Raw genomic sequence first — 43,229 nt, 5'->3', positions numbered from 1 at the left:
GTTTCGGTTTTTTATGTTCAAGGCTACTTTAGCCACTGAACCCCAACAGGTTCCATCTTTTTATTCAATTTTATCTCACGAATTCAGGGTTTCTGTTATGTTTGTAAAAAGAAGTACTTTTTAGTGTCCTCCGGGGGCCCGAAGAGTAAAAAGTTACAACCTACGGCAACTCCGGGTATTAAATGCGGATTTTCAAACGCATGCGGAACCATCGATCATCCATCAGTTCTGGATGCACTTCGATATCCATAATATCGGCCAACGCTTTGACGATGGCCAATCCTAATCCAGAGTGGTTTACCTCACTCCTGGCTTTGTCCTTCCTCCAGAAACGATCAAAGAGGTGACGCAAATCTTCCCTGCAAAGGTTGGCCGCTTGGTTTTCCACAATTAGATTTATGGATGGATTCCCCGGTTCAACCATGCAGCGAATCCGGCTTCCAGGAACGCTGTAGGCTACTGCGTTTTCCAAAAGATTTTGAAGGATCATTTGGAGTTTTTCTTTATCAGTGGAAATGGTGGTTTTTGAATCGATCCTGCAATCAAGTTCTATCTTTTTCCCTTGTGCCTCAGCTTTGCAGTGGTCCCAACAATCTCTAACCAGGTCACCCAATTCCACCTTTTCATAATTGATGGGTGTTGCGTCCTGATCCCATCGACTAAGTGAAAGCAGGTTGCTGACAATCTTCTCCATTTGTTGGGAGACATCATTGATATCCTCAAAAAATATTCTGGTAGTTTCCTCGTCTTCTAGAGACATGACGCCCACTTCACAGGCGGTTCTAAGTTCCGAGACCGGTGTCCGGAGTTCATGGGCGACATCGCTGGTAAATCTTCTTTCACGAACAATGGTCTCATCCATACGTTCAAGCAGTTCGTTCAGCGTTTGAATGATGCTCCTCAATTCGGATGGAGGGTCCTTTAGGCTGATCCGTTTTGCTAAGTCGTCAGGGTCTATGCTCTCTATTTGGGCATTGATGTTGTCGATGGGTTGTAATCCCTTGTTCACGGATATTCGAACGACTAAAAAAATGCCTGCCAGAATCAGTAGGTCGATGCCACCAATGGTAAGGAAAATAAAGGCAAGCATTTGGTCCAAATCTTCCCTGCTTTTTGCTACAAAAATAGTTACGGTTGCCGCTTCCGGGTTTATGGAAGCCGGAATTTCAAAAATGATCTCATCCTCCTCAATTTCCTCCTCCTCATCCACCTCTACTTCATTGATGGGTTTAGTTCTGATCAGGACATAACGCCCTTCTTCTCCATCCTCCAACTTGATGTTTCCGATTGCATCAAGGGTTTCTCCAAGGTCTGGGACTGATCCGTCAAAATCCTCCATGGATTCCGACCTGTTAATCACTGTACCGTCCTGAAAGGCAATTTGAAAGAATTCCGGATTCTCTTCGTCGCTAAACTCAGGCATTGAATCTTCATGAATCTCGCTTTCGATACGATTCCCTTCCCTCATGGTCAGGGCGTTGATCGTCTTTGCTTTTGTTCGTAGATTATTATCAAAACCGTCCAAAAGAATAGACCTAACAAGTATGCAAAGAACCGTACTCGCTGCGATAAGCAGTAGAGATGTCCCTATTAAAAGGCGGACCGTTAGCTCATGTCGGATCGATTTCACTTTTATGCGCTTTGATCTATCAGATAGCCGTAACCACGCTTTGTTTTAATAATCGATGGATTCCCGTTATGATCGAGTTTCTTCCTTAAATTGCAAACTAGAACCTCTATCACATTTCGGCTGGCATAGGACTCGCTGTCGTGGACGGCATCCAACAATTGATCCTTGGAAAGTACCCGTCCCCGGTTGAGCATGAGGTGTTCCAAAATCGCATATTCACCAGGAGTTAATGTAACCACGTTTCCGTTGCAGGTCACCTCTTTATTGGCTGTGTTTACTATCACACCGTCAACGCTGACTTCGGGAGACTTGGCTTCATATTTTCTCCGAACCAAGGTCTGAATGCGGGCGATCAGTTCATCGAAGGAAAACGGTTTTATCATATAATCATCTGCTCCCAGGCGAAGCCCTCGAATCCGGTCATCTACCTGATCACTGGCAGAAAGGATGAGAATGTGGGTCTGCTTTCCCGACGCCCTCAATTTCCTTAAAATGGTGAGGCCGTCTATCCCTGGCAGCATGAGGTCGAGAAGAATCACGTCGTAATTGTTGAACAACGCAAAATCGAGCCCATCTCGTCCATCTGACGCAGCGTCCACCGAGAATCCCTGCTTTTTAAGGCCGTGGGTTAAAGACCGTAGCAGACGCTGTGAATCTTCTATTATAAGTACTTTCATAAGTTAGCAGGTGAATTTGTAACGTGTAATCAAACCATTCTTTCCTTAATGTAGCCTTAATGATACCCCATTCTGTTATCAACTTTTTTCAGTCCCATCCAAAACCGCTTTAAAGGGAATCTTACGAGTTCTTTTCAGATTTTTGTTACACTTAAGGGAACGTTAAGCTTCCGGTCATAAATTTGCGACCATACTTTGGATTAGCCGATGTATGAAAAAATATAATACGCTGTGACCCATACCGGAAAGTTAGTTTTTAGGGATATTACTTTGATCTGCTTTTTGCTTTGTATCCTATTCTTTGGGACAAATGGAGTTCGTCCTCTCGGAAATCCCGATGAAGGTAGATATTCGGAGATACCCCGTGAAATGTTGGAAGACGGCAGTTGGGTCAGCCCACGCGTCAACGGGGTGCTCTATTTTGACAAGCCTCCATTGTTTTATTGGCTCCAAGCCCTCGCTTTAAAAGTGGGTGGACTGAATGAAAAGGCTGCCCGGTTCTGGCCGGCTGCTTTTGCGCTTGCAGGATGCTTAGGTGTATATGTCGCTGGCCGACGGCTCTATAATCGCTCGGTTGGTCTTATCTCAGTTGCGATTTTATCTACCTCGCTTATGTACTTTTCAATAAGTCAGCTGGTTGTGATAGATATGGCTGTGTCCGTATTTATTACATTCGCACTGCTGACTTTCTTAGTTGCGATCAGCGAGGAAAGGGGCCCGCTGCGGAGAAACTTGATTCTGGCATTCTATATTTGGAGTGCTCTGGCGGTTCTGACCAAAGGTCTAATTGGAGTGCTCATTCCAGTAGCTATCATTGGAGTTTGGCTGTTAATCACTCAACGTTGGAAGAAGTTGTTTCCTTGTTATCTGGGTTGGGGGATTCTGGTTTTTATGCTAATAGCGGGACCTTGGCACTTCCTGGCCTGGCAGCAGCATTCAGAGTTCGCATGGTATTATTTTGTCCATGAACATTTTTTGCGTTTCATGGAAGAAGGGCACGGTCGGAACAAACCGATCTGGTTCTTCTTTGTCTACGGTGCGGTGGGACTTATTCCATGGCTTGGATTTTTGCCTGGAACTCTCTTCGATCTTTTAAAAACGAGATGGAGGAAAAACGAGCAACGAGAAACAACTCTTTTCCTCGTTATATGGATCATCTTTGTCATTGGCTTTTTTTCTGCTTCCAGCTCGAAACTCATTCCCTACATTCTTCCAATATTTCCGGCCCTCTCACTATTGATTGCCATTTTTGTCAATTCCCACCCAAAGGGTCTAAAAATTGGCATGCATTCCACGGCTCTGTTGACACTATTTCCTGGGCTCCTCTTGCCTTTCGCTCTACATTTTAGCGGTCTAGATTTAACTCCCGCAGCTGATCGTCTGTTTGTTTGTCTTTGCCTTTTTCTCGTGGTTGGTGGGATTGCGACTTCTGTATTAACTTCCAAATACAAAACAAAGCTCGTGTTGTTGGTGCCGTTTTCAACCTGGTTTGTATGCTTGTTGCTTCTTAATCCTCTATTGAAGCACGTTGACCTAAAATCCTCCAAGACGGTTGCATTAAAGCTTCTGTCTATGCAAGTGGACGGGGATCAAGTGTTTTGTTTATCTGATTACCATCAGGATCTTCCGTTTTATCTGAATCAGAAAGTGAGTGTTGTCGATTCTTGGTCGAGGGACATCAACTTTGGGTTGACGTTAGAAGATCACTCGAGCCGATTTGTTGGAGAAACAGTTTTTCGAATTCGTTGGGAAGGTGATTCACGAATATTCGCCGTCGCCAGAAGCAAACATCTCCGGCGGATTGCACGTGATTATCCGGCCCTAAAAGGATTTTTAATTTTTCGGGACAAAAATTATGTGTTGATCAGTAATAAACCGTCTCCGGGGGAACCGATGAAGGCAATCCCTCTGTCACTCCTCCTAGTCCCTGATAGTATTACTTAACTTCAATTAATCTTTTTCAAAAATGAAAAATCATCAATCACCCGAGATCTCGGTTGTAATTCCCGTGTTCAACGAGGAAGACTGCTTGCCCAAACTGTTTTATCGACTTCTTGCGGTACTGGAAACACTTGGAAGAAGCTACGAGGTAATATTCGTTGATGATGGAAGCACTGATGATTCCCTGGACTTGCTTGAAGCGTTTTGTGAGGATTACCACGGTAAGGTCAGGTTGGTTGAGTTCAATGGGAACTACGGACAGTTTAATGCCATCTGTGCTGGTTTTGAATTCGCACGCGGGAAAATTGCGGTAACGTTGGATGCAGATTTACAGAATCCACCGGAGGAAATTCCGAAACTACTTGAATTGATGGACAGGGGTCACGATTATGTGGGTGGAATACGTAGTAACAGAAAAGATTCTTGGATGAGGCGGTGGAGTTCACGGTTGAACAACTACATTCGTGAAAAAATAACTAACATACGCATAACTGATCAGGGATGCATGTTGAGAGCATATAGCGGATCCATAATCAAGGCCGTGGTGAGGTCTCGTGAAAGGTCAGTTTTTGTTTCAGCCTTGGCTTACAAGTTCGCTTCGAATCCTGCGGAGGTGGAAGTAGCCCATGAGGGTAGAAGTTCCGGGAAATCGCGTTATAACTACTTTAACCTTATGGAGCTGAATTTTGATTTGATTACCGGGTTCTCTCTTTGGCCTCTGCAAACTTTGACTTTACTGGGCTTTGGCGTCTTTTGTACGGGCTTCATATGCTTAGTCGCACTCTTTTTATCGGCCTTCCTTTTTCAGATTCAGATTAGCTCTATTGGGTTATTTTTGCTATCGTTGATATTGGTAATTGGGGTTCTGTGTACTGGTCTGGGTCTCATCGGTGAGTATGTTGGCCGTATTTACCACGAAGTCTTACGACGTCCCAATTTCCTAATTAAGCGTGTGGTAGACGGCGAAAACGAAATGCCGTTGCGAGAGGCAAAATAAGCCGCGCCTATTTCGATCAGAGGCATCTGAGATTTAGCACGTCAAAGATTGCCAAGTGCGGAACGTTCCATTGCAATTGGAGGTCTTATTGAAAAATGATGTCCCCGCGTTTAATTCTGATTGTCCTGTTGGTCTGGATTCCTGCCCCTGTTCTGCGAGCGGATTTCGAGGTGGCTCCACCGACTCCGGAAGGTCAACCATTTTCAAATGAGATCGCTTTTGAATTTCTTAGTAATTATGCAACGCTTGCCTGGTATCTCTATTCGGACTCGGTAAAGGAAACAGTCAGATTTAATATGGCAGTGTATCGGTTCCGGAAGGAACCGGGAGAAGTGTCCTTTGGAGAACTTAAGAAATCCTGGATAGAGGCCCGCAAGGTCTATGGGCGGACGGAAGTTTATCGTTTTTCGGATGGACCGATTGATCAGATGGAACTGGAGGAACTGATCAATGCGTGGCCGATAGATGAAAGCTACATCGACTATACTGAGGATGATCCAGGGTCTGGCATTATCAATAACCTTAAGGATTATCCTGAAATTAACAGTCGCTTGTTGCGTCAATTGAATGTGGTTGGTGGAGAAACCAATATATCCACAGGTTGGCATGCGATTGAGTTTTTACTTTGGGGACAAGATCGGTTTGTCGATGGTCCGGGGCAGCGCAAGTGGACCGATTTCACAGTGGCCCCCAATGCCGACAGACGGATGAATTATTTAGTCGCGGCTACGGAACTGTTGCGAAGCCATCTGGTGGCGGTAGCAGATCAATGGAGCATGTCCAATTACGATAACGCCTCGGGCGACTTTTTCCTGAAGCGTCCGACGACGCTTATGAAATTAGTCATGCGTGGTGTTAGTTCATTGGCAGGACGGGAGCTGGCGGCCGAGCGTATGTCTCTTGCTTTGCGTTCAAAGTCGCAAGAAGACGAGCATTCCTGTTTTAGTGATACGACGCACTTCGATTTTATAGCAAACATGGAAGGGCTTGAAGCCATTTTATTTGGAGCCTTCAAACCCGTTTATGGTCCCCAAGTTGAAGGGAAGGGGCTGTATGATGTAATTGCGGAAGCCGATCAGGCTGCCGCTGATGCAGTTAAGCAAAAGTTTTATGTGGCAAAAGAAAAAGTAGAAGCCATCGAGGCACCTTTCGACCAGGCTATCGTGGCGGCGGATGGATCCCCCAAACAGGTTCAAGTTCAAGAAGCAGTGAGTGCTTTGTGGAGTTTGGTATACGCTTTGGCTGATGCTGAGGAACTTCTTGAGCTGGATGTGAAACGCGGATAACGGGCCATGGTTTTTGGGCTCCAACGAGCAAGAGTCGTTTGCTCAATACTCGTAACGCTAAATGTTGGTTTACCTTGTATTGGCGATTTGCTCACAGGTGGTGGGACTACCGTTTTTGATGAGTCTGTTAATGCCTTTGGGTTTCCGGCAACGAATTTGCCAATTGAACAACATCCGCGTTTTTTTGCAGGAAATGCATTCTTCAATACCAATTGGGTAGATGCCTCGTCCGAGGTAAATGGCCGCGATGGGCTGGGACCTTTATTCAATGTACGTTCCTGCTCGACCTGTCATTTTAAAGATGGCCGCGGTCAGCCACCCGAAGAAACCGCCGTGCCCGATGGCTGGTTAATGCGCATAAGTATTCCAGGAACTTCGGAGCATAATTCGCCGCGCCCTGATCCGGTTTATGGTACCCAGGTCAGCGTACGTGCATTGCCCGGCGCTATGCCTGAAGCCAGCGTTCGCATTCAATACAAAATCATAGACGGATTTTATCCCGATGGAAAATCTTATCAAATGCTGGATCCAAACTATTCTCTTACTCAATGGGCTTATGGAGATCCGCATGCTGAATTGCTTAGCTCACCCAGGGTTGCTTCGGTCGTGTTTGGGCTCGGGCTTTTAGACGCGGTATCCAAGGACGATATTTTAAGTCGATCTGACCCGGATGATAAAGACGGCGACGGGATATCGGGGCGACCTAATTGGGTTTGGAGTCCGAGCCTAGGAAAGAAGGAGCTCGGCCGTTTTGGCTGGAAGGCGAACAAGGCCACTCTCACTGACCAAACAGCCGGAGCGTTTCTTGGAGATATTGGGATAACCAATTCACTTTTTCCCGGGGAAAATTATTCTGAATCCCAGAACCTTTCGGAAAAGTTTCCGAGTGGAGGTTCTCCTGAGTTATCGGATCGAGACCTGGAGGATGTTGTTTTTTATATGCAGACACTCGCTGTTCCAGCGGCGCGAATCGAAGATCGAACTAAATTTAATCAAGGCAAGGAACTATTCAGTCAGTTGCGTTGCGTTGCCTGCCATACACCTCGTTTGGAAACAGCTAAGGACTACCCGGTTACTGTATTGGCTGAACAATCCATCCGTCCATACACAGATCTCCTGCTTCATGATATGGGGAAAGGGCTTGCCGATGGTCGGCCCGATTTTGAAGCTTCGGGAACGGAGTGGCGTACTCCACCTCTTTGGGGAATTGGCTTATTATCTAAGGTTAACAAGCACACGCGTTTGCTTCACGATGGGCGCGCTCGGAATGTGGAAGAAGCGATCCTTTGGCACGGCGGTGAAGCGGAAGCCAGCAAGCAGGAGTTTAAAAGGTTAACTGCTGAGCAACGTGGGTTGGTGATTCGGTTTGTCGAAAGCCTTTAGTTTTAGCGGACTTATCCATCGCTTGTTTGAAAGTACTTTTCCGCTCTGTATAAACGGACTTGAAGGATTCGGATGGATGAATAATAATAACAATTGTAAGGGGTTGCCCTGTATTTGTTTCTTCGGTTGGCAACTCACCATCTGTAACCTTAATTCAATCCAATATGGGAGCATTCAAAGAACCACATGGCGGCGTTTTAAAAGAGCTGTATCTCGGTGAATCTACGGCCGAAGAGGAAAAGATAAAGGCCAGGGAGTACAAATCCTGGGACATGACCGAAAGGCAGCTTTGTGATATCGAGCTCATACTAAACGGGGCATTTTCACCGCTCGAAGGATTTCTTAATCAGGAGGATTACATCGGTGTGTTAAAAGACATGCGGTTGAAATCAAAGATTCTTTGGCCCATCCCCATCAATCTGGATGTCACCGAGGAATTCGCCGATTCCCTGACGTCCGGCGAGGACATTGCCCTTCGCGATCTGGAAGGCGTCATTATCGCTACCTTGAAAGTTGAGGACATCTGGAAACCGGATAAGCTGGAAGAAGCTAACCTGGTTTACGGTTGTGAAATTGACGCGCATCCCGGTGTCGATTACTTACTGAATCATTCGAACGATGTGTATATTGGCGGCAAGCTAAGTGGCCTGGAGCCTCCCACTCATTACGATTTCAAATTGCTTCGCGATTCTCCCTCCGAACTTAGAGGACGCTTCCGCAAACTGGGTTGGCGCAAGGTGGTGGCGTTTCAAACGCGCAATCCCATGCATCGAGCTCACCAGGAAATCACCTTTCGCGCTGCTCATGAAAACGAAGCAAATCTCCTCATCCATCCGGTTGTTGGCATGACGCGCAAGGGAGATGTGGATCATTTTACGCGTGTTCGTTGTTACGAACGCATTCTTGAAAAATATCCCGAGCAAACGACGTCCTTAAGTCTGCTTAACCTGGCCATGCGCATGGCTGGTCCGAGGGAGGCGGTGTGGCATGGGCTGATTCGCAAGAATTTTGGCTGCACGCATTTTATTGTGGGACGCGATCATGCTGGTCCGGGGAAAACACCGGATGGCCAACCGTACTACGGTCCTTACGAAGCGCAGGAACTTTTTTCCAAACACGAAAAGGAAATGGATATCTCCCTGGTGCCGTTTCAGCAAATGGTTTACGTGGAGGATAAGGCTCAATACATGACCGTTGAGGAGACTACCCCGGACATGAAAATCAAAACAATCACCGGGACCGAGTTTCGCCGTCGTCTGAGTGAGGGTCTTGAGATGCCGGAATGGTTTTCGTATCCGGAAATCGTGGAGGAACTGCGAAAAATGTACCCGCCCAAACACAAGCAGGGAGTTACCTTATTCTTTACCGGCTTGTCGGGATCCGGGAAATCAACCATCGCCAACGCCCTTCTTGTCAAGTTACTGGAGATCGGAGGACGCCAGGTAACTTTGCTCGATGGCGATCTTGTTCGGAAAAACCTTTCCAGCGAGCTGGGGTTCTCGAAAGAACACCGCAACTTGAATATTGAACGCATCGGGTATGTTGCTTCCGAGATAACTAAAAATGGTGGCATAGCTGTGTGTGCACCTATTGCACCATACCGGGTCACTCGCCGGAAAGTCCGGCAAATGATTGAGGCGGTTGGAGGCTTTGTACTGATCTTCGTCGCTACTCCGATTGAAGTTTGTGAGAAGAGGGATCGCAAAGGTCTGTATGCCAAAGCTCGGGCCGGGTTGATTAAGGAATTCACCGGAATTGATGATCCTTACGAAGAACCGGAAAGCGCCGAAATTATAATCGATACTCAAAAGCTCTCACCTGAACTGGCTGCTCATCGTATTTTGGTGAAACTGGAAAACATGGGTTATATCCGGTAGCGACCTTTTGATTTTTGAGCACAGGTTATTACGCGAACCTCTCTTGTGGGTGGAATAGTTTTTGGGTTAGTTCAGCAGATGCGGGGAGCTCACTTTCTGAGCCACGACCTATTTCCCCTGGCGATCTGTTGGTTGGTGCCCTGTTAATACACACCATCTTCTGCACGAGGAAATTCTTAAGTGTGGTCTTGCAGGATTCTAAGATGTCTCCGAGTTTAGGCCTATGCTAGTAGAACGCGTTAAATACCTCATCTGGGCAGCGGATATGGATCGGGCTGTGGAGTTTTATACGACCGTTCTTGGGGCGGTAGTGACTAAAAAGATTGAGATCATGGCCGAGCTCGAGTTATGCGGTTCAATCATCGGAATTCACAGTGGTGGTGAAGGAAAACGAACCTGGACCGGAATGAGTTTTCAGGTGGCGGACGTTCTGGTCGGCGCTGCTGAAGTGGTTGACGCCGGAGGGGAATTAACCAACGAGCCGAAGCCGGAAAATGGAGAGCCTCCGCACCTCGCTATGTGCGTGGATACAGAGGGGAATCAGTTTATGCTTTTTAGGAAGCGCGGCTAGTTTTGCATTCAAGTGCAGGGTATCGATGGCGCCAGTGTGCGACATTCTGATGTTTCCGGCTAAAGAAGAATAATAACAACCTGACGCCTGACAAGACCGTCCCCTATTTCCTTCTGCCATACTAGTGGTATCTGAAGATTTTTAACTCCTCTCATTGTGAGTAAATGATCCGACCTGAGCGACTCTAATGAAAATGAGATTCAATCTCATAAATTTATTGACTCTCTGTTTTCCGTCCTTTTTAAAACTCAACTTTCCATTTTGAAGACCTCTGATTTAATATGAAATTATACCAATTGATCCCGACTGGGTTAGTGATGGCATTATCTGCAATTTGCTCTTTGTCAGGCCAAGATACACCGTCTGTGGAGGAAATGTGGCGCATAATCCAGGCTCAGCAGAAGCAAATCGCTGAGCTCACTGCGATGGTGGAAGCCAACAAAAAAGAAGTATCTGCAACGAGCAGCGCGGTAGAAGGCACGAAACTGGCGGTGGCTAGCGCGAAGACAGAAGCTGAGACCGCTCGCGAGGAAGTACAAGTTACTCGTCAGCAGTTGGAAGCTACCGCTCTGGCGGTTGAAGAAATGGGCCATGGCGGTTCCGGTGGTCTAGGATGGTGGGATAAAACTTCCATTGGTGGGTATGGCGAGCTGCATGCGAACTTTTTCAGTAATGCCAGTGATCAAATCGATTTCCATCGGTTCGTGCTTTTCTTCAACCACGAGTTCAATGATTGGATCACGTTCAGTTCGGAACTCGAACTCGAACACGCGCTATCCTCTGCGGACGGACCTGGTGAGGTTGAACTCGAGCAAGCATTTATTCGAATGGATTGGAGTGAGAATTTTAGCACCGACGCCGGGTTATTCCTCATGCCCATAGGTATCATCAATGAAATCCATGAGCCTAATACTTTTTACGGGGTCGAACGAAATAACGTAGAATCCCGGATTATTCCGTCAACCTGGTGGGAAGCTGGAATCAAAGGCACCTACCGCTTTGATAACGGAATGTCCGTCGAGGGTGGAGTCGTCTCCGGACTTGATGTCGGCCCAAGCGGCAACATTCGAAGTGGCCGCCAAAAAGTCGCCCAAGCAATCAACAACGAAGCGGCCTTCGTCGGACGTATCAAGTATACCGGTGTCGCTGGTCTGGAGTTGGGTTTGTCTGCCTTCCATCAAGGAAATCTCTCTCAAAGTTCTAGTGTCGATGTATCAGGCCTTCTCACTTCAGCTCATGCGGACTATTCGAGTGGCGGCTTTCGCCTTCGGGCGCTTTACTCGCATTGGGACCTGGATGGAACGACCAACGCTGATGCCGAAACACAATATGGCTATTATTTCGAGCCGTCCTACCGCTGGGAATTGAGCGATGAATTTGGTGACCTCGGTATTTATATTCGATATAGCGAATACGAATATTTCACCGGATCTTTCCTCAGCTTCAATGAGATTAGTGAATTGGGGATTAATTATTGGCCGACCGATCAGGTTGTATTCAAAGTCGATTTACAGGACATTTCAAAATCCAGGCAACTGCGTGGAAAGGGCAGTACCGCTTTCAACTTGGGCCTGGGTTACCAGTTTTAGGTGGTTTAATTACGAACGGTGATTGCCTTGAAGTACTCTCTGCTTTGCGTTCCTTTATTCTTTCGATGATTCGACGACGGACAACTCCCCTCCTTCTTATAGGTCTTCTGACTTTGTTCGTCCAATCAGCATGGTCAGCCGAAGTCGTTTATCTGGAACCCAACGCATTTATCAAACGTAGTTTTGAAGGAGAGCCTGAGCAAAAACTTCTTTGGCTAAACAAGGAACTTAAAGCTTCGATAAAGAAAATTCTCAGTCGCGATTTCAGTGGACTCCGCATCCGCTATTGGCAGAAGGATAACCGCACGGCATGGATTCTTGAAGAGATCGGAAAGGTCAAACCGATCACCGCCGGATTTTTGATTGAAGAAGGGGAATTATTGGAAATGCAGGTCCTTATTTATAGGGAGAGTCACGGCCAGGAAGTGCAGTACTCCTTCTTTACCGATCAATTCAATGGGCTTCAACTGGATGACAAACAAAAACTGGATAAAGGAATTGACGGCATTAGTGGGGCTACTCTTTCGGTCAATGCCCTGACACGGCTCTCCCGTCTGGCCCTTTTTCTCTCTGAACAAGTCGAGCCATGAAATTTCACCTTCCAGGCAAACGTGCAATCCTTGCTTTCCACCGCTGGTTGGGATTTCTGTCTGCGACTTTTCTTCTCATCCTTTCGATCACAGGCTTCGCCCTTAATCATACGGAGTGGTTTCGAATGGATCATGTAAAAATACGAAACAGCACGATTCTCAAGCGCTATGGGATGGTCGGAGGCGAGGCTATTCAATCCTATCGATTAAATGATAAGAACACCGTGAGCGTGGTTAACGATAGAATTTTTATAAACCAGAAACCCATTACCGATAGCGGAAAAATAGTTGGGATCTTCGAAGGTGAACCGATCAACGTGGTGGTCACGGTTCCGTATCTTATAATGTTCACGGTTGATGGGGAGTGGGTCGAAACGCTTGGAACCAGGCAACTGCCCTTCGAAAATTTGACAGCCATGGGTTATACTTCAGATGGTCGGGCGGTTCTGGTGGCTGAAAATGGAAACTGGATCGCGGACGAGGATTGGCTCAATTTCAAGCCCTACGAAGGATCTTATACTGTCGAGCCACTGGAAACCATTGCGCTCGATCCGAGTCAAGAGTCTGCCTTACTTTTGGCCTACCAAGGTGGAGGGGTTTCACTATATCGTTTTCTTCTCGATGTGCATTCCGGTCGCTTTTTAGGTTGGGGAGGTCGCACGGCTATGGACCTGACCGCAATCGCTATTGTGATCTTAATCTCTAGCGGAATCGGAGGCTGGCTGCGCAAGTCTCGGAGCCAAACGATTTCACCCGACAACTGATGCAACGTCGGCGTTTCATAAAAATTGTGGCGACACACGCAGCCGGTTTGTCGCTCTGGCAATTGGCCGATGGCCTGACTAACTCTCAGCGGCTGCACCCTGTTCGATGGCAAGGTTACACGCTTGGGGCAGTTGGCAACTTTACCCTTTTTACGGATGCTCCAAAAACTGCCCAGGCGGTACTGCAAATGTGTTTCAAAGAGATGCGTCGGCTGGAGTCTCTATTCAGTATCTATGATGGTGAATCAGAGTTGTCTCGCCTCAACGTGAACGGTCGGTTGAACTCGCCCTCTGCGGACTGGCTTCCACTGCTCAAGGCCGTAGAAAGAGCTCATAGAATTACAGGTGGGCTCTTTGATCCAACCGTCCAACCGCTCTGGTCGGTTTACTCGGACCATTTCAGGAAATTTCCAAATGCGACTACCGGACCCAATAGCTCGACCGTCCAGGAGGCGCTTGAAAAAGTGGGTTGGTGTCATCTTAACTACGACTCTTCTTCCATCCAATTTGATCAACCCGGTTCCTGCCTAACACTCAACGGAATTGCTCAAGGATTTATCACCGACCGGGTAACCGACATACTGAAAGAGGAGGGCTTTCAGCACGCCTTGGTAGAACTTGGCGAGACTCGGGCAATCGGATGTCATCCGGAGCAACGTCCATGGAAAATCGGAATCAAGGATGCTTCCAAACCTGGCGAATTGGTCCTTACGGCGGAAGTGGATAACACAGCACTTGCGACGAGTGGAAGTTACGGAAGTCTCTTTTCTAACGATGGAAACTACCATCACCTCATCGACCCTTTCAGTGGGCTGCCTAAAACGCATTGGCAGAGCCTTTCGGTGATCGCTCCCACCGCCACGGAGGCGGATGCACTTTCGACCGGACTCTCATTTGCAGACGAAACGGCCCTGCAGGATTTCGAACAAAACCATCCTTCCATTCGGATTCTTAAACAACCATAAGCAATGGTCCACCGTTTGTTTGCTACGGTGTCTTGGGAAAGAAGTACAAACTCTGAAACAAATTGTCTTGGCCAAGGGTATTAGCACTCGTAACTCCACAATAGAACCTCTTTTATATCAATCAACTTGAAGCAAATGTCGAAGCGGATATGCATGGTTGAATCTGATCCATTTGACATGTAAATTATCGTGAGTCGCTATTTCGATTTCACCGGTTAATTGTCGCAAAGCTCTCGTATGCATTATGAAAAACAAAACCGTTACAAATCAGAAAATTACTTTTTGTATGGTCTCACTAATTATTTTTGGTGTTACTACATTTGCTTTTAGCCAGAAAGTGGAAGATCAACCGATCCGTTTGGAAGGTAAATTGCAGGTCCAGATACCGGATGAATTGAAGGCTTTGCATATAACCAATCCGTATGCCAAGATTCTGATCGAGGTAGACGACCAGGGTTCCATTCTCGATTCGATGCCAGTTGAAGCCTCTCACAACGGCTTACTGTCGCCAGCTCTGAAAGCGATCCACGAGGCCAAATTTAGTCCGGCTGTGGTGAATGGCTCTCCGACTCGTTCAAAAGCGGCTGTCTACGTAAATTTCTTTGATGTTGAACAACGTATTTGGCAGTCCGGTTCGGGAATTGTTCCCTTCGGCGATAGTGCTTCAGATGCCGCCGCGAGACGCTTCTACCAAGTCGCGCCTGGTCGGTTTGTGTATCAACTAAGTAAGCCCAAGGATTTGGATACGCCTCTTAAAATTAAAGAAGGAAAACTTAGGATTTACTCGTCTGAGGAGGGTGTCCGTCCCCAAGGCAGTTGCTTGGTTGAATTCTACGTCGGACCGGAAGGGAAGGTCCATTTCCCGCGTGTCATTCGTAGCGATGATGAGGATGTCTCCATGAGCGGATTATTAACGATGCGCGGAACTTCTTTTGAGTCTCCTCTTCGAGATGGGAAACCCACCTGTATTCGGGTTCAACAACCCTTCAACTTCAATTAGAAGAACTCTTCACCTCAAGAGGGAATTCTCGGGAATGCGAATCCGAATGCTCTCTAACTCCCCTGATCTATCGAAGACTGCCCGACTGATTTTTTTTGTGAGTTGATTATTTTGAAGAACTTCTGATGAACCATCGACGCGTGTGACGGTTATTCCACTCGTATCCGACAACTCGTAAACAACCGGTGTTTGGCAGTAGCTAAATGCCAGTTCTCCCGATTTCAATTTTAAATGTTTTTCGGTGCCATCCAGCGTGTAATATGCGAATTCGGCAGGTTCATCAAGAAATTCACTTTGACGAAGGAGTTTTGGCTCAAAACTTAAACAAGATTGCCTGATTTGTATGCCTAGCTCTCCCCAACGGATCAGAATATCCTCCTTTACTTGACCGGTCATTCCTGGCTGTTGAGCGCCAGCGTGTTTAGGTGTATGGGAATAAGCGTCAGATGGAAACGCTCCATATTCGGCCGGTTCTTGATAGATTCCCAATCCTTCTAGAGTTTCATTGTAATGATGCTTAAAGCGCTGGAATATATCTTCATCCGCTTCCAGTTGTTTGGCTACGAGGTAGTTTTCCTGAATGGCTAGAAGTAGTTTTGAGACCATGTGCCAATAGATGCTGCCCAGGCCTTCGTAAGCGAAGAAAGTTCCCGATCTTCCTGTAAACGAATCATGCTGAAAGGTGTTTTCAAAAATGGTTTCGAGTTTGCTAAACTCCTCCTCTTTGAACCCGGAGAGAACATCCTGTTTCAATAGCTGCAAATGCTCTCTCAGATCTCCTGTATTTTTAAAACTACCATTGAAGCGCACTTGACCTCGAACGTCTGTGTAAGCGATTTGTTTGTTCTTTGATTTCAGAAGATGTTCAATTATTTTAGACGCATCAACCTGCTCCTTATCAATTATGTTTTTCTCGAGAAAGGTCGGTAGAGCGCGGTCGGGATAAAGCATGTAACTGTTTCTCTCTTCCTGGTATATTGAGCTTTTTCTTAACGTATCGAGAAGGTCGGCTGCTTTGTTTGCACTGAGGCTTTTCGAGCTTAGAATTGAGACCTGCCCTTCGAGCATTTCATACAAATAATCGACTCCAATGGAGTTGGGTGCCTTCTTCAATAAATTGTAGGAATGGTATAAGCCGTCTTCTCTTCTGTTGGCATCCAATGAGTGCTTTATCCATGTTTTTGTTGTCTTGAAAAATGTGAGCACGTTGTTGAGCGCGATGGATTTGCCCTCCGTTTCGAAGTCTTTGGCGTAGACTTGCTCTCTGTAGTCTGATCCTGCTTGGCCGAGTGCTTCCGTTATTTCATATCGTTCGCTGTCACTAAATGGGCGGTTCAGTTTTGCCGAGTGAGTTGAAAGTGTTTGCTGGAGTCTTTCCAGAAACTGAGAAACCGGTGCCGAGAACTGGAAAGTATGTGGCAAAGAGTCGTTATCTAAAAATGAAATCAGAAAATCTAGGTACCTGTGAATGTATCCCAGGGTTACGACCGACAATCCATTCCCCACCAGCGCATTGTTCGCGTCGTTCCATTCGGGTCGTTGGGTATTCATCCAAATACCTCCCTCGGGAACGAAGTTGGAGATCTTTGAAAGTAGGGGGATCAATAGTTTTTCAAGTAACGAAAATTTAAGAATAGTTCCATCTCTGTTTGCTAATAGTTTCCCATCCGTGCCCAGGTTTGCGACTCGCTCCTCCGTTGCTGTCTGTTTTTCTTCGTCAAAGGTAACTGTGTTTCGCGAATCTTTCCAGATTTCTGAAAAGCTACCAATTTTATAAGGCACGTCCACGCAGACGAATGATGGAACCCCGAGGACTTCTACCAGCTCCTTTGGACTGTATCGGGCGGAGAGTTCAAGTAGCTTGAGTAGATAGATAATCTGATGATCACCCCAATAGCCTATGTTTGACCAAGGCTCATCTGGTTCGATGATTTCCCAGTCTACTCCTTCCTTGGTCAAGCGATAGGGGTTGTAGCCATCGATGGTCGTCGCGTTTAGAAACCTGAAAATCATCCCCTGCAGAAACTCGGGGAAAGAGTAGGCGAGGGCTTCCCAGTTTTGAAAGATGTCTCTCCAGTTTCCTTGATAAGTAAGTATTGGGTTTCCTTCGGCGTCTGTAGTTTCGATCGAGAAGGCATTCCAAGGTCGGCTGGGATCCCCATGCCGTCGACTAAATGTTAATGGCAGATATTCTACTGCGATCCGAAGTAGATCTGAATCGGCTGTCTCCTTAACCTTATCGAGAAACTCGTTTAGACGCAGGGTTTCGGGAAGCTGTTTTAACAGGCTGTCGAATTTTAAATACGCCGGCACGTTTACATTCTGCAGGTGCCTGAGAAAATCGTTTTTTGAGATCTCGTAATTGTTCGCAAAGATTCCACCCCGCATAATGTTGAATAACACATTGGAGAGATGCCTTGAGCATCGACGTGAATCGTTGGTGAGTTGGTATCCGTCTGCGGCAGCCAGTTTTATCTGCAGATCGTGGTGGCCTTTTTTTATATCTTCCTGAAGTGAATCGGCCAATCTTGCAGGATCTTCATGTTCACGTCTCAGTTGTTCTATTTCGCCCGCGTCTTGATCGATGTCTGCCACGATCCAGCCTTGGAAACTCTCGCCTGCCTCCAGCGTCGCATGTTTCGACAAGAGGTAGCAGCTCTTTTGACCACGCACATCGGATTCGTTAGAGACCGGCTGGTTGGATGAGAAAGCGTCCAGCTGACCTTCACTAAGTAGCACCTGATCGGCATCATAGTTAAGCGACCAGGCGACAGTTGCCTTGAGCCCCTCGCTTGGCTCTGCCCGATCCGTAGGGATAGAGCTTAAATAATAGATGCCGATTTTTTCAGGATCCAATAGTTCACTTTTCTTGTAAGCATCGGCGAGATTACTGAAGCGATTTAAAAAATTCTGATTGAAGCCATGGGGAACCAGGTTCCGGAGGCCGTCGAGTATTCTAACTTTGGTTTGAGTTGCCCCAGTGTTGAGGAGTTCAATTTGGCGCACAAATCCATACTTTGAACTGAAAGACCAGTGATACGAAAACTGTAGATCCAATGTTGTATTAGTCTCTTCAAATATGATCTCGTCACCTTCAGGGCTTTTGTAAACGGTGCGCTCTATGGCGCCAAATTGTCCTCGGTCTTTTGAAAACGGTTTCCAGTTACAGTCACTCCCAGGGGATTTTCCATAAACCCAAATGGAAGTGAAGCTTCCAGTGGTCTCTTCCAGATCCATCAATTTGTCTTGAGTGTAATATGGAAATAGCGCGTGGTCAGAATTTACCCTACCTGCCGTCAACGCACCATTGCTGGTGATGTACATCCACTGATCCTTTGGACTAACCAGGTTGATTAGAAAATCTGGCATGCGGTGTACCCCATCCACTTCCAGGAACCGTTTCTTTTTTTCCTGGAGGAGATTCGGGCATCCGCTTTTCGGCCAGTTTAGGGACGGAAGGATGTTACTATCGTTATTTGAAACTTGCATGCGTGAGTACAAAACATAGATGGGTTGCGAAGGAACTTTATCTCTCCCCTTGTGCTGGGTGGAAAATCAAATAAGATGCAATTAAATGCAAACATAAATTAATAAAAAGTTCATTGAATGTCTATCAATAACTCCATAAGGAATTGGTAAGCAGATATAAAGGAATAAATATTAAGGTGCACAATGATGCAATAAAATCCTTGACTGTATCCAGATATACTCTGACACTGGTGCGGAAATGTGGCAATTCTGGCGAATTATTGAATTTGCGCGGTTACCAAAAATATCAGTTACTATGAAGATTAAATCAACTACCTCTATAGGCTACCCACGACGCATCCTTTTTTTATTTGGAGCGAGTATTTTGCTTTCTGGATTTCTAATGCCTGCGGCCTCGGCTCAAAACGACGAAGAGGAAGAAAACGATATATACGTTCTCTCCCCTTTCGAAATCGATGAATCGACCGATTCTGGCTACTTTGCCACTAATGCGATTTCAGGGACTCGGGTAAGTGCCGCCATTCAGGACATTCCCCTGTCGATTGAAGTGCTGACTTCTGAGTTTATCGAAGACACAGGATCAACTGACCTGCGCGAATCTCTCCGTTACAGCGCTGGCATCCTTCTACAATCCCAAAATGATGCGCTTAACGCAGACTCGTTTTCAGGAATCGGAGGTGTAAACAGTCCGGAGGGTGTCACGGATAATAAATCAGAGACCTCTTTCAAGGTGCGAGGGTTTGTGACCGACAACGTGCTTCGCAATGGATTCCGGAGACAGTTTGCCACCGATTCAGTCAACATCGATCGTATAGAAGTAATTCGCGGTCCGTCTGCTCTATTGTATGGTATCGGAAACTTTGGTGGACTGGTAAATTATGTAGCCAAAAAACCGCTACTCGAACCCTTCCAACATTATGGCGTCACCGTCGGGTCGGATAATCTTTATCGCGTAACCGCGGATGTAACCGGTCCTTTAGGAAACCCGGATAACGGGCTTGCCTACCGGGTCAATTTTGCCTGGGAGGATAGTGACGACTATACCGACCTTAAGAATAGCACTCACTGGTTTGCTTCCCCTTCCTTTTTGTGGACCCCTTCTTCCAGGACAAGTATCCTCCTTGACCTGGAATTCGGAGAGGCGGAATCGAGTGGAATTGGGTTCCTAAGTGTTCGCGCTCCGAGCATCGAAGGTATCCCCATCACTCAGACCGATCGTTTGGAGACATTTGGATTTTTAGAATTTCCGGGTAAGGATATTCGCACTTTCCGGTGGTCGGGCCCCGACACCTATCTGAATACCGAGTCCTCTAATATACTTTTGGACCTCACTCAGGAAATAGTGGAAAATCTCTACTTTAAAGCTGGTTTCAATACAGCCAGTGCTGATTTCAGTTTTCGGGATGTTTTTGGTGGAATCTCACAGAATTCGGGTCCTGAGTCACTACGCAAAACAATAACCGCCCGCCAGATTATTGATGGATCCTCCACGGATGTGGAAGCGGAGGTAGAGAATGCCAGTTTTCAATATTCCTGGTCTGAAATTGAGGAAGATACTGACCGCGACCAGGCCCGTGTGGAGATGACCTATTCTAAGCGGATTTTCGAAGACTCGAAGTGGCTTAATTCGGAGCATTCCTTCCTGGCGGGATACATGTATGAGAATGCGAAAAATGATATTTTTGGTATCGGAACCGAAGCCCGGGGACTGGTAACCGGTGAACCCCTCGATCCCATCCGCGATGGTTGGAACTGGAAAGATCCCACCGATCCTTCGCCGATTCAATTCGGCATCCAGGGTGACGGTGCTATCGATGAACCGATGACTCCGAGTTTTCGTTCGACGAACGACGCTACCAATGAGGGACAATACCTGGTATACTCAGGGCGATTTCTCAATGACCGCCTGTTTGTGGTGGCGGGATTACGTAAAGACACAAACTCCGTTGAGGCCGGTCGGACCGATTTTCGGAACCCGAGCTCCGATTTTACGAGCTCAAGCCCCGAGTTGTCTCATGATAGTGCTCAATGGGGAGTCAGTTATGAAGTATTCAATGGGGTGACTCTGTTTGCATTGGGTTCAGAGGGAGTTCAGCCCAATTTTGAAGGACGTGTTGACGGCTATGGTATTCCCTTGAATGCCGCTACAGCTGAGTCTGAAGAGGTTGGTTTAAAGCTAAGCCTCTTCGATGGAAAACTGGCGGCCACAACCAGCGTCTTTAAAATTGAAAGGCAGGGAGTCCCTTTCAGTTACTGGTGGGCACCCGCACCAGCTCGCGGTGATTTTGATCGCAATGCAGACATTGTTTACCGTCTCGACGATTTCAATCCTCAGATCAAAACTGATAACCGCTATCTTCAGGCAGCATTGCCCGAATACCTGGCCGCCAGAGCGTCGGGAGCAGTATGGCGGGACGAAAATACAGGCCTATGGTATATCAATGGATCCGAAGCTGATGGGGCTGCATTTCTGGACGGCGTATTCGCAGCGCTTAACCGAGAGTTTGCCCTGCCGATTGAACAGAGGACGGACCTGGATCCCTGGCCGGGATGGCTCTATAATGGTTTCGACGACCCGTTGGTTAACACAGCAGGAATGGACTGGTCTAGTGGTGACTTCTACCAGACTATTTCTGACCAGTCCAGCGGGTGGGAAATGCAGATTATGCTATCACCCACCGACAACATGCAGTTCATTTTTAATTACTCCAATGTTGAAAGAGAAATTCTCAATCCAGGTAATTTTGCCACCTACGATTATACGGATGGCAACTGGGACCGATGGGCCGAGTGGTACTTCCCAAATACAAACTGGGGGCTTTCCACTTTCTCAAACGAAGAAGTTTATCCAGGAGGCAGCGGTGGACAGCCCAGTCAAGACACCGGAACATGGTCGGGTATCGGCTACGGAAAAGGTGAATCACTTGATGACACCCCCGAGCATGCCATGACTTTCTGGGGCACGATCCGCATGGATGAAGATTCGGCCATGAAAGGCTGGCAATTTGCTCTGGGTGGTGCCTGGGAAAGTGAAAGAGAATATGCATCTGCCTTCACGACCGCAGGACAGAAAAAGCAGAACGAGTCCGGTAAGAAAATTCAGGCCGTTACGGATGCCCGTCTGACGTTGAACGGAATGGTGAAGTATAGCACTATGTTCAATGACAAGAATGAGGTTTTTGCTCAGTTGAACGTCGATAATCTTTTAGACGATACCGACCAATATGGTCTGTTGTATGCTCCCGGATTGTCGTGGCGGTTGCAGTTTGGAATTTATTTTTAAAAGTAACTGATCTACTTAATAAGCCGCTGTCTTTAACGAGACGGCGGCTTTTTTTCTGGTTTCTTCCAACAAATTAATCTGAACTAAAATTTAACCCCTAACGAGAAGCACACCATTGGCTAAAGTAGATCAACAAACCATCGCAGAGAAGTTAAACCTTTCGCGTACCACGGTATCTCGATGTTTCACCAATCATCCGAAGATCAATCCGCAAACACGGGCCAAAGTATTTCAGTTGGCAGCGAAGCTTGGCTACAGCTACTCCGCCCCTCGAAATGCCCAATCGCCCAAAAAATCTGCGCGCAATACCATATCGGTCTTGGTTGGCGTGGATGAATCGGCAAAAAAACAGGTCGATACCGCCGCTGAAATCATCAATGGCATCAGCGAGAAAGCGGCAGCCGAGAAATTGCTTATAGAGGTTCACTATGTTGAGCCCTCCAGTTTTTTACCGGGTCCAAGGCCGCGTAAAATTGTACCCAATGGAAACTCTTCTACCTGGAAGGGAGTGGTGTTGATTTATCCCTTTCATACCGAAGCGGTGAGAAATCTAATGACCAAGTTTCCGACCGTTTCGGTGTTAGATCATTACGATGAGCTTGAATTGGATTCCGTTAACCCGGATCAGACACGTGGTATTGGCGCCATGGTGCGTCATTTGCATCATTTGGGGCATCAGCGAATCGGCTTTCTAAGTTGGAAATATGCCATTGATGCTCCCTGGGTTGAAAGGCGGCTTGGAGCCTACGTTGAATATTTGTATCGGCTCGGTCTGGAGTTTGATCCCAAGCTGGTGCTGAACGTACGTCATGATGAACAAATCAGCCTTGAAGGCCTGGGGGTCAAAGTTGCGGCATTTGTGAAGCGAGGGGTAACGGCCTGGGTTTGTGCGGCTGATCACCAGGCCTACCATCTGGTGAATGAACTAAAAAAACACGGTGTTTCTGTTCCGGGGGACTGTTCGGTGACTGGGTTTGATGGAATTATTCGTCCGCATGGAGTTCCGCAAATCACCACTGTAAGGGTGGCATTCAAAGACCTGGGGATCTCGTCTATAGTGTGTTTGAAAAGGACCATTGAGAACCCGACCGCACCACGCAGGCATATTCAGATTTCAGGCCAGACGATTATTGGAAAATCTTCGGCCGCGCTAGTTTGAGTTAAGCTGTATCTCTGTAAATTAAAGATTGATCAGGCTTTAATAATTGCATTATATTGCACCTTAAAAATCTACTCAATGTGTGCCTCCCAAGAAAACTCGAATTCCGGAAACCAGCTTATGGCGATTGCTTTCCTGCTATCCCTGTTTCTCCAGAGTTGTTCGAAGTCCGAAAAGACCTTTCCTCTGCGCATGGAGGTGGATTATGTCCGCGTCTATCAGCGTTAACCTTAAGCCGCGGACTGTGATATCGATTACTCGTAGCCGCTATTAAATTAAAAAAAATTAGAGATCATATAAATGTCAGTTAGCATCGAAGGTATTAAAATTTTATCAGGACTTCATTCGTCGAATGTGTCCCAAGAAGAGCTGTTAAGTGCCTTTTCCGGTGTGCTTGATCTTGGTTTGCACGGGATAGCTTTCAGTGCCTATACGGAAGGGCAGGGGCCGGGTCATGTGATTGGTGAAGCACAGATCCGAGAGCGATTGAGTATCATCCAGCCTCATGTTAAATGGATTAGAACCTTTTCCTGTACCGACGGAAATGAACTCATTCCGGGAATCGCCAAAGAGATGGGACTGAAGACCATGGTCGGTGCGTGGCTTGGAAAAGATGATGATAAGAACCGACGGGAAATGGATAATTTACTTGAGATTGGTCGAGCAGGACTTGCCGACATCGTGGCAGTAGGAAATGAAGTTCTTTACCGTAACGAAATGTCTGAGGATGTGCTACTTGAATTCATTCAATTAGCAAAGCGTGAGCTACCCGATTGTCAGGTAGGTTATGTAGATGCCTATTACGAATTTTGTAACCGACCGAAACTTACAGATGCATGCGACATTATCCTGGCAAATTGTTATCCTTATTGGGAGGGGTGCCACTCGGATTACGCTTTGCTATATATTAAGGACATGTATCAACGTGTTAAGAAGGCGGCGGGTGATAAGCCAGTCATCGTTACAGAAACTGGCTGGCCCAATGCGGGTAAACAGTTTGGCGATTCAGTACCTTCGGATACCAATGCATTACGCTACTTTGTGAATGTGCAAAACTGGGCCGGAGAAGATAAGGTCGACATGTTTTACTTTTCTTCGTTTGATGAAGCCTGGAAGAGAGGGGATGAAGGAGATGTCGGAGCATACTGGGGGCTCTGGAATTCTAAAGGTTGTTTAAAGTATATCAGTTAAGGTCATCTAAATTTAACCAAAAGCAACTGTGAGCGAATCCAAACACTATTCAACGGCACCTGGAGACCGTATAAGTCTGTATCAAAAGATCGCCTACGGTTTTGGATCTTTGGTAAACAACCTGCTCGGAGCGGCCATCAGTATGATGTCGATTGTTCTGGTTCTGGGTCTTGGAATGAATCCTGCCCTGGTGGGAACACTTATGGCACTGCCGCGATTGACGGACGCACTTACTGACCCGCTCATGGGTTATATTTCCGACAATACGAAGTCCCGGTGGGGGAGGCGTAGGCCATACATTCTCTTTGGAGCCATATTCGCTGGAATTCTGTTTGCAGGACTTTGGCAATTGCCGCCTGGCCACAGCGAACAATTCTATTTCTGGTTTTTTCTGATCGGTTCCATCCTCTTTTATTTGGCTTACACCATGTTTGCGACTCCATGGGTTGCCTTGGGCTACGAACTGACTCCTGATTACCACGAAAGAACCCGTGTCCTCGGGATTGCCAATGCCATGGGGCAATTTGTCTGGATTGCTCTTCCCTGGTTCTATGCATTTATGGAAAATGATCGCTTCTTTCCCACTGCAGTAGACGGTGCTCGAAGTTTAGCGATCATGATCGGAGTGTTCGTAATTCTTGTAGGAGTTTTGCCTGCTCTTTTAACCAGAGAAAGGGGTCTTGCGGATATGGAAAAAGCTCCAAGTCCGATCCAACAAACGCGCGCATTAGAGGGATTTTTAACCCATGGTGCTGACTTCTTCAAAGGACTGTTAAAGACAATCAAAAGCAAATCCTTTGTTTTGCTATGTGCGGCAACATTTCTTGTTTTTAATGGCTATCAACTCGTCGCCTCATTTACATCCTATGTTCTAATTTATTATGTCTATGGTGGAGACAAAGATCTGGGAGCCAACCTGATGGGTGTCTTTGGAACCGTCATGGCAGTGTCGACGTTCACCGTTATTCTTTTAGTATCCTGGGTAGCCACCAAGCTTGGTAAGAAGAAAACGTTTTTTATATCGGTGGGGATTTCTCTGTTTGGCTATGGACTCAAATGGTTCTGTTATAGCCCGGAGCACCCTTACCTCATTCTTGTTTGCGCACCGTTCATTGCCTTTGGACTGGGTTGTCTTTTCACCCTAATGGGTTCCATGATTGCTGATGTTTGCGATGTGGACGAATTGGAAACCGGTCAACGACGTGAAGGTATGTTCGGCTCTATATTCTGGTGGGTGGTGAAATTGGGCATGGCCTTTGTATTGTTGCTTTCAGGCTTTGCTCTCAATGCCACAGGATTTGATGTCGCTTTTGAAGGTAATCAATCCGACCGCACCTTGTTTCTTATGCGCTTATTTGATGTAGTAGTTCCTTTCGTAACGTCCGCTTTAGCTATTTTGGCGGTGTATTTTTATCCTATTACTGAAGAAAGAGCTCACGAAGTGAGGGCTGAATTGGAAGCTCGTCGCGGTCACGTTTAGGGAGGAAGTCCTCATGGGCGTGCTGCAATATGTCACTCAGACTTTCAATCCTTACTGTTAGTATTTTGGCCGCTCTGGGGTCTGGTTGTATATCTATGGAAAAAGAAATTGTCACTCATGAGAAAGCCTCCTTCTTCCTACCACAAAAATCCGATGCTTTGATAGCCGACTTTCACAAAGCCATTGCTTATTCAGGTTTTCGTAACGGACAATATCCTGATCGTGGTGATGGCCCCAATAATCCTTCTCCGGAAGAAATTCTGGAAGACCTTTTAATCCTGTCGAATGAATTGGAAATTCCGCTCATCCGACTTTACGACAGTCAGGAAAATTCTGAGATGGTTCTACAGCAGATTAAAAAGTACGACTTGCCTATTAAGGTGATGTTAGGGGCCTGGTTGGATGCAGAGCTGAGCAACCATGAAGGGTGTGCCTGGTTAACAGAACCGATACGGGCTACCAAGTTAGAATCCAATCGCCTAGCCAATGTCACCGAAGTGGGACGCGCCATCGAGCTGGCTCAGCAGTATCCAGAAATTGTAGTTGCCGTTAACATAGGTAACGAAGCCCTGGTCGATTGGAATGATCATCTTGTTTCTATCGAAAGCATGGTGAATTATATCCAATTGACCAAGGAAGCGATCCAGCAACCGGTTTCGACTGCCGACAATTATGTGGCGTGGATAAACCATGCGGCTGCGCTTTCCGCAGTTGTTGATTTTGCCGGTGTTCATACTTACCCGATTTGGGAACATAAAACCATAGATGAAGCCCTTGCCTATTCCATCGAGAACCTGATGGCTGTTCAGCAAGCGATCCCAAATGTTCCTCTGGCAATCCTGGAGGCTGGCTGGCCTACGGTCGCCTCCGAGTTTCCTGAGCAGGCCAATGAAGTCAATCAGGCCAGGCATTTCGGGGAATTGATGAAATGGACCGATGCCATGAACATCACCACCTTCTGGTTCGAAGCCTTTGACGAGGATTGGAAAGGCAATCCCAATGATCCTGCTGGAGCTGAGAAACACTGGGGACTATACACGGTTGATCGTCATCCGAAAGCGTCGGGTCGCTAAAATCATACTGAGTTGATAATCCGCCTTCCTATAACAAACAATGTCAGGTCACCCCATGACCTGACAATGATACTTAGTTATTAGTTGGTTCTAAATTGTCAGCCACTTCAAAGACTTCTATTATGGCGGCACCTTTTCGGTCGCCCTCACTCTTTGAAAAAATGCTTTGGCTTTCTCGTGGCACATTTTTCAACCACTTGGCTGCCGTGCTTTTGGATGTATTTCTCACTGTTTTTCGGATCTTTTATCTTCCCTCCAGGAGAGTGGTTTCACTCAAAGTTTGTATCTGGGTCTTTGGCCTACGCCAGGAAGCATACTGTAAAAACGATGCTGGGCAGGTTTACCGCCTGCCCAGCTATAAATGTTTATTAGATATTAGTTTTTATTGATTCAAAGTAGACTTAAACTTAGTCGACTTCGAAGACCTCAATCTGCCCAACTCCAGTGGTGTCGCCTACTCCTCGGAGAATAGCTGACCATTGACCCGTTGGCAGGGTTATAAGAATTCCTGCAGCTTTGCTTCCATCCTTTAAAGGATTTCTATCTGTAGGCCACAATGCGTTTATCGCATCCTTCTGATCACTCTCCCAACTATCGTTGGAATCCATCAGTTCGTTGGTTGCCGCATTTCTGATCTCAAGAATAGGATCTACAAGGGCACCGGGAACAGTTGTAAGCTCATCCGCACCAATACCATTAATGAGAACCTGTTGTGTATCTTTACCAATAACAAAACTGGCAAATAAAGCAGCGTCTGCTGATCCAACCTGACCACGAGTAGAGATATTTACCAGTTGTCCACCTGAAGTGACAGGGGTATTATCCACGACAAAGGTTAAACGAGCATTGGCCGGAATGGCAATGGCTAACGGGTTTTTCAAGGTAAGTACTCGTCCGGCAATAGAGGCAATTTTACCCAATTCATTTCCACCATCATCAAAAACCAGCAGACCAACTACAACATCGGGCGTAGGATCAGCTGCGAGAGTAATTGTGTTAGATCCAGCGTCTTCACCCACGGCTCTGGGAGTATCGTCTGCTGTTTCAACAAACATAACATCGTCCCAGTAGTAGATTTTCTCACCAGCGTCGGCACCGGTTGTGCCAAAGTTGAAGAATATAGATGCCAGATTGAAGGTGTAATCCAGGTTCAGTGCTGCAGTGCCCGTTGCTTCGTTTGCGAAATCAAATACCAGGGTTTCCCATTCGTTTGCGACGGTTGTCATGGCTTCGGTTTCCACTGAGTGAGTAGCGTCATCCTTATCCTCGATTTTTAAGCGAACCGGGATGTTTGCATCCGGTGAATAAACTCTGACGGACATTTTCGTATTCGTTGCCGTAACCGGAATCGCTTCAGCGAGTCCAGCAGGAGTACTCATAGTGGTTCCTGCCCATGGCTTGGCATTTCCGCTCTTTTGAGTGGCAACCGCGACGTTGGTCGCATCTACAGGATCAGCTCCTATAACCGATACATTTCCTTCGAAGTCCGTGACGGTATAGTCCACTTCTTCAGGAGGCAGCTGGAATGTGATTGGCAGCGATGGTCTTGCGGGACCCCCGAGCCCTTCATTGGTCTCTCCTGTCCAGATGATGTCATCCCAGTAGAAGATTTGCTCTCCTGCTGTGGCACCGGCTGTGCCGAAATTGAAGAAGATGCTCACCTTATTGTAGGTGTTATCCAGGCTTACTGCTGAAGTTCCTTCTGCGGGTTGACCAAAGTCAAAGACCAGAGTTTCCCACATGTTTGCTACCGTGGTGGTTGCTTCAGTCTCAGCTGAGATGGCGTTGTTAGCCGCATTTTCAACTTTCAAGCGGACCGGGATCCCCATGGCAGGAGCATAAATGCGCACCGATATTTGAGTCGCTTCGTGGGAGAACGGAAATGGACTTGCGAAACCATCAGGCTCTCCGACTGTTGTTCCGGCCCAGGTCTCTGCGTTATCGGGTCGAGTTGCGATGGCAACCGGATTAGATGCTCCTTCAACCGGATCGTCACCAATGACGGTGGGTGCCATGTTTCCAAAGTCAGTGAGGCCGTAACCCACTCCTGAATCGAAGGTGACTGGCAGGACGACTGGGTCTAAGCCTCCGCCAACTCCTTCCAGGGCCACATCGTCAAAATAGAAAGTGAAATTCTCAGTGCCATCGCCGACAGCTCCGAAATCAAAGAAGAAAGATATTCCGTTGAGTTCGCCGTCTGTTTGTCCGGTGAAATCGAAGGTCAGCTCTTCCCACGCATTGGCCACGGTTGTGTTTACCGAGACTTCTATCGCCGGATCTCCACTGGGTTCCAATTTAAATAGTACGGGCACACCTGCTCTGGGAGACCATACTTTCATTTTGAAAACACTGCTCTCCGAGAAGTCCAGGCCACCAGGGAAATTCATGGTAGATCCTGCCCATACCTCAGGTGCGCTTTTGACTGCACATCCTACGAAGTCGCTGGTATTTATGCCTGAAGCATCAGGGTTTGCTACGCGGCTAGCTGCAGCTCCACCAAAATTGTTGAAAAGGTAAAATACACTATCGTTTTCGAAATCGAGCGGTAGCGTAACTAATTCGGGTGCTAATTGAAGATTATCAAAAAGGAAGGTGAAATTGGCCGAGCCGTCGCCCGCGGTGCCAAAATCAAAGAATAAGCTAATACCTGTATACTCCGCTGCCGTTTTGCCCGCGAAATCGTAAGTGAGTGTTTCCCATGCATTTGCCATGGTAGTATCCATAGATACTTCAGCTGGCACTGCTCCTTCCAATTTCATGAGAACGGGAACGCCCGCACGTGGTGAAAATACGTCCAGTGAAATTCTTGAACCATTGCCGAAATTAAGAGGGCCATCTAAGACCAGTGTGCTGCCTGCCCAAGTTTCAGGTGCATTTTTTACCATTTGTGCTACCTTGGCACTGGTATTGGGTTCCACCATTTGGGGGTTGTCTATAATAGTCGACACTCCGCCGCCAAAGCCGCCTCCTTCACCAAAATCGTAGGCGAGGGTGTCGGATTCAAAATCAAAGGGGAGGTTTAAGATTTCCGGTGCCCCTAAAGTGACGTCCTCAAAATGGTAAGTGGTGTCTGTTGCACCTCCGCCGGCGCCAAAATTGAAGAATATGGAAATCCGGTTATAGACGGGCAGGAGCTCATTGAAATCCAATTCTCCACCCGTTGGACTCGCATAATCAAAGGTGAGTATTTCCCATTCACCGGCCTTCGTTGAGTTAACAATCTTCTCTACGAAGTGGGAAGGAGATAGATTGTTTTCAATCTTGAGTAGGATGGGTGTATTGGCCGCTGGTGTCCGAACGCGAACTGAGATTCTCGTTTCCGATTCGGAAACGGGAACTTTGGTAGCATCCCAAAAGGTAACCCCCGACCAGGTTTGAGCACCTGCCGGCTTGATGGCGGCGGCGACCATGTTCTCAGCCGCATCAGGGTCTGCTGCGACGGTCGTCACTTTATCTGTCGGACGTCCGTCGTTTTCAACATCCGGTCCGAAATCGGTAAATGTAAATGTCATGGCCTCATCGAAAGTGAGGGGCATGGCGAGTTGAGCGTTCGAGAAAGATGCCCCGAAGCAAAGACAGATTAATGTCAGGAATGCGCGTTGTATATTCATTTGATGTTCTGATTGTTGCATCCTTGTTTTCGGGGATGCTGATTAATTTCCCCAGTACGGGGTAGTCGAAGTATTGAACGAGTTAGAGCTTGAGTATTGCCATCGTCAATAAAAAATTTGCATTAATGTGCACCTTATTAATTTGGCTGATAATTCAATGCGTTTCCGTTGGTTTTCCGTGGCCTTCTAATGGAAATAACGCTTGTTCCGCTAGATTAATTTCTTCCACCCACGCCGGCTCGAACGAAAGTACCGCTTCCTCTTTCCAGGAACCCTGAGTCTTCAATGCGGATTCTCGCTACGCCCTCAATCACGGTCTCTGTAATCGTCAAATTTTCTCCTTCGACTGCCTCCAGAGCTACCGAATCGGCATTGTCAGCAATGGCTGTCCAGTTATTGAGGTCGTTGCTGATTTGTACTTCGTAACGAAAGTCACGATCATCCTCATCGCGATCATACTCAATCACCAGGCCGGTGTCATCCAGAGTGACTTTAGCATCAAATTCAGGGACAGGATTCCACAGAGAAATCAGACGGTAATAGAGAGCCCGAGGTGTCAGCTTATCAGGTAGAAAACCATTGTTCTCGGCTGAATATATTCCCCACCATTCCTCGTTTAAAAACCCATCGGGCATGCCTCCGGCGACGATTCCGCCGTTGTCCTGTGCTGTTAGGCTACCTTGTGCTTTCCACCATTCATCGCGGTAGGAAAATATCATCCCACCTGCGCACACATCGCTATTGGCTTCGATTTCTTTAAGCATGCCTTCTACCACATCGGCGGAAAATGAGGCGTTATCCGGGTATTCGCTTTCGGCTGTATTGTCATAGGCATCGTAGCCGAATTCGGTAAGAACGACCGGTTTGTCGCTCGCGAGTTTGTATTCTTCGAAGAAAGTGCCAAAGGTGGTTGAGCGGTATACCTGGATACTCCAGAAATCAATCGATGGCACTAGTTCATCAACAATTTGAACCGAACTGAGAGCATCTGTAATGGGAAACGAAACCAGCTTGTCCGGTGCAACTTCCTTTATGGCTGCAGCTATGGTTTCCATGGTGTTCCAGAACGACGCTTTTGTTGCGTTCCCGGATTGAACATTTGCTTCATTTCCAAACAAATATCCGATGACACCTGGGTGATCTTTCGTCTCTTCTGCTATGGCGACCCAATCGTTTACTATGGCATTCACAGCAGCAGTATTATCCCAGTCTGTACTTGGATCTATCCATCGGTTTATAAATACATACATGGGATTTATCCCATCATTATAACTGCGGTCGAGGTAGGCAGTATGGCTGCTACCGACAGACCAGCCGTAGCCTCGCTGAACATTGGCGCCCATTCTGCGCATATTTGCATTATCTGGACCGGTGGTGGCAAAGAATAAGCCAGTAAAGAAATCTCCAAAGGGGGTTAGAGTACCGGATTGTCCGATCTGATTAGGGCTATAACAAATGCCTTTGATCCGGAAGGGTTCTCCATTCAACAGAATTTGTTTTTCTTCAACCGTAAATACCGAGGCGCCGGATAGGGAAAGTCCGGAGGTAAACAGGAGTATTATCTGGAAGAATTTCATGGGGTAATTGTGCTAAAGTATCTTTTTAATAAGGTGCTCAATAATGCAATTAATAGTTTAATCAACCCTCTTTTTGATAGGAACCGGATGAAGATGAACGGCTGGAAAAGTTTTGGCTATACCGGCTAATTAAGCGACCGTATATCAGTATAGATGGCTAAGCCTTTTGGGTATTCCTAGTGGGTCGCCCAAAGTTTCTCCAACCGATATTTCAGCATTCGTGGAGACAGCTTATCCGGTAGTTCTCCATTCTTGGTCGCAGAATAAATGCCCCACCATTCCTCATTCAAAACTTTGTCTGGCATGCCCAATGCAGGAAATCCACCTGGGTCCTGTTCGTGAATACTACCTTTCGATTTCCACCATTCGTCCCGGTATTCAAAGATACAGCCACCCGCGCAAACATCGCTATTACTGTTTATCTCACTGATCATGCTCTCAACCACCTCTGCCTGGTAGGTGGCGTTGTCGGGATATACTTGGCCAGTGTTGTTGTCGAACGCGTCGTAGCCGTATTCGGTCAGAACGACCGGTTTGCTACTCGCGGTTTTGTACTCTTCGAAAAAGGTACCTAAGGTCGTGGAGCGATAGACTTGGATACTCCAGAAATCTATGGATTTCAGGGTGGCGTCGACCTGGGTCACTTCGTCGATGCGATCCGTTATGGGTACAGAAACCAATTTACCGGGCGCGGCTTTTTTCACGGCGGCCGCTATCGTTTCCATGGCCTGCCAGAATAACGGGTTAGCTCCGTTTCCGGCTTCGTTGTTGTGCTCGTTTCCGAGCAAGTAGCCGATGATAGCAGGATGATCCTTTGTTTCTTCGACGATCGTCATCCATGATTTCGTGATTTCCTTTACAGCCGCTGCATTTCCCCAGTCAGTGTGAGGATCGATCCAGCGATTGATAAACATATAAACGGATTGCTCCGCGTTATTGTAGGCTCGGTCGAGGTAGCGTTTATGGTTTTCGCCGGGAGTCCACCCGTAGCTGCGTTGTACGTTAGCTCCCAGCTTCCGCAGGTTCTTGGCGTCCCGTTCGGTGAGTGATAGATAGTTGTCCGTATAGTAGTCGCCGTAAGGAGTCTCTGTGCCTGTTTCGCCGATGGATGCAGCGTTGTAGCAGACTCCTTTTATGTGAAACGGTTCTCCATTAAGGTGAATTTGTCTGCCTTTGACGGTGAATACGGATGCACCGGATAGTATCAGGGTTGGAAACAGAAGGAGTGCGAGCAGACAGAGTTTCATCAGTGAGTAGTAGATGGTGCCGACTATGATTGTAGCAAATACAATTACGAGTCTGTGATCAGGTTCAGGCGGAGGAATTGACCGGAGTTGCTTACGGGAAAGGCAAATTCAACGGTTACGGATTCGGAACCATCACCATTATCAATGGGATCGCCAATTAGTCTGAATAGATTAGTTCCTGATAACCAGGAGTCTGATTGAAGGGTGCTGGATGTTTCCACCTGATAGGTGACTCCTCCGGCATGGTAATGAGTGCCCGTTGCGCCAGTGCCTCCTGAGCGTTGTCGATAGGTGATCCTTGCAAATACGCTGTTTCCTCTTTTATCGGAATGCACATGAGGAAGCATCTCTTGCGAATCCGTTGCCTGTTCATCAAGTAAGAATGCGTGCTCAAAAATATTTGGAATACCGTCAATATCCGGGTCTCCATAAGGATCGTCCAGAATAGCTGATTCCAGTAGGACTGCATCGATCCAGTTGTAGTTTAGATCTTCTCCGCTCGGAGCCTCGATCGTAACTCTGAGTATGTGTTCTCCTGCAGACAGATCCATGAGTGCTACCCGCTGTGTAGTCCACGATTGCCATCCTCCTGTTGCTGCCAAGGTTCCGGAATGGATGGGGCTGCCTGAACCCAGGCTAAGGTTAACCGCTGCCGTCCCGTTGAGACTCGCGTAGCGGAGATCAAACGCATACTGACCAGGAAATTGGACATCCAACTTATACTCAGCCCAGTCTCCGTCACCCAGGAAACCTGCGTTAAAACCGCCGCCTATGTCGGATGTTTGCTCGAGTTGCATGCCGAATTGCGCGCTGAGATCCTCCGCTTCAATTCTTGCTGGCACAACAATGCCTGGTTCTTCAACAGGCTCAACTAACTCATAGACACGCACGTAGTCCACTTCCATGCGTTGAGGATAAATGGAGTCATCAATGCCCTGGGCGCCTCCCCAATTTCCTCCTACGGCGATGTTCATTATTAAGTGGAAGCGTTGGTCAAATGGCCAGGCGGCAAAACCGGACCCATTGTCAGAAACGGAAAAGTAGCGTTCCCCATCCAGGAAAACATCAATGCGGTCAGGCCACCATTCCAGTGAGTAGACATGGAATTCTGTGTCTACATTGCTCGCTACAATACTTGTGCCGATTTGTGTACCTTTAGTGTGGTTAAACGCTTCCGTATGAATGGTGCCATGGACCCGGTTCATATCGTAGCCTACGTGCTCCATGATGTCGATCTCGCCGCTGCCTGGCCAACCACCATAAACCCAATCAGTCGGCAACATCCAGATCGCGGGCCAGGTTCCACGTCCCCTTGGCAGCTTGGCCCGGATTTCAAAGCGTCCGTATTTCCAGTCGCCCTTGTTTCTCGATACCAGTCGGGTAGATGTATAGCCGCTGCCTTGAAAACTTTCTTTTCGCGCTTCAATCGTCAGGACACCGTTCTCGACCTTCACATTTTCAATGCGACCCTCCGTGTAGTACTGAAGCTCGTTATTTCCCCAGCCGTGGCCTCCTACATCGTAACTCCACTTGTTTGTGTCGGGCAGGCCAGTGTATTCAAATTCGTCACTCCAGACGAGAGTCAGATGGTCATCAGCCTGTAACGACAGCTGGAAACTTAGTACGCAAGCTAACACTGCCATAATGATCGGCGTTGTTTTGCTAACTCGTTTTCTTATGTTCATTGGGGTAATTCCTTGGCGGCTCAGTCAATAGAGTTTCTCCATCAAGATGGAAAATTTCTAGAGATTTTAAGGTGCACAAAGATGCAATTAAATGACTTCGTCAACGCTTTATTTACTGGAAGCACCAGCCTTCGTTTTTCCATAATGGAAGCGGGAAATACTATTCCAACTAATCAACCTCCGGATTCGGAATCGCTCGCTGGACTAGTGCCATGCCGGCTTGCTTGCTGCGAATTTAGTTTAACAAAACCGGTCTGGTTTAAGGTGTAAGGAAAATTCATACTGCGCCACCTATCTTAATATCATCCTTCGAGTTTCTTTTTGTCTGCTGGAAAGGAGTGCGCTCTCGATCTCATAGTTCGTTCACTCTTGTTTGTCCCGGACGGCGGAAACGCTTCGCTTGATTTTAACTTGTTATTCCCCGAAGCTTGCGTCGGGGTCGGTGACTGAAGGGAAAGGTTGAAATCGCGGAGATCGCCAGCAAGCTAGCTTCCTACATTTTGACATGCGAAAGTAGTTGTAGGAGTGACCTTGGTCGCGAATCGAATACCAACGATGTCTGCTGGATTCTTGCGAGCAAAAGAGAAAAGAGCTTGTTCTTGTATTTCAGATACCCCGATGCTTGCGTCGGGGAGTTTCATTTAAAAAAAAACAGAAATAGTAGGAGAAAGAAGTAATGAAAGTTATACGCAAAGCAGAAGAACGTGGTCATATGCAATTTGATTGGTTGGATACTTACCATACCTTCTCGTTTGGGGAATATCACGATCCTGACCACATGCAATGGGGTCCGCTGCGTGTTATGAACGATGATACAATAGCGGGAGGCGGCGGGTTTCCGACGCATCCGCACCGGGACATGGAGATTTTCTCTTATGTAACCGAAGGAGCGCTTGCCCATAAGGACAGCACCGGAAATTCATCTCAGGTTCATCCTGGACGTGTTCAGTTGATGGGGGCAGGAACCGGTATTTATCATAGTGAGTTCAATCCTTCGGAAACCGAACCGGCACGCTTGTTGCAGATCTGGATTCAGCCCGACAGGCTTGGCTTACCTCCCAGATATCAGGAGCAGGACTTTGACTTGGAGCAGCGTAAAAACAAATGGCTTACGTTGGCTTCTCCTGAAGGTGAGGAAGGAATTGTCGATATTCGGCAGGACGCCCGCATACTAAATACGATCTTGGATTCATCCCTGGAGCTTGAAATTCCGGGATCGGAAAATCGATTGGGGTGGTTGCAAGTCGTCGATGGAGAGGCAATCGTGGGAGATCTGACGCTCCGCCGCGGGGATGGACTTGCTTTAAAGAATGAAGCAGCCCAAACGATTAAAACCAAGAGCTCTGTTGAATTGTTGTATTTCGACCTCCCCATGCGGCGAAATGAATGGTATTCAAAAGAAACTGAAAGGTAATTTCCAAAGCGGGGACTTACCTCACAAAACCACTAATAATTTTTATTATGAAAACGAAAATTGAAGGAAAGGTAGCGCTCGTTACCGGAAGTAATCGCGGCATTGGCCGTGCGTTAGTAGAGGGCTTGTTAAAACGGGGAGCTTCCAAAGTTTATGCTACTGCCAGAAACACCGACTCATTGAAGTCCCTGATGGAGAGCAATTCTGATCAGGTGGTTCCTGTATCACTGGACGTTACCCAGGTTGATCAGGTTGCTCACGTGGCCTCGCTTGCGGGGGATGTTCAAATTGTTATCAACAACGCCGGATACGCGGCTCAAACGGATCTGTTTGCCGATGACCTGAGCGCGGCAAGACAGGAACATGAAGTAAACTATTGGGGTGCTTTAAATGTGGCTCGTGCTTTCGTTCCGATAGTTGAAGGCAATGGAGGAGGGGCCCTTATCAATATTGGTAGCATGGCTAGCTTGGTAAACTTCCCACCGTTTCCTACATACAGTGACAGCAAAGCAGCGGTTCATTCGCTTACGCAGGGCCTACGTTTGACCAGGGGCAAGAACATTCAAGTAGTTGGCGTATACCCGGGACCGGTCGATACCGATATGGCTGCCGGTCTGCAAATGGATAAAGCCACTCCTGAATCTGTGTCCGACGCTATCCTCGATGGTATGGAGGCCGGGAAAGAGGATATCTTCCCGGATCCTGTTGCTGTCGGATTTATGGAACCCTATGAAGCGGGAGCCAAAACACTCGAAAGAGGAACGGCCGAGATGTTGGCTGGATCAGCGTAGTAGTTTGTATTGATTTTTTAAATTAATAGGCGTCTGGCGAAATCCGGGCGTCTTTTCCATACGTAAAAGTTTCCTAATCGAACTTTACTCGCCCCCTGAGTTGTTTGTTTCGACTGTTTTTTTTCTTTCCCTCTATCCGACGCTCACGGGCCGCCCGGGAAGGCTTGGTAGGTTTACGCTTTTTAGGTTCTTTTAGCGCCGATAGAATAAGTACTTTCAAACGCTCTTTTGCCGCCTCTTTGTTTTTCTCCTGGCTGCGGTGGGATTGAGCCTTAATTACGACCATGCCTTCCGAGCTAATCCGGCTGTCGTTTAGTTTGAGCAGTCGTTCCTTGAGCTGATTGCTCAAACTGGAGTTGTGTATATTAAAGAACAGCTGGATGGCCGTTGATACCTTATTGACGTTTTGTCCACCCGGACCACTCGCTCGTATCGCAATGATTTCTATCTCATCCTCCGATAAGGTAACTGTCCGTGAAATTCTCATCCATTAAGTGAAAGTAAATTGAGCCATTTGCTCATATTTCAATCTGCTTCCCTATCCAGACGGCCTTTGAGTTTGAGAAGGTCTTTAAACAACCCGAAAGAACTCAGCAGGTTGATGTGTCCGCCTTTCACATCGGCCCAGGTTATGGGGACTTCGGTCAATTGCAGGCCTGCATTCTGGGCATGGTAGAGCAGCTCGATATCAAATGCGAATCTTCCTTCTTTTAAACGGTCTTTATTATCGGCAAAGAACTGGCGAGGAACGACCTTAAATCCGCATTGCGTATCTTCGATAGGAAAAGAGAAGAGTCGTTTGCGTAGCCAGCGAAAAGTGAGTCCACCCAGGTTGCGAATGGCACGCCGGTGTACATTTGTTTCTTCATTTTTAACGCGGCTCGCTGCGTAAAGCTTTTGATGAGAAGATGAATCATTAGCTATGAGTGTAAGCACACGAACCACCTCATTGGGTTTAACTGCGCCATCCGCATCGGCGAAGGCCACCATATCTGCATCACCCGCTTCTGCCCATCCCGCATAAACCGCATTTCCTTTTCCTCTGTTTTCTTCCAAAGTGATGGGTGCCTTTAAAAATGGGAAAGTGGGACGAAGCAGGTCCATCAACGATCGGTAATGTCCTTGATCATAAAACTCCGAACCATCGTCGACGATCTGTACTTCAACCGATAGGTCCGATTTGGAGATAGCCGTACAAAGCCCCGGCAGAAATTGAGCCAAACGATCTCCCTCGTTGAAACAAGGGATACTCAGGTAAAATGAAATGTGGTTTGGGGCTTGAGTCACGGGTGATGGTTTTTGGCAAATTATGCTTAACCGTCCATGTAAAAACAACTAACGCCGTCAGCATTCTGCGAATTTCAATGCCATCTCCAGTCGAATTCGGCCAAAATGGTAGACATTGTCACAGAATTTTCCAATCCATGACGAATTTGTTTGGTTCAGTGCTTAGAAGTTATCTAATTTGTTTTTTTTCTTTTTAAAGACACCTACAAGTTATGAGTGAAAATTCGACATCATCTACCCAAAGTGCTAATTCATGCAACGAAACCTGGGCGTTCCTTGCCCTTCGCTTGTTTCTTGCCTTCCGCTGGCTATTCGCCGGTTTGGATAAATTTGGGTCTCCAGGTAATTACAGCTTCGGAAACTACTACGGCAAGATGAACGGTATGGCAGGCGGAATTGCTGCTGGCTCCATCATCCCTGGTTGGGCTGCCAAGCTATTTGCCCTGCCGATGGGTTACATTATGCTGATACTCTCGATTACCCTGCTTCTTGGCATCAAGTTGCGGATATCTTTGATTGTATCGCTGTTGCTTTATGTTGGATTATCCATTGGTATGATGGCTATAGACGAGCAGCATGGAATCGCCTGGTTAGGAATTCATGTGATTATCTGTGTGATGGCTCTAAAAACCATAACGAATGCCAAATGGGTGTTGTTAAAAGATTAACCCAAGCCCCAATTAATCATGAATAACGAAACAGGATTCGGCGTTGATCGCCGTAGCTTTTTAAAAACCAGTGTCGCCGGTGGAGCCGGTCTGATGCTGTCTAAAAACCTTCCCCTCTTTGGTGTAGGTGGTGAGTCAAAGATGGACAATATCAACATCGCTCAGATTGGAGTGGGTGCGCAGGGCCAGGTGCTTATGCAATCACTGATGAAACTTCCCGGTCTCAACGTGGTGGCTGTTTGTGACATTTGGGAAAGTTTTAATTTGAAGCGTGGTATAGGCCTCTGGAGAAAGAGCGGGCAAAAGCCGACTCCATACACGGACTTCAGGGAGATGCTGGATAAGCAGCCGGACCTCGATGCGGTGTTTATCGCCACGCCTGACTTCTGGCATGCACCGATGACCAATGCCTGTCTCGAGGCGGGAATTAATGTTTATTGCGAAAAGATGATGTCCAATACGCACGAAGGTGCGGTATCCATGGTTCGCACAGCTGAGAAAACAGGTAAACTTCTGCAGATCGGCCACCAGCGTCGAAGCAATCCCCGCTATCAGTTTGTTAAGAAGCATCTCATAGATGATAACCAGCTCTGTGGTCGTATCACCAACGTAAATGGGCAGTGGAACCGCGCGGTTACCGAACCGCTTGGATGGCCGGAAAAATATGCTATCTCCGATGATATTCTCAAGGAGTTTGGGTTTGAAGGCATGCACCAGTTTCGCAACTGGCGTTGGTTCAAAGGCCTTGGTGGAGGACCCATTTCAGACTTGGGTGCTCACCAGATCGATATCTATGGCTGGTTCCTCGGCGCGAATCCCAAGGCGGTTACCGCGAGTGGGGGAGCTGATTATTACGACAGTTTGGAATGGCATGATAACGTGATGGCTATCTATGAGTTCGATACAGCTCAAGGACCTGTGAGAGCGTTCTATCAAGTCCTCACAACCACCAGTGCTGGTGGTGGATACTTCGAATACTTCATGGGTGACCAGGGCTCGATCAAAATGTCCGAGAACCCGAAGTATACCACTGTTTTTCGTGAAGCAAGTGCACCTGACTGGAACAAATACGTCGAACAAGGGTTCCTAAAGAAAGAAGGAGCAAATAACGTGAGACCTTGGGAAATTCCATTACCAGTGAGACAAGAAAAATCATCTACCGTAGATGTGCGCGAAACCGCTGCTCTGGATGCGTTCGCGGTAAATGCGACTTTGGAGGGCTATATTCACCAGCCTCACATTGAAAATTTCCTTAACACCATCCGTGGCGAAGACACGTTGAATTGCCCCGGCCATGAAGCACTTCAGTGTGAAGCGGCTGTTTTGAAGGTTAATGAAGCGATCGAAGCGGGTCGTCGACTCACCTTTACTGATGAAGATTTCCATGCATAACTCTATGAAAAATATAGTACGTATTATCACGGCTTCCGTATTTATTGGAGCCTACTTGTTCTCGCTCACCGCTGCTCAGGCGGAGAAGGCTTTAGAGCTTGAGCTCCCAAAACCTAAATTCTCAGGTACGCCGGTTCCAATTAAAGGAATCTCGCATTTGGAAAAAACCACCATAGGAGAGCGGCCTGCAATTATGGTTCCTGATGACGTGGAAAATGTCTCCGAAGGCAAAGAAGTTACCTCCAGTGACGATTGGCCTATCATCGGCGAACTCGAGTTCCTTACAGACGGGGACAAAGACGCTGACGAAGGTTACTACGTTGAGCTGGGTCCTGAACTGCAGTGGGTGCAAATTGATTTGGAAGAATCTAAGGAGATCTTTGTTATCGCTCTCTGGCACTACCATTCACAAGCGCGTGCTTACCACGACGTGATTGTCCAGGTGTCTGACGATGCCGAGTTTGGAAGCGGAGTAAAAACCGTCTTTAACAGCGATCACGACAACTCAGCTGGTCTCGGTAGAGGTGGAGATAAAGCCTATATTGAAACTCACGAAGGCAAGGTTATCGATGCCAAGGGAGTCAAGGGCCAGCACGTTCGCTTTTACTCACAAGGCAATTCTACCGATACCATGAATCATTACATCGAAGCACAGGTATTCGGTCGTTAATTTAGATTCATCGATTTTCAAAAACCCCGTGTCAAAAGGCGCGGGGTTTTTTCTGTACTACTTGGACTTAGAGCATTTAACTGTTGGTAGTCGTAATTTTCCTAAAATTGGTAGGGCTCGATCGCCGAGCGAGCCGTCCTGAAATCGACGGTTTATGGCGTTTCGAGGAACGAACAGACGGAAGCAACAACCGACCTGAATCAGCGACTGTTTTTAATAAAAATGCTCCGATCACGAACTAAACACTTCCCGTTCTTTTTCCAGAGATGCCAACGCTTCTTCCTCCGATATGGAATTAGGAGGTGTGAGTAGACTTACGACTACGCAACAGATGCTGGAAACCACGACCGAGGGAATTGTCACTCCACCAAAGTAGGCTTTCCATGCTGGCACAAAGATAACGATGAGCGCGGTTGCTGATCCGGTAACGAGGGCAGCTACTCCGCCCTGCCAGGTACTTCGTTTCCAGAATTTCCCAAACATACAGCAGACGAACATTCCACTCATCACGATGCCAACCATGTTTTTGATGTAGTCGAAAATGTTGTCGGACAACATGGAGAAAAGTACGGCGAATACGGATGTGATGGTTGCGCCATATCGTGAGTAGGTGATGGCCTTTTCTTTGGGTGGCATTTTACCCGTCAGCAAAATAAAGACATCGCGCAACAGAATGGAGGTCCCTGCAATCGCATCGGAGCTCGCAGAGGATATCACCGCGCTTAATCCTGCGATGAGAACAATAATACCTATACTGGCCGGAAGGATCTTTGTCACCAGTTCCGGAAACGCCTGGTCCGCTCGTGCGATATCCGGAATCAGGTTGAATGCGGTGATTCCAACTATGACCGGGATAACCGCGAACAACAGATACAACAGTGCTGAGATATAGAAACTCTTTTGCACGGTTTTCTTATCTTTTGAGGAGTAGATGCGCTGACGAAAGGAAGGCACGGTAGCGGTGCTGATGAATATGCTGAGAGCCACTGTCAGAGATGCCAAAAACTGATTGGAATCCAGGAAGGTGAAATACCGGGCATTGAACAGCACGTCTGCGTTGTTCCAGGCATCGATTTTATTAAGACAGAGAACTCCCATCAAAATGAATCCGAAAAACAGAATCACCGCCTGAATCGTGTCTGTCCAAACCACAGCCGTGTAGCCGCCGATGATCACATAAATGGTAAACCCGGAAGCGACTATGATCTTCGCTGTAGTCATGTCGATTCCCGCTACCCAATTCAGGTAAAGGCTGCCTCCCAGTATGTGCGTGCCCAACCAGCCAACCGAGGCAAAGAAAATGGCCACACCAACGATGCCTTTTATCAAACGGTTTCCACCGTAGTAAAACGACATCTCCTCCGAGAAGGTCATGAACTTGTACTTGCGAACATCAGCAAAAAACTTCGCCAAAAAGAACAGACCTGCGGCACCCCCAATGGCAAACAACGCACCCGCCCATCCGAGCGAGTAAGCTTTGCCCACTGCTCCCATGCTTGAGCCGGTTCCAACCATCGTGGCGATCGTGGTTCCGAGCACCAACAAAAAAGGCACTTTTCGCCCACCCAATAAAAAGTCATCTCCCGACTTCTGCCCGCGGGACACCCACCAGCCCAGCACAACCATGCCGAGCATATAAAAGCCGAAGATGATAAAAAAGAGATCTTTGTTAAAGGCGGTTTCTACAGTCATTGGGAAGCGTAGGAAATGAGTTGGTAGTTGGATTGATAAAGGACCAAAGCGTGGATACTCGGAGATTTTGGGACTAAAACTATACAATCAATCTTTGGCCACGCCTAAAATCACCGTTCCAGAAGAGATCGGCAGCAAGCTGCCTTCCTACTAAAAAGATGCGACCTCATCTGTAGGAAGGTAGCTTGACCCTGTTCGAAAAGCCGCTGGTTGTCCGTAAAATGCGCATGATAAAGTTTTGGAAAACCAG

Annotated in this window: 33 protein-coding genes and 1 pseudogene; 22 read left to right on the top strand and 12 right to left on the bottom strand. The window is 47.2% G+C overall.

The annotated features are described in order from the left end of the window. Window positions 1–178: 178 nt before the first annotated feature. Both O3C43_12045 and O3C43_12040 read right to left on the bottom strand, forming a co-directional pair. Window positions 179–1,630 carry an ATP-binding protein gene (locus O3C43_12045; GenBank protein ID MDA1067223.1) on the bottom strand — a complete coding sequence of 484 codons (1,452 nt, stop codon included), beginning with the start codon at window positions 1,628–1,630 and terminating at the stop codon, window positions 179–181. A gap of 2 nt (window positions 1,631–1,632) precedes the next feature. Beyond that, window positions 1,633–2,307, bottom strand: coding sequence for a response regulator transcription factor (locus tag O3C43_12040; protein MDA1067222.1), 675 nt, complete (start codon window positions 2,305–2,307; stop codon window positions 1,633–1,635). 270 nt (window positions 2,308–2,577) lie between these two features. Between O3C43_12040 and O3C43_12035 the strand changes: the two genes are divergently transcribed. The 11 genes from O3C43_12035 to O3C43_11985 all read left to right on the top strand — a co-directional run bounded on the left by O3C43_12035 (window position 2,578) and on the right by O3C43_11985 (window position 15,270). After that, on the top strand, window positions 2,578–4,251 hold the full coding sequence (locus tag O3C43_12035) for a glycosyltransferase family 39 protein (protein ID MDA1067221.1): 1,674 nt from the start codon (window positions 2,578–2,580) through the stop codon (window positions 4,249–4,251). A 22-nt stretch (window positions 4,252–4,273) separates the two neighbouring features. Beyond that, window positions 4,274–5,245, top strand: a complete 972-nt coding sequence (locus tag O3C43_12030; protein ID MDA1067220.1) for a glycosyltransferase — start codon at window positions 4,274–4,276, stop codon at window positions 5,243–5,245. A gap of 95 nt (window positions 5,246–5,340) precedes the next feature. Further along, the gene (locus O3C43_12025) at window positions 5,341–6,531 is read left to right on the top strand and encodes an iron-regulated protein (protein ID MDA1067219.1); all 1,191 of its coding nucleotides are present in this window, start codon (window positions 5,341–5,343) and stop codon (window positions 6,529–6,531) included. A 6-nt stretch (window positions 6,532–6,537) separates the two neighbouring features. Beyond that, window positions 6,538–7,914, top strand: coding sequence for a c-type cytochrome (locus O3C43_12020; GenBank protein MDA1067218.1), 1,377 nt, complete (start codon window positions 6,538–6,540; stop codon window positions 7,912–7,914). Between the two features lie 164 nt (window positions 7,915–8,078). Next, a complete protein-coding gene (locus O3C43_12015; protein ID MDA1067217.1) occupies window positions 8,079–9,791 on the top strand; it encodes a bifunctional sulfate adenylyltransferase/adenylylsulfate kinase in 1,713 nt (570 codons plus the stop codon). A gap of 223 nt (window positions 9,792–10,014) precedes the next feature. Beyond that, a complete protein-coding gene (locus tag O3C43_12010; GenBank protein ID MDA1067216.1) occupies window positions 10,015–10,362 on the top strand; it encodes a VOC family protein in 348 nt (115 codons plus the stop codon). A 281-nt stretch (window positions 10,363–10,643) separates the two neighbouring features. Continuing rightward, window positions 10,644–11,951 carry a porin gene (locus tag O3C43_12005; protein ID MDA1067215.1) on the top strand — a complete coding sequence of 436 codons (1,308 nt, stop codon included), beginning with the start codon at window positions 10,644–10,646 and terminating at the stop codon, window positions 11,949–11,951. A 65-nt stretch (window positions 11,952–12,016) separates the two neighbouring features. Then, a complete protein-coding gene (locus O3C43_12000) occupies window positions 12,017–12,541 on the top strand; it encodes an FMN-binding protein (GenBank protein ID MDA1067214.1) in 525 nt (174 codons plus the stop codon). Then, window positions 12,538–13,305 (top strand): PepSY domain-containing protein, encoded by a 768-nt coding sequence (locus O3C43_11995; protein ID MDA1067213.1) that lies wholly within the window; start codon window positions 12,538–12,540, stop codon window positions 13,303–13,305. The genes O3C43_12000 and O3C43_11995 overlap by 4 nt, the downstream gene beginning before the upstream one ends. Window positions 13,306–13,331: 26 nt before the next feature. After that, window positions 13,332–14,270, top strand: a complete 939-nt coding sequence (locus tag O3C43_11990) for an FAD:protein FMN transferase (protein ID MDA1067212.1) — start codon at window positions 13,332–13,334, stop codon at window positions 14,268–14,270. A gap of 286 nt (window positions 14,271–14,556) precedes the next feature. Continuing rightward, the gene (locus O3C43_11985) at window positions 14,557–15,270 is read left to right on the top strand and encodes an energy transducer TonB (GenBank protein MDA1067211.1); all 714 of its coding nucleotides are present in this window, start codon (window positions 14,557–14,559) and stop codon (window positions 15,268–15,270) included. 9 nt (window positions 15,271–15,279) lie between these two features. On the opposite strand, the gene O3C43_11980 is transcribed toward O3C43_11985, so the two are convergent. Next, window positions 15,280–18,759, bottom strand: coding sequence for a hypothetical protein (locus tag O3C43_11980; protein ID MDA1067210.1), 3,480 nt, complete (start codon window positions 18,757–18,759; stop codon window positions 15,280–15,282). Window positions 18,760–19,054: 295 nt separating this feature from the next. Here O3C43_11980 and O3C43_11975 point away from each other — a divergent pair, with 295 nt between their 5' ends. The 6 genes from O3C43_11975 to O3C43_11950 all read left to right on the top strand — a co-directional run bounded on the left by O3C43_11975 (window position 19,055) and on the right by O3C43_11950 (window position 26,945). Beyond that, complete coding sequence (locus O3C43_11975; GenBank protein ID MDA1067209.1) at window positions 19,055–22,042, top strand: TonB-dependent receptor plug domain-containing protein; 2,988 nt, start codon at window positions 19,055–19,057, stop codon at window positions 22,040–22,042. Between the two features lie 115 nt (window positions 22,043–22,157). Then, window positions 22,158–23,201: a LacI family DNA-binding transcriptional regulator gene (locus tag O3C43_11970; GenBank protein ID MDA1067208.1), complete on the top strand. Its 1,044-nt coding sequence runs from the start codon at window positions 22,158–22,160 to the stop codon at window positions 23,199–23,201. A gap of 78 nt (window positions 23,202–23,279) precedes the next feature. Continuing rightward, window positions 23,280–23,429, top strand: coding sequence for a hypothetical protein (locus O3C43_11965; protein ID MDA1067207.1), 150 nt, complete (start codon window positions 23,280–23,282; stop codon window positions 23,427–23,429). Between the two features lie 72 nt (window positions 23,430–23,501). Then, window positions 23,502–24,392, top strand: a complete 891-nt coding sequence (locus O3C43_11960; protein ID MDA1067206.1) for a glycosyl hydrolase family 17 protein — start codon at window positions 23,502–23,504, stop codon at window positions 24,390–24,392. A gap of 28 nt (window positions 24,393–24,420) precedes the next feature. After that, window positions 24,421–25,872 carry an MFS transporter gene (locus O3C43_11955; GenBank protein ID MDA1067205.1) on the top strand — a complete coding sequence of 484 codons (1,452 nt, stop codon included), beginning with the start codon at window positions 24,421–24,423 and terminating at the stop codon, window positions 25,870–25,872. 95 nt (window positions 25,873–25,967) lie between these two features. Continuing rightward, window positions 25,968–26,945, top strand: a complete 978-nt coding sequence (locus tag O3C43_11950) for a glycosyl hydrolase family 17 protein (protein ID MDA1067204.1) — start codon at window positions 25,968–25,970, stop codon at window positions 26,943–26,945. Window positions 26,946–27,352: 407 nt separating this feature from the next. Here O3C43_11950 and O3C43_11945 read toward each other — a convergent pair whose 3' ends face one another. From O3C43_11945 to O3C43_11920, 6 genes and pseudogenes are all read right to left on the bottom strand, one after another. Next, window positions 27,353–30,556 (bottom strand): hypothetical protein, encoded by a 3,204-nt coding sequence (locus O3C43_11945; GenBank protein MDA1067203.1) that lies wholly within the window; start codon window positions 30,554–30,556, stop codon window positions 27,353–27,355. A gap of 215 nt (window positions 30,557–30,771) precedes the next feature. Further along, entirely contained in the window at window positions 30,772–32,133 is a 1,362-nt protein-coding gene (locus tag O3C43_11940) for a hypothetical protein (GenBank protein MDA1067202.1), read from the bottom strand. A gap of 176 nt (window positions 32,134–32,309) precedes the next feature. Next, window positions 32,310–33,380, bottom strand: coding sequence for a hypothetical protein (locus O3C43_11935; GenBank protein MDA1067201.1), 1,071 nt, complete (start codon window positions 33,378–33,380; stop codon window positions 32,310–32,312). Window positions 33,381–33,424: 44 nt separating this feature from the next. Then, window positions 33,425–34,222: a carbohydrate-binding protein gene (locus O3C43_11930; protein ID MDA1067200.1), complete on the bottom strand. Its 798-nt coding sequence runs from the start codon at window positions 34,220–34,222 to the stop codon at window positions 33,425–33,427. Window positions 34,223–34,255: 33 nt separating this feature from the next. Further along, window positions 34,256–35,023: pseudogene (locus tag O3C43_11925) on the bottom strand (glycoside hydrolase family 16 protein). A gap of 527 nt (window positions 35,024–35,550) precedes the next feature. Further along, entirely contained in the window at window positions 35,551–35,706 is a 156-nt protein-coding gene (locus O3C43_11920; GenBank protein MDA1067199.1) for a hypothetical protein, read from the bottom strand. Window positions 35,707–35,741: 35 nt separating this feature from the next. On the opposite strand from O3C43_11920, the gene O3C43_11915 reads away from it, so the two are divergent. Then, window positions 35,742–36,479 (top strand): pirin family protein, encoded by a 738-nt coding sequence (locus O3C43_11915; GenBank protein ID MDA1067198.1) that lies wholly within the window; start codon window positions 35,742–35,744, stop codon window positions 36,477–36,479. Window positions 36,480–36,526: 47 nt separating this feature from the next. After that, window positions 36,527–37,270, top strand: a complete 744-nt coding sequence (locus O3C43_11910; GenBank protein ID MDA1067197.1) for an SDR family oxidoreductase — start codon at window positions 36,527–36,529, stop codon at window positions 37,268–37,270. 73 nt (window positions 37,271–37,343) lie between these two features. On the opposite strand, the gene arfB is transcribed toward O3C43_11910, so the two are convergent. Then, entirely contained in the window at window positions 37,344–37,757 is a 414-nt protein-coding gene (arfB, locus tag O3C43_11905; protein MDA1067196.1) for an alternative ribosome rescue aminoacyl-tRNA hydrolase ArfB, read from the bottom strand. Window positions 37,758–37,795: 38 nt separating this feature from the next. Beyond that, complete coding sequence (locus tag O3C43_11900) at window positions 37,796–38,557, bottom strand: glycosyltransferase (GenBank protein MDA1067195.1); 762 nt, start codon at window positions 38,555–38,557, stop codon at window positions 37,796–37,798. Window positions 38,558–38,769: 212 nt separating this feature from the next. On the opposite strand from O3C43_11900, the gene O3C43_11895 reads away from it, so the two are divergent. From O3C43_11895 to O3C43_11885, 3 genes are read left to right on the top strand one after another with little or no spacing between them, the layout of a single operon-like run. After that, window positions 38,770–39,225 carry a hypothetical protein gene (locus O3C43_11895; protein MDA1067194.1) on the top strand — a complete coding sequence of 152 codons (456 nt, stop codon included), beginning with the start codon at window positions 38,770–38,772 and terminating at the stop codon, window positions 39,223–39,225. Between the two features lie 18 nt (window positions 39,226–39,243). Next, window positions 39,244–40,617, top strand: a complete 1,374-nt coding sequence (locus tag O3C43_11890; GenBank protein ID MDA1067193.1) for a Gfo/Idh/MocA family oxidoreductase — start codon at window positions 39,244–39,246, stop codon at window positions 40,615–40,617. A 4-nt stretch (window positions 40,618–40,621) separates the two neighbouring features. Next, window positions 40,622–41,287: a hypothetical protein gene (locus O3C43_11885; protein ID MDA1067192.1), complete on the top strand. Its 666-nt coding sequence runs from the start codon at window positions 40,622–40,624 to the stop codon at window positions 41,285–41,287. Window positions 41,288–41,518: 231 nt separating this feature from the next. Here O3C43_11885 and O3C43_11880 read toward each other — a convergent pair whose 3' ends face one another. Next, the gene (locus tag O3C43_11880; protein MDA1067191.1) at window positions 41,519–42,979 is read right to left on the bottom strand and encodes a sodium:solute symporter family protein; all 1,461 of its coding nucleotides are present in this window, start codon (window positions 42,977–42,979) and stop codon (window positions 41,519–41,521) included. Window positions 42,980–43,229: the final 250 nt, after the last annotated feature.

Source organism: Verrucomicrobiota bacterium (assembly GCA_027622555.1).
Taxonomy (GTDB): domain Bacteria; phylum Verrucomicrobiota; class Verrucomicrobiia; order Opitutales; family UBA2995; genus UBA2995.
Note: the sequence above shows the minus strand (reverse complement) of the source record. Positions and strands in the feature narration are given on the sequence as shown.

Bases quoted from the DNA above. Each gene is read 5' to 3' on its own strand.
- O3C43_12040 (MDA1067222.1), bottom strand. From the start codon at position 2,307: ATGAAAGTACTTATAATAGAAGATTCACAGCGTCTGCTACGGTCTTTA.
- O3C43_12030 (MDA1067220.1), top strand. From the start codon at position 4,274: ATGAAAAATCATCAATCACCCGAGATCTCGGTTGTAATTCCCGTGTTC.
- O3C43_12025 (MDA1067219.1), top strand. From the start codon at position 5,341: ATGATGTCCCCGCGTTTAATTCTGATTGTCCTGTTGGTCTGGATTCCT.
- O3C43_12020 (MDA1067218.1), top strand. From the start codon at position 6,538: ATGGTTTTTGGGCTCCAACGAGCAAGAGTCGTTTGCTCAATACTCGTA.
- O3C43_12015 (MDA1067217.1), top strand. From the start codon at position 8,079: ATGGGAGCATTCAAAGAACCACATGGCGGCGTTTTAAAAGAGCTGTAT.
- O3C43_12010 (MDA1067216.1), top strand. From the start codon at position 10,015: ATGCTAGTAGAACGCGTTAAATACCTCATCTGGGCAGCGGATATGGAT.
- O3C43_12005 (MDA1067215.1), top strand. From the start codon at position 10,644: ATGAAATTATACCAATTGATCCCGACTGGGTTAGTGATGGCATTATCT.
- O3C43_12000 (MDA1067214.1), top strand. From the start codon at position 12,017: ATGATTCGACGACGGACAACTCCCCTCCTTCTTATAGGTCTTCTGACT.
- O3C43_11995 (MDA1067213.1), top strand. From the start codon at position 12,538: ATGAAATTTCACCTTCCAGGCAAACGTGCAATCCTTGCTTTCCACCGC.
- O3C43_11985 (MDA1067211.1), top strand. From the start codon at position 14,557: ATGGTCTCACTAATTATTTTTGGTGTTACTACATTTGCTTTTAGCCAG.
- O3C43_11980 (MDA1067210.1), bottom strand. From the start codon at position 18,759: ATGCAAGTTTCAAATAACGATAGTAACATCCTTCCGTCCCTAAACTGG.
- O3C43_11975 (MDA1067209.1), top strand. From the start codon at position 19,055: ATGAAGATTAAATCAACTACCTCTATAGGCTACCCACGACGCATCCTT.
- O3C43_11965 (MDA1067207.1), top strand. From the start codon at position 23,280: ATGTGTGCCTCCCAAGAAAACTCGAATTCCGGAAACCAGCTTATGGCG.
- O3C43_11960 (MDA1067206.1), top strand. From the start codon at position 23,502: ATGTCAGTTAGCATCGAAGGTATTAAAATTTTATCAGGACTTCATTCG.
- O3C43_11950 (MDA1067204.1), top strand. From the start codon at position 25,968: ATGGAAAAAGAAATTGTCACTCATGAGAAAGCCTCCTTCTTCCTACCA.
- O3C43_11945 (MDA1067203.1), bottom strand. From the start codon at position 30,556: ATGAATATACAACGCGCATTCCTGACATTAATCTGTCTTTGCTTCGGG.
- O3C43_11940 (MDA1067202.1), bottom strand. From the start codon at position 32,133: ATGAAATTCTTCCAGATAATACTCCTGTTTACCTCCGGACTTTCCCTA.
- O3C43_11935 (MDA1067201.1), bottom strand. From the start codon at position 33,380: ATGAAACTCTGTCTGCTCGCACTCCTTCTGTTTCCAACCCTGATACTA.
- O3C43_11920 (MDA1067199.1), bottom strand. From the start codon at position 35,706: ATGAAACTCCCCGACGCAAGCATCGGGGTATCTGAAATACAAGAACAA.
- O3C43_11915 (MDA1067198.1), top strand. From the start codon at position 35,742: ATGAAAGTTATACGCAAAGCAGAAGAACGTGGTCATATGCAATTTGAT.
- O3C43_11910 (MDA1067197.1), top strand. From the start codon at position 36,527: ATGAAAACGAAAATTGAAGGAAAGGTAGCGCTCGTTACCGGAAGTAAT.
- arfB (MDA1067196.1), bottom strand. From the start codon at position 37,757: ATGAGAATTTCACGGACAGTTACCTTATCGGAGGATGAGATAGAAATC.
- O3C43_11895 (MDA1067194.1), top strand. From the start codon at position 38,770: ATGAGTGAAAATTCGACATCATCTACCCAAAGTGCTAATTCATGCAAC.
- O3C43_11890 (MDA1067193.1), top strand. From the start codon at position 39,244: ATGAATAACGAAACAGGATTCGGCGTTGATCGCCGTAGCTTTTTAAAA.
- O3C43_11885 (MDA1067192.1), top strand. From the start codon at position 40,622: ATGAAAAATATAGTACGTATTATCACGGCTTCCGTATTTATTGGAGCC.
- O3C43_11880 (MDA1067191.1), bottom strand. From the start codon at position 42,979: ATGACTGTAGAAACCGCCTTTAACAAAGATCTCTTTTTTATCATCTTC.